66 protein-coding genes (2 of these 66 only partly in view) are annotated in these 55003 nt (G+C 62.9%); 56 read left to right on the top strand and 10 right to left on the bottom strand.

What is annotated here, in order from left to right; genetic code table 11:
- The 4 genes from tnpB to LDB29_RS08720 all read right to left on the bottom strand — a co-directional run.
- Positions 1-255: the 5' portion of an IS66 family insertion sequence element accessory protein TnpB gene (tnpB, locus tag LDB29_RS08735; protein ID WP_037487503.1), read on the bottom strand. It extends 93 nt beyond the left edge of the window; only the first 255 of its 348 coding nucleotides appear in the window; its start codon is at positions 253-255; its stop codon lies off the left edge, out of view.
- Complete coding sequence (locus LDB29_RS08730) at positions 252-581, bottom strand: transposase (RefSeq protein WP_257555887.1); 330 nt, start codon at positions 579-581, stop codon at positions 252-254. Before LDB29_RS08730 ends, tnpB begins: the two co-directional genes overlap by 4 nt.
- Before the next feature lie 293 nt (positions 582-874).
- Positions 875-1213 carry a hypothetical protein gene (locus LDB29_RS08725; protein WP_013846917.1) on the bottom strand — a complete coding sequence of 113 codons (339 nt, stop codon included), beginning with the start codon at positions 1211-1213 and terminating at the stop codon, positions 875-877.
- Positions 1214-1282: 69 nt separating this feature from the next.
- A complete protein-coding gene (locus tag LDB29_RS08720; protein ID WP_257556883.1) occupies positions 1283-1729 on the bottom strand; it encodes a hypothetical protein in 447 nt (148 codons plus the stop codon).
- A gap of 34 nt (positions 1730-1763) precedes the next feature.
- Here LDB29_RS08720 and LDB29_RS08715 point away from each other — a divergent pair, with 34 nt between their 5' ends.
- The 14 genes from LDB29_RS08715 to LDB29_RS08650 all read left to right on the top strand — a co-directional run bounded on the left by LDB29_RS08715 (position 1764) and on the right by LDB29_RS08650 (position 16850).
- A complete protein-coding gene (locus LDB29_RS08715; RefSeq protein ID WP_030540648.1) occupies positions 1764-2111 on the top strand; it encodes a hypothetical protein in 348 nt (115 codons plus the stop codon).
- 184 nt (positions 2112-2295) lie between these two features.
- Complete coding sequence (locus tag LDB29_RS08710) at positions 2296-3282, top strand: toprim domain-containing protein (RefSeq protein ID WP_013846915.1); 987 nt, start codon at positions 2296-2298, stop codon at positions 3280-3282.
- A gap of 36 nt (positions 3283-3318) precedes the next feature.
- Complete coding sequence (locus LDB29_RS08705; RefSeq protein WP_013846914.1) at positions 3319-4956, top strand: PRTRC system ParB family protein; 1638 nt, start codon at positions 3319-3321, stop codon at positions 4954-4956.
- A gap of 37 nt (positions 4957-4993) precedes the next feature.
- On the top strand, positions 4994-5431 hold the full coding sequence (locus LDB29_RS08700; RefSeq protein WP_013846913.1) for a PRTRC system protein E: 438 nt from the start codon (positions 4994-4996) through the stop codon (positions 5429-5431).
- 49 nt (positions 5432-5480) lie between these two features.
- Positions 5481-5687, top strand: a complete 207-nt coding sequence (locus LDB29_RS08695; RefSeq protein ID WP_013846912.1) for a PRTRC system protein C — start codon at positions 5481-5483, stop codon at positions 5685-5687.
- A gap of 75 nt (positions 5688-5762) precedes the next feature.
- Complete coding sequence (locus LDB29_RS08690) at positions 5763-6854, top strand: hypothetical protein (RefSeq protein WP_013846911.1); 1092 nt, start codon at positions 5763-5765, stop codon at positions 6852-6854.
- A gap of 8 nt (positions 6855-6862) precedes the next feature.
- On the top strand, positions 6863-7693 hold the full coding sequence (locus tag LDB29_RS08685; RefSeq protein ID WP_013846910.1) for a PRTRC system protein B: 831 nt from the start codon (positions 6863-6865) through the stop codon (positions 7691-7693).
- The gene (locus tag LDB29_RS08680; protein WP_013846909.1) at positions 7690-8349 is read left to right on the top strand and encodes a PRTRC system protein A; all 660 of its coding nucleotides are present in this window, start codon (positions 7690-7692) and stop codon (positions 8347-8349) included. Before LDB29_RS08685 ends, LDB29_RS08680 begins: the two co-directional genes overlap by 4 nt.
- Positions 8339-9097 carry a PRTRC system ThiF family protein gene (locus tag LDB29_RS08675; protein WP_013846908.1) on the top strand — a complete coding sequence of 253 codons (759 nt, stop codon included), beginning with the start codon at positions 8339-8341 and terminating at the stop codon, positions 9095-9097. Before LDB29_RS08680 ends, LDB29_RS08675 begins: the two co-directional genes overlap by 11 nt.
- A gap of 112 nt (positions 9098-9209) precedes the next feature.
- The gene (locus LDB29_RS08670; protein WP_013846907.1) at positions 9210-9485 is read left to right on the top strand and encodes a hypothetical protein; all 276 of its coding nucleotides are present in this window, start codon (positions 9210-9212) and stop codon (positions 9483-9485) included.
- Positions 9482-9766 (top strand): hypothetical protein, encoded by a 285-nt coding sequence (locus LDB29_RS08665; RefSeq protein WP_013846906.1) that lies wholly within the window; start codon positions 9482-9484, stop codon positions 9764-9766. The genes LDB29_RS08670 and LDB29_RS08665 overlap by 4 nt, the downstream gene beginning before the upstream one ends.
- 60 nt (positions 9767-9826) lie before the next feature.
- Complete coding sequence (locus LDB29_RS08660; RefSeq protein ID WP_013846905.1) at positions 9827-10306, top strand: hypothetical protein; 480 nt, start codon at positions 9827-9829, stop codon at positions 10304-10306.
- Positions 10307-10327: 21 nt separating this feature from the next.
- Positions 10328-11566 (top strand): hypothetical protein, encoded by a 1239-nt coding sequence (locus LDB29_RS08655; RefSeq protein WP_013846904.1) that lies wholly within the window; start codon positions 10328-10330, stop codon positions 11564-11566.
- A gap of 121 nt (positions 11567-11687) precedes the next feature.
- Entirely contained in the window at positions 11688-16850 is a 5163-nt protein-coding gene (locus LDB29_RS08650) for a lactate dehydrogenase (RefSeq protein WP_013846903.1), read from the top strand.
- A gap of 49 nt (positions 16851-16899) precedes the next feature.
- Here the strand turns inward: LDB29_RS08650 and LDB29_RS08645 are convergent, their stop codons facing one another.
- Together LDB29_RS08645 and LDB29_RS08640 are read right to left on the bottom strand one after the other, a co-directional pair.
- Entirely contained in the window at positions 16900-17196 is a 297-nt protein-coding gene (locus tag LDB29_RS08645; protein WP_013846902.1) for a type II toxin-antitoxin system RelE/ParE family toxin, read from the bottom strand.
- Positions 17186-17437 (bottom strand): type II toxin-antitoxin system ParD family antitoxin, encoded by a 252-nt coding sequence (locus tag LDB29_RS08640; protein WP_013846901.1) that lies wholly within the window; start codon positions 17435-17437, stop codon positions 17186-17188. The genes LDB29_RS08645 and LDB29_RS08640 overlap by 11 nt, the downstream gene beginning before the upstream one ends.
- A gap of 226 nt (positions 17438-17663) precedes the next feature.
- On the opposite strand from LDB29_RS08640, the gene LDB29_RS08635 reads away from it, so the two are divergent.
- The 28 genes from LDB29_RS08635 to LDB29_RS08500 all read left to right on the top strand — a co-directional run bounded on the left by LDB29_RS08635 (position 17664) and on the right by LDB29_RS08500 (position 37228).
- A complete protein-coding gene (locus LDB29_RS08635) occupies positions 17664-18140 on the top strand; it encodes a hypothetical protein (protein WP_013846900.1) in 477 nt (158 codons plus the stop codon).
- Positions 18137-18442, top strand: a complete 306-nt coding sequence (locus tag LDB29_RS08630; RefSeq protein WP_013846899.1) for a hypothetical protein — start codon at positions 18137-18139, stop codon at positions 18440-18442. Before LDB29_RS08635 ends, LDB29_RS08630 begins: the two co-directional genes overlap by 4 nt.
- Before the next feature lie 187 nt (positions 18443-18629).
- Entirely contained in the window at positions 18630-19877 is a 1248-nt protein-coding gene (locus LDB29_RS08625; RefSeq protein ID WP_013846898.1) for a hypothetical protein, read from the top strand.
- Positions 19878-20043: 166 nt separating this feature from the next.
- On the top strand, positions 20044-20853 hold the full coding sequence (locus LDB29_RS08620) for a type I restriction-modification system subunit M (protein ID WP_013846897.1): 810 nt from the start codon (positions 20044-20046) through the stop codon (positions 20851-20853).
- A gap of 141 nt (positions 20854-20994) precedes the next feature.
- A complete protein-coding gene (locus LDB29_RS08615; protein ID WP_013846896.1) occupies positions 20995-21690 on the top strand; it encodes a hypothetical protein in 696 nt (231 codons plus the stop codon).
- Between the two features lie 75 nt (positions 21691-21765).
- On the top strand, positions 21766-22413 hold the full coding sequence (locus LDB29_RS08610; RefSeq protein WP_013846895.1) for a hypothetical protein: 648 nt from the start codon (positions 21766-21768) through the stop codon (positions 22411-22413).
- A gap of 11 nt (positions 22414-22424) precedes the next feature.
- Complete coding sequence (locus LDB29_RS08605) at positions 22425-22886, top strand: hypothetical protein (protein ID WP_013846894.1); 462 nt, start codon at positions 22425-22427, stop codon at positions 22884-22886.
- A gap of 43 nt (positions 22887-22929) precedes the next feature.
- Positions 22930-23691 (top strand): hypothetical protein, encoded by a 762-nt coding sequence (locus LDB29_RS08600; RefSeq protein ID WP_013846893.1) that lies wholly within the window; start codon positions 22930-22932, stop codon positions 23689-23691.
- Between the two features lie 167 nt (positions 23692-23858).
- Positions 23859-24053 (top strand): hypothetical protein, encoded by a 195-nt coding sequence (locus LDB29_RS08595; protein WP_013846892.1) that lies wholly within the window; start codon positions 23859-23861, stop codon positions 24051-24053.
- A gap of 131 nt (positions 24054-24184) precedes the next feature.
- Entirely contained in the window at positions 24185-25666 is a 1482-nt protein-coding gene (locus tag LDB29_RS08590; RefSeq protein ID WP_013846891.1) for a DUF3560 domain-containing protein, read from the top strand.
- A complete protein-coding gene (locus tag LDB29_RS08585) occupies positions 25663-26181 on the top strand; it encodes a hypothetical protein (protein WP_013846890.1) in 519 nt (172 codons plus the stop codon). The genes LDB29_RS08590 and LDB29_RS08585 overlap by 4 nt, the downstream gene beginning before the upstream one ends.
- Positions 26182-26183: 2 nt before the next feature.
- Complete coding sequence (locus LDB29_RS08580; RefSeq protein WP_013846889.1) at positions 26184-26624, top strand: hypothetical protein; 441 nt, start codon at positions 26184-26186, stop codon at positions 26622-26624.
- Positions 26625-26943: 319 nt separating this feature from the next.
- Positions 26944-28473, top strand: coding sequence for an ATP-binding protein (locus tag LDB29_RS08575; RefSeq protein ID WP_232037381.1), 1530 nt, complete (start codon positions 26944-26946; stop codon positions 28471-28473).
- A gap of 53 nt (positions 28474-28526) precedes the next feature.
- The gene (locus LDB29_RS08570; RefSeq protein WP_306812573.1) at positions 28527-29138 is read left to right on the top strand and encodes a DUF1419 domain-containing protein; all 612 of its coding nucleotides are present in this window, start codon (positions 28527-28529) and stop codon (positions 29136-29138) included.
- Between the two features lie 43 nt (positions 29139-29181).
- Positions 29182-29718: a hypothetical protein gene (locus LDB29_RS08565; RefSeq protein ID WP_013846886.1), complete on the top strand. Its 537-nt coding sequence runs from the start codon at positions 29182-29184 to the stop codon at positions 29716-29718.
- A gap of 2 nt (positions 29719-29720) precedes the next feature.
- Positions 29721-30191, top strand: a complete 471-nt coding sequence (locus LDB29_RS08560; RefSeq protein WP_013846885.1) for a hypothetical protein — start codon at positions 29721-29723, stop codon at positions 30189-30191.
- Positions 30192-30275: 84 nt separating this feature from the next.
- Entirely contained in the window at positions 30276-30704 is a 429-nt protein-coding gene (locus LDB29_RS08555) for a hypothetical protein (RefSeq protein WP_013846884.1), read from the top strand.
- Complete coding sequence (locus LDB29_RS08550; protein ID WP_013846883.1) at positions 30701-30901, top strand: hypothetical protein; 201 nt, start codon at positions 30701-30703, stop codon at positions 30899-30901. The genes LDB29_RS08555 and LDB29_RS08550 overlap by 4 nt, the downstream gene beginning before the upstream one ends.
- Before the next feature lie 67 nt (positions 30902-30968).
- Entirely contained in the window at positions 30969-31157 is a 189-nt protein-coding gene (locus LDB29_RS08545) for a hypothetical protein (RefSeq protein WP_013846882.1), read from the top strand.
- A 28-nt stretch (positions 31158-31185) separates the two neighbouring features.
- The gene (locus LDB29_RS08540; RefSeq protein WP_013846881.1) at positions 31186-31380 is read left to right on the top strand and encodes a hypothetical protein; all 195 of its coding nucleotides are present in this window, start codon (positions 31186-31188) and stop codon (positions 31378-31380) included.
- Positions 31377-31925, top strand: coding sequence for a hypothetical protein (locus tag LDB29_RS08535; RefSeq protein WP_013846880.1), 549 nt, complete (start codon positions 31377-31379; stop codon positions 31923-31925). The genes LDB29_RS08540 and LDB29_RS08535 overlap by 4 nt, the downstream gene beginning before the upstream one ends.
- 122 nt (positions 31926-32047) lie before the next feature.
- Positions 32048-32572 (top strand): hypothetical protein, encoded by a 525-nt coding sequence (locus tag LDB29_RS08530; protein ID WP_119034652.1) that lies wholly within the window; start codon positions 32048-32050, stop codon positions 32570-32572.
- Positions 32573-32777: 205 nt separating this feature from the next.
- Positions 32778-33029: a type II toxin-antitoxin system prevent-host-death family antitoxin gene (locus LDB29_RS08525; protein WP_013846878.1), complete on the top strand. Its 252-nt coding sequence runs from the start codon at positions 32778-32780 to the stop codon at positions 33027-33029.
- Entirely contained in the window at positions 33019-33441 is a 423-nt protein-coding gene (locus LDB29_RS08520) for a putative toxin-antitoxin system toxin component, PIN family (RefSeq protein WP_013846877.1), read from the top strand. Before LDB29_RS08525 ends, LDB29_RS08520 begins: the two co-directional genes overlap by 11 nt.
- 351 nt (positions 33442-33792) lie before the next feature.
- The gene (locus tag LDB29_RS08515) at positions 33793-34062 is read left to right on the top strand and encodes a hypothetical protein (protein WP_143761318.1); all 270 of its coding nucleotides are present in this window, start codon (positions 33793-33795) and stop codon (positions 34060-34062) included.
- 51 nt (positions 34063-34113) lie between these two features.
- Positions 34114-34515, top strand: a complete 402-nt coding sequence (locus tag LDB29_RS08510; RefSeq protein WP_030538185.1) for a hypothetical protein — start codon at positions 34114-34116, stop codon at positions 34513-34515.
- A 194-nt stretch (positions 34516-34709) separates the two neighbouring features.
- Positions 34710-35795 carry a hypothetical protein gene (locus LDB29_RS08505; protein WP_013846875.1) on the top strand — a complete coding sequence of 362 codons (1086 nt, stop codon included), beginning with the start codon at positions 34710-34712 and terminating at the stop codon, positions 35793-35795.
- 428 nt (positions 35796-36223) lie between these two features.
- Positions 36224-37228 carry a hypothetical protein gene (locus tag LDB29_RS08500; RefSeq protein ID WP_013846873.1) on the top strand — a complete coding sequence of 335 codons (1005 nt, stop codon included), beginning with the start codon at positions 36224-36226 and terminating at the stop codon, positions 37226-37228.
- 111 nt (positions 37229-37339) lie between these two features.
- Here LDB29_RS08500 and LDB29_RS08495 read toward each other — a convergent pair whose 3' ends face one another.
- A complete protein-coding gene (locus LDB29_RS08495) occupies positions 37340-37516 on the bottom strand; it encodes a hypothetical protein (protein WP_013846872.1) in 177 nt (58 codons plus the stop codon).
- Between the two features lie 234 nt (positions 37517-37750).
- On the opposite strand from LDB29_RS08495, the gene LDB29_RS08490 reads away from it, so the two are divergent.
- From LDB29_RS08490 to LDB29_RS08480, 3 genes are all read left to right on the top strand, one after another.
- A complete protein-coding gene (locus LDB29_RS08490; protein ID WP_013846871.1) occupies positions 37751-38353 on the top strand; it encodes a hypothetical protein in 603 nt (200 codons plus the stop codon).
- An 87-nt stretch (positions 38354-38440) separates the two neighbouring features.
- The gene (locus LDB29_RS08485) at positions 38441-38755 is read left to right on the top strand and encodes a type II toxin-antitoxin system Phd/YefM family antitoxin (protein ID WP_013846870.1); all 315 of its coding nucleotides are present in this window, start codon (positions 38441-38443) and stop codon (positions 38753-38755) included.
- Positions 38752-39204 carry a type II toxin-antitoxin system VapC family toxin gene (locus LDB29_RS08480; RefSeq protein ID WP_013846869.1) on the top strand — a complete coding sequence of 151 codons (453 nt, stop codon included), beginning with the start codon at positions 38752-38754 and terminating at the stop codon, positions 39202-39204. The genes LDB29_RS08485 and LDB29_RS08480 overlap by 4 nt, the downstream gene beginning before the upstream one ends.
- Positions 39205-39229: 25 nt before the next feature.
- Here LDB29_RS08480 and LDB29_RS08475 read toward each other — a convergent pair whose 3' ends face one another.
- Positions 39230-39379 (bottom strand): hypothetical protein, encoded by a 150-nt coding sequence (locus LDB29_RS08475; protein WP_169804641.1) that lies wholly within the window; start codon positions 39377-39379, stop codon positions 39230-39232.
- Between the two features lie 293 nt (positions 39380-39672).
- Positions 39673-40068 (bottom strand): hypothetical protein, encoded by a 396-nt coding sequence (locus LDB29_RS08470; RefSeq protein ID WP_013846867.1) that lies wholly within the window; start codon positions 40066-40068, stop codon positions 39673-39675.
- A gap of 99 nt (positions 40069-40167) precedes the next feature.
- Here LDB29_RS08470 and LDB29_RS08465 point away from each other — a divergent pair, with 99 nt between their 5' ends.
- The 3 genes from LDB29_RS08465 to LDB29_RS08455 all read left to right on the top strand — a co-directional run bounded on the left by LDB29_RS08465 (position 40168) and on the right by LDB29_RS08455 (position 42562).
- Positions 40168-40404 carry a DUF5818 domain-containing protein gene (locus LDB29_RS08465; protein ID WP_062116437.1) on the top strand — a complete coding sequence of 79 codons (237 nt, stop codon included), beginning with the start codon at positions 40168-40170 and terminating at the stop codon, positions 40402-40404.
- Positions 40405-40979: 575 nt separating this feature from the next.
- On the top strand, positions 40980-41453 hold the full coding sequence (locus LDB29_RS08460; protein WP_030538182.1) for a DUF736 domain-containing protein: 474 nt from the start codon (positions 40980-40982) through the stop codon (positions 41451-41453).
- An 83-nt stretch (positions 41454-41536) separates the two neighbouring features.
- A complete protein-coding gene (locus LDB29_RS08455; RefSeq protein WP_013846864.1) occupies positions 41537-42562 on the top strand; it encodes an SLOG family protein in 1026 nt (341 codons plus the stop codon).
- 164 nt (positions 42563-42726) lie between these two features.
- Here LDB29_RS08455 and LDB29_RS08450 read toward each other — a convergent pair whose 3' ends face one another.
- Complete coding sequence (locus LDB29_RS08450; RefSeq protein WP_013846863.1) at positions 42727-43050, bottom strand: hypothetical protein; 324 nt, start codon at positions 43048-43050, stop codon at positions 42727-42729.
- A gap of 464 nt (positions 43051-43514) precedes the next feature.
- On the opposite strand from LDB29_RS08450, the gene LDB29_RS08445 reads away from it, so the two are divergent.
- The 8 genes from LDB29_RS08445 to LDB29_RS08410 form a co-directional block, all read left to right on the top strand.
- Positions 43515-43814: a CopG family transcriptional regulator gene (locus LDB29_RS08445; protein WP_013846862.1), complete on the top strand. Its 300-nt coding sequence runs from the start codon at positions 43515-43517 to the stop codon at positions 43812-43814.
- Positions 43815-43986: 172 nt separating this feature from the next.
- Positions 43987-46137, top strand: a complete 2151-nt coding sequence (locus LDB29_RS08440) for a type IV secretion system DNA-binding domain-containing protein (RefSeq protein WP_013846861.1) — start codon at positions 43987-43989, stop codon at positions 46135-46137.
- Positions 46134-49127 (top strand): MobF family relaxase, encoded by a 2994-nt coding sequence (gene mobF, locus LDB29_RS08435; protein ID WP_013846860.1) that lies wholly within the window; start codon positions 46134-46136, stop codon positions 49125-49127. The genes LDB29_RS08440 and mobF overlap by 4 nt, the downstream gene beginning before the upstream one ends.
- A 117-nt stretch (positions 49128-49244) precedes the next feature.
- Entirely contained in the window at positions 49245-49727 is a 483-nt protein-coding gene (locus LDB29_RS08430; protein WP_237751457.1) for a restriction endonuclease, read from the top strand.
- A 14-nt stretch (positions 49728-49741) separates the two neighbouring features.
- Positions 49742-50281, top strand: a complete 540-nt coding sequence (locus tag LDB29_RS08425; protein WP_013846858.1) for a lytic transglycosylase domain-containing protein — start codon at positions 49742-49744, stop codon at positions 50279-50281.
- 565 nt (positions 50282-50846) lie between these two features.
- The gene (gene ppsA / locus LDB29_RS08420; RefSeq protein ID WP_030090317.1) at positions 50847-53228 is read left to right on the top strand and encodes a phosphoenolpyruvate synthase; all 2382 of its coding nucleotides are present in this window, start codon (positions 50847-50849) and stop codon (positions 53226-53228) included.
- 330 nt (positions 53229-53558) lie between these two features.
- On the top strand, positions 53559-54755 hold the full coding sequence (locus LDB29_RS08415) for an IS256 family transposase (RefSeq protein WP_037449607.1): 1197 nt from the start codon (positions 53559-53561) through the stop codon (positions 54753-54755).
- Between the two features lie 114 nt (positions 54756-54869).
- Positions 54870-55003, top strand: partial view of a universal stress protein gene (locus tag LDB29_RS08410; protein ID WP_013846856.1) — the beginning only. 880 nt of this gene lie beyond the right edge of the window; the window shows 134 of its 1014 coding nt (coding positions 1-134); its start codon is at positions 54870-54872; its stop codon lies off the right edge, out of view.

The raw sequence follows: 55003 nt of genomic DNA, 5'->3' as shown, positions 1-55003 counted from the left end.
CACGCCGTCCACGGCTGAGGGCCAGATGTACTTCCCACGCTCCAGTCGCTTGGCATAAAGCGACATGCCGACGCCGTCGTGCCAGATCACCTTGCAGAGGTCGCCACGGCGACCCCTGAAAATGTAGAGATCGCCGGCGAAGGGGTCACGCCCGAAACTCTGCTGCACCTGCAAGGCCAGGCTGCGCATGCCGCGCCGCATGTCCGTGTGCCCCGTTGCGATCCATATCCGAACGCCCGAGGGAACGGGGATCACGGCTTGACCGACCGCAATACCGCAGAGACGAGACTTGGCGCAGTTCCAGCGGGAATGCGCACGATCGCGCGCTCAAACTCGACGGTGATCGCCGAACCCATGGCCGGTGCCGGATCTGGCTGCATCTGGACCTCGGCAAAGCCCTGCGCCGTCTGCTCCATCTGCCGCCGCCACCTGTAGATCTGGTTCGGCCGAAGGTCCGCTCGGCGGGCAATCTCCGCCACGTTCGCGCCGGGCGCCGAAACTGCCGCAACCAGCTGCCGCTTCTGTTCGTCGCTCCACACCCGGCGCCGCTCCGGCCCCGAAATTACTGTGATCTGGCTCATCGCACCGTCCTTAGTATCGGTGCAAACACCGGCGCTTGCACCGGTGCCATGTCAAAATATCAGCCCATCATCGCAAGGTGGCCCTCACCGGAGCGATACGAAGCAGAAAGAACTGCTATAAACTAGCTTTACCTACGGATGTGGAACTGGGCCTTCGGGGTAAAGCAGGGGAAGCAAGCCCTTGATTTGCGGTATGCCAATTGCCCCTGATTACCCTTCGTTTCCCTAAATGTGCCACGGAAATGCTGCTGGGCGGGCTCACGCTTCTCGTCCGTCGGGCACAGGACCGCGCGCTAGTTTGTCGACTTTGGCTTTCCGTTGGCGCGGTTCAGCTCGATGAGAAGCCAATCCCGAAACTTGCCCATATAGCCGCCTGCATCGGCAGCGATCTGCGCCAGCAGTTCATCGCTCAACTCATCTTGTTTGAGATCGAGATCACGCAGCGCACGTTTCACCATGTGGCTTTGGAAAACGAAAATCGCATTGCGCAAATATCCACGCACGATTTTTTCGATCTTTCTATCATCTCCTTTGGCGGCATGGATGAGCTTTTCTATGGCCAGAACGGTGGGATCGGGCTCAGCCATCGTCTGACGCATTTCCGGTGTAAGCTGCATCTCCTCGTCGTGCATGGATCAGTCCGGCTCTATTGCTTAAGGCATAACGACATGGTCGCATGGGCGACGCAGGCGGGCAAGGCATCAGTTGCGATGCTTTGCCAAGAAAACCAGCCGCATACGATTGGGCATCCCGCCATAGAGAAGGCGACGCGGCTGCCGGACGGGTATTGCCATGGTTTTGCGGTGTAGCGCGAGATGTTCTCCTGCATCGTTAAAGGGGCAGAGGACGTAGGAATATTCGTTTATGTTAACCAATTCGGCACCGAAATTCCCCTCCGAAAGGCACCTTGCCGGACGGATGAATTCGAGCATCATGCTCATTGGACTATTTTGTTCAGAATAGCCGGGGGGCAACCAGACGTTGGGGCATCGGCACGGTTCGCCCGATGCACCCGAATGGAATGGAGAGCGAATGCCCATGCGACAGGAAGCCCGAATTGAACCCATGCTGGACGACACAGGCCGTCCGGCTGTTTTTGCACCTCTTTGCAGGTCGATCATCAGCGCAAGAGCGGAGTCGGCCACCATGTTCGGCTCTTTATGCTCCGATCCAGGATGCGAAATGCTGCTCGATCTTTACTGGCGCGACAGCCAGGGATTGAAGACTTCTCTCACCAGCTTCTGCCTCGCGTCGAAAGCGTCGGAGATGACCGGTCGGCGATGCCTTGCCGAGATGGAGGCGCAACGCATCGTCGAGCGCTTCCCTGATCCCTTCGACAAACGCCGCATATATGTTCGGCTGACGGCGACTGGGCGGGATAAGATGGATGCCTGCTTCCAGACCTTGCTGTCCGGATATGCGCAAACCTGTCACGACTGCGCCCGCAAATGCGGAGACGCTCCAGACGGGGCCCGGCAGGAAGTCCCGTTCTGCATCGCGATTGACGGTGTCCGCCAGTTTCGGCGTTAGAAGCTCGGAGCCGATATCGGTAGTCGATCAATAGGCCGACGTAGCGTTCAGTGCTATGCCGGTGAAACGGGCACGCGCTACCCGTTGATACGACCTGCGATCATACTGACAGCGGGCGTCGGCCGCGGCCTGAAGAGAAGGAGGAGTGGGGCGAGGGAGTTTTCCCTATGCTGGAGTTCCTCCCATGGCCCTGTCGCGCACGAGCGCCGATCCGCGCCTGCATGCCGCTGCCGCCAATATCGTCAAATCACTCGGTGGAACATGGAAGCCATCGGGCGCGATGTGCCGTTGCCCTGCGCACGACGACCATCGCCCCAGCCTGTCGGTCCGGGTCGGCGAGCATAGCATATTGTTCAAGTGCTTTGCCGGCTGTTCCACGATTGATGTCATCCGCGCGCTGCGCAGCGACAGGCGGCCTATCCCGACGGCCGACGCTGAAGCGGAATTCGCACGCGCGGATGGCAGCGAGCGACGGTTGGCCGGCCGGATCCGTTCGCTCTGGAAGGAAGCGCGTGCCGTTACCGATACGCCGGCGGGCGTCTATATGGCGACGCGTGGTTTCAACGAGCCGCATCCGGCGCTGCGCTACCATGATCATGTGCCGCTCGGCCGGGGCGCCGACGTCCGTTTCCGTCCGGCGCTGCTCGCCGCCGTTGAAGCCGACACCGGCGTCATAGCACTCGAACGGCTGTTCCTCGACCCCCGGACCGGATTGCCGGCCACTGATCTCGATCCGCCCAAACTGATGCTGGGTCGCCCGCACGGTGGCACCGTCCGTTTCGGGGCCGCCACCGATGTGCTGGGGCTGGCCGAGGGCTGGGAGACCGCCTGGTCCGCTCATTTGCTGCTCGGCATCCCCGTCTGGGCCGCGCTTGGTGCTGACCGCTTCCCCCTGGTCACTGTGCCTGAGCGGGTTGAACGCCTCTTCCTCCTTCACGACAACGACCTTTCCGGTCGGCGCGGCGCGGCACGGGCGAAACAGGCGCATGCGCGAGACGGCCGGTCGATCGAGCCGCTGCCTCCACCGCCGGGCTTCAATGACTGGAACGACCTCTACCGGGCGAGGGGAAGGGGGAGGGGGAGGGAGATGGTTGCGGAATGCAGGCTGATGATCGGCCGCGTCCCGCACATTCCGACACGCGCAGCGGCATGGGCGTCCAGCCAACCCTGAACGCGAGCCTGCTACAATCCACACAGGAGACGAGCCTTGACCTCGCTACAACCGAGCTATCCCTCCACGCTGCCGCTCGCCAGTATCGTGAAGGGCGACAATCCCCGCCGGTATTTCGACCGGAAGAAGCACGAGGAGATGGTGGCTTCCATCCGGCAGCGCGGCATACTCCAGCCCATATTGCTCCGGCCGAAGGACGACGTCTATGCCATCGTCGCCGGCGAGCGTCGGTACAGGGCAGGGCTGGAAGTCTATGGGCTCGACGGCGAAGTGCCGGTCATCATCCGCGTGATGACGGACCAGGAAGCGCTCGATGCCGCGATCGCCGAGAATGACGACCGTGACGATCCGTCGGAGACCGAGCAGGCCGATGCCGCCGTCCGCTACCTCGCGGCATGCAACGGCGACCGCGCCGAGGCCGCACGGCGACTGGCCTGGTCCCGCGCCAAGCTTGATCGCCGCCTGGCGCTCGCTGAACTCACCGACGCCGCTAAGACCGCCCTCGATGAGCGCCGGATCAAGGTTGGTCACGCCGAACTGCTCGCCGTCATCCCCAAGGACAAGCAGGACACGGCCCTCGACACGATCCTGCGCCTGAATCTTGACGTGAACGATACGCGCAAGGAACTGATGCGCATCACGCATAGCCTCGCGAGCGCCTGTTTCGACAAGACCGAGTGCGCCACCTGTCCGTTCAACTCGGCGGCGCAGCAAGTCCTTTTCGAAACCCATGTCGATGATGGCCATTGCACCAATCCGGGATGCTTCAAGCTCAAGACCGAAGCCGCCGAGGTGATCCGTTTCGAGGAAGAGGAGCGCGCCGCGAAGGCGGCCAGGAGAGCGATGCCTCCTGCTGCCGATGATGCCGACGCTGATGCGCAGGACGATGTCACCGTCGAACCCGCGCCATCGATGGATCTCCAGCCGCAGCCGGAACGCGGCGCCATATCATCCAGTGCTGTCGAAAACCGCGAGCCTCCCCCGCCACGCACTGCCGAGACCGTGCCGGCCGCGTCGACGGCGCATAAGCCGACCGTCACGGCCAGGTCGATCGCGACCCGAACCGCCGAGCTTCGCGAGGCGACATGGCGAACCGCGCTTGCCCGTGCGCTCGCGGGCAATGCTGTCCACGCCCGGACCACGATCCTTGTGGCGGCGATGTCGGGCACGCTTTCGCAGATCAAGCCCGACACGCTGACGTCCCGCGCTGGCATCCTCGTCGGCGCCTCGTTCCCGGACCTCGACTTCAAGGGCAAGATCGCGGAAATCCGGGCGCTTGCCGATGCGCGGGCCGCCAATGTGCTGGCCGTCATCGGCGGCGCTTACGCCAAGGATGTGCTCAGCTTCGATCATGTCGCGGACCTTGCGAGAGTGTTCGAGGTCGACTTGCGCGAGACGTGGCAGGTCGATCAGACCTTTCTCGAGCGCTACACAAAGGAAGAGCTCAAGTTCATCGCCCAGGAATGCGGCCTGATCGCGCATGTCGGCGAGAAACGGTTCGCCAAGCTGCTCGCATCGAAAAAGACCGAGCTTGTCACCAGCATGCTCAATCGCATCGGGTTCGATTGGGCGGGACGTCTGCCGGGCTGCATGACGCTCGATGGCGCCTATGGACCGCCCCCGGATCGTGCTGCCCAGCCGGCCGACGCTCCCATCTCGCAAATCGCCGCCTGACCGACACCCTCACCCTTCCAGACAAGGACCAACGCCCATGTTGATTGCCAACCTGCTGCCGCTTCTCGCCAACTATTCGCTCGGTTTCGATCTTGTCGCCGGCCCCGACGATACCGTCACGCTGACCGTCATTCCCCGCAAGGCGGAAGGCGCGAAGCACGGTCTCGAATCCGGCGAGACCCGCCCGATCTCGATCACCGCAACCGCCGTGGAGATCGATGCGGAACTTGGCCGTGGATCGGACGGCGCACTCGGCCAGCTCATCGCTACGCGCAAGACCCTTGCCGACCAGATCGCCGATCAGCGCCAGGCGGCCGAGGACGCAAGGATCGCCGCAGCGGAGGCCGCGAAGGCCAAGGCCGCCACGAAGGCCGCGACAGCAAAGACGACGGTGCCTGTGAGTCCTCCGAAGCTCCAGCACGCGGTCACCCCGCCGGTCGACGCCAAACCGGACCAACCCGCCACCTTGTTCTGACCGGACTCCGCTCAAATCTCGCCACGACCCAAGCCGGGAGTTTTACCTCATGCAGATCAACCATCTCACCCGCGCGTACCGCTATGACGGCATCGACCTTCCGGTTCCGCCGCATCTCGCCAACGATCCCGACGGTCTGCGTGCCTACCATGCCACGCTCTACCCCGCGGTTCTCAACGCCGAGATGGTCGACGCCGGCGTGTCGGGCGGCGCTCACGTCACCGAATACCGGCGCGCCGTCGGCACCAAGGGCTGACCGTGGCGCGCGGCAGCAGCGCGGCGATCCCGTCCGCAGTTCGTAAAACGCTCATCGAATGGATCGAGCCCGGCAATGGCGACACATCCGAATTCACCCAGCCAATCTGCAGCGAGCAAACCCAGGCGCTCCACGCGTGCATCCTTCTCGCGTCCGGGGACGGCGGGAGCAAGGCTCCCAGGCCGCTCCCGCCGCCACCGGGCCTGCGCCTTCCACCCCTCGGCTGACCTCGCGGGGCGGGCCGTTGCACTGTCCGGCGACATTCCCGCCCTCTTCGATGCTCCACTGGCGTCCCATCACAAGCTGATAGGCCGCTGGGCCACGTCTCGGGAAACGACGGCTAAACGCTATACTCGCGACCAGGCGCGCCAGCGCATCGAACGACTGTTCGACAAGGCGGTGCTCGACATTCTGGGCTCCGTCGAATTCGCGGACTTCAGGGTCGCGGTTCTTCACGGGAACGAAGGTTATCCGCCGGCTATCGCGGTGATCTGCGACAGCATGGGGCAACTCGACCTCGGATGGATCGAAGACAGCGATGCGCCCATTCCCTGGCGCGCCGCAGCCTACAAGGCCCTCGACGATATGCTGGGCCGCGCCCTTCCGATCTTCGGCTACCAGGACCTCTTCGATGAAATCTCTATGTACTATTGGGACGGCGCGACCGATGATGAAACCGCGCGGCAGTGGATCGTCGAATATCAGGGCATGGATCCTGACGATATCGAGGAACTCACTCTGCCATCCAACATGGAGTCTCGCCGACCCGATTGGATGATCGCGGCAAACGCGGGGGCATCGGCGGAACTTCCGAACGGCTTACACCGGAAACTGGAGGAACTCCGCAAGGCGTACGCCGCTCTCGGGAAACTCCGACCGGAGCGCAGCGCCTGGCAATTCGATATCGAGATTGCCCAAGAGTATCTCCCCGGCATCGAGGAATGCTCGACATTGCCCCCGCTGACGCTCGTTCCGGTCGAGCAGTTCGCACGCGAGGTCGATGACGTCGGACGCCACGGGATGGAATACGGCTTCATGGACATCGCCGGCTTCTGCCCTTTGCCAGATTCAGTCCCGATCGACGACTGGTTCGCGTCCTTGCGTGTCGGCGCGCGGTTCCTGCTCGCCGCGCAGGACCTGATCCAGCTCGATCCAGCCAACCTTTGAGGTTCCTTATGTCCGACCACCGCACCCAGTTCGAAGCGACCGCCGGCGGCCTCGCGCTGACCAACGCCATTCTCCTTTACCGCAGCCAGCCGATCCGCAACGCCAGTCCCTATGCCACCGCTCGCGCGGGCGCCGCCGCATTCGCCAGCATCCATGCGATCGAGCATGACGATGAGGGAAAGCCGATCATCGGCGCGGGCACATCGCTGTCGCGCGCGCATCTGCGTCAATGGACCGAGGCCCTGGGCCGGACCGCTCTTCCCGAATTCCTGCCTGACAATGTGCTGGTCGCTCATCCCGACATGCTCGCATGGTGGATCCCGACCCAGGTTCGCCCGGCCTATTTCGCTCTCACGGATCCGCCCGCCGGCCTGCAGGTGCTCGCCGCGCGAACCACTATGCCGGTCCCGTATCCGCCGCATCTGTTCATCGCGACCCGATCGGGGTTCGGCGTTTACGCCTTGCCGGCAAACGAACGCCCCGGCATCGATACCCCGGTGCTGCACTCGCCGGTGCTCAATGTCTATCTCGACGGGCAACTTTGCTGGGGCAACATTCCGAAGCCAAAAACGCTGACGACAGCCTCCATCCCGGAATTCGAGCGCGGGGTGTTCGATAGCTGGTCCACCCACCCCAATCCCGGACAGGAACTGACCATCACCGGCAAAGGTGGTCTGGTTCGGCTCTGGGACGACCTCGCCGCGCGCAAGGCGAAGCGCTTTCCGGTCAGGCGTCTCAGGCCATTCGATCCCGGTCGGACACGACAGGCCTCCCGGCGAGCAACCCGGACCGATCCGATGACTCTCGGAAAGCTCATTGCGAGAGGGGCGAACCAATGACCGTGCTTGCTGACGATCCCACTGCGGCCGCGGTCCTTGCCGCCGTGCCCTGTTATCCGGTTCCGCCGCAGGGGCGATCGCCGGCCCTCGACGCGCTGCGCGCTGCCCGCGCCGGGCGCGGCCTTGCGATCGGGATAGACGGCGTCATGCTCGTCCTGCGCCGGCCCTGGCTGGAACTCGATTTCCCGATCACGACGCCGCTTTCCCTCCACGTGCCCTATGGCAGCACGGGCGCCTGCCGCGCCGAACTGCGCTGCGGGCTCATTCCACGCGAGCATCTCGATCATATTCTCGATCATTTTCGCGCAGCCTTGCCCAATGAAGCCGCGGCGTTTGTTCTCTGGAACGAAGCGACCCGGGAATTCGCAGTGGAGTTTCCGGTCATCGACGAAGCCACGCCCTCGCGCCTCGTCTACCGCACGCCGGTCCCGCAGCCCGATTGGCATGTCCTCTGCGATTTTCACAGCCACGGGGTCGGTCCCGCCTTCTTCAGCACCACCGACGATGCCGATGACGCCCATGCGACGAAGATCGCGATCGTCGTCGGCTGGCTCGGTGACCCCGGCGGCCCGGTGATGCTCGCGCGCCTTTGCGCCGACGGCATGTTCCTGCCGTTACCACGGAGCCCGTTTTCAGGAGACCGTCATGCCGACTGACCTCACGGATCGTCATTATCTGCCCGCCGGGTTCGATAATCGCACGATCAACATCCTGCTGGTCGGTTGCGGCGGAAACGGCGGGCAGATGCTGATGGGACTCGCCTCGCTCGACACCGCGCTGCGCGCGATCTCCTCGCGATCGCTGCATGTCGCCGTGATTGACGACGACATCGTGACCGAAGCCAATCTCGGCAGGCAGCCATATTACCGGGGCGACGTCGGCAGTTCCAAGGCCCGCACGCTCACCGAACGGATCAACCTCGCACACGGCCTGGCCTGGCAGGCAGTGCACGGCCGCGCCCCTGAAGCCATTAGTATGGATGGCGCCGACATCGTCATCACCTGTGTCGACACGGCATCGGCCCGCCGCGCGATCGGTGCCGCGCTCGCCGAATGCGGGACCGTTCCCGCCTATTGGATGGATCTCGGCAATCGCGCGAGCGACGGGCAATACCTCATAGGCTCCCCGGAGCACCGTTCCAACAAGCACCGCCATCGCCTGCCGACCGTGCTCGAATATTTCCCCGAACTCGCCGACGAAAACCTGCCCGACGACGATGCCCCTTCCTGCTCGGTCGCCGAAGCGCTTGAACGCCAGTCGCTGTTCGTCAACCGCGTCGTTGCGAGCCATGCCCTGGCGTTGTTGTTCGACCTTCTCGGACGCGGCTCCATCGGTCACGCCGGCGCATTCCTCAACCTCGCCAGCGGTCAGGCCGTCCCGATCCCGTTGCCGCGCGGCGACTGAACCTACCCGCATCACCCCGTGTCAGTCGGCCTGCACCGGCCGGAACCGCACGCCAGTCCGGCGGAGCGGCGGGAGAATCGCGCCTTCGCAAATTCACACAAGGAGACCAAACATGGCGTCACTTTCCCAGAGGGGCTGGACCCTTCATTATACCATTGGCCGGGTGCTGGCCGCCAAGGTCAGGCCGGGGGATATCGTCCCCATGCCGGGTGGGGCCAACGATTTGATGGTGCTCGGCGGACGCGCCCCGCAGCGTGCCAACGACCGCGGCAGCGTGTTCGTGCGCGATCCCCTCGCTGAGACCAGTGATTGCATGGAAATGCCGCTCCGGGCGCTCGGAATGGTTTGGATCAGCGACGCCGGTGGCTGGTCGGAGCTCCCGGCATGAGAGGGTTTCATGTCCATGTCTATACGACGATCAGAGTCAAGGTCGCGGTGACCGCCGATGATCATGCGGACGCCATGCGGCAGGCTGACGCGATCGTCGGACGCGGGATATTCCCCGTTCGTCTCCTTCCGAACGCCGCTGGTGTGCTGGAGGCGGAGCCGGCTGAAGAGGTCACCGGCTATCTGGTCGATGAAACCGACGATCCCGAATTCGAGAACAGCTGCTCTTACGATGCCGAATACCGGCCTTGCGGCGCGGGCGACAGTCCGGGCTGCGCCTAGAAAGGGGGAGAGGGAACAGGGGAGGGTGCTCCGCATGATGGAGCAGTCTGGAGAATCCCCATGCAAATCGAACTACGGCGTATCTCCTACAGCGCCGCGCTATCGCAGGAAACCGCGGCTTTCTCGGCGGAAGTCTGGATCGAAGGCGAACTCGCCTTTCATGCCCGAAACCAGGGAACGGGCGGAGCGGACTTCTATCACCAGGTTGGCCGGTGGACCGTGGCCGAGGTCGATGCCTGGCTCAAGGCCAACCGGCCGGTGCGCACCCTGGATGAAAATCTCGGCTGCGACCATGATCTCGAGATCGAGGTAGCCGACCTTCTCGCGCGCGAACTCGAGTCCCGGCGCCTAAAGCGCCTTTTACGCACCAACATCGTCACGATCGAAAACGATCAAATCCTGCAATATCCGCTGCGCAAGCGGCCGCTCGCGATCGTCGCCCGCGCCGTGTGCGCCACCAATCCCGCCGCGGTCATCGTCAACGACGCCGGCGACGCGGTGTTCGCGCGCGCGCTCGACCTGCTTCTCGCCAGCCGCTGACATTCCAGGCCGGAGATCGTCATGACCGACAGTTTCGATCCCGCCGATGCGGGATGCTGGATGGCGCGCGGCCGTCCGGCTCATCACGCCCATGCGTTGGCCGATGCCTGGCGCCGTTTCCCCGACCTGCCGAACGATGCGCCCCTCGACGCCCGCATGGCGCGTTCCCGCGAGCGGGTTCAGGCGCTTCGTCCCCTCAACGAAGCGATCGCCCAGGAAACCGAGCGCCAGCGCGTGGCCGCGAACTTTGCCTGCATCGAGCGCCAGATCGCCCAGGGCAGCACCGACAGCCGAAACCCCGCGATCCTCCACGGCCGTGACGTCCATGGCTATGGCTGGGATGCTGCCGTCGCCTACGCCGACGGACTCTACGCTGCCCGGGCGGGATGGGAATCCAGGCCGCCGTCGCCGCCACGACCGGGGGATCCCGATGTCCGACGACCTGCCTACCGCCACGGATTTCTGGATGGCGGCGGCCAACCAGACGACATTTTCGACGTCGCCCGTCGAGCTTTCGCTGCCACACCCTCCGAGCCCAATCGCACCGAGAATGCGCAGCCGGGACGGCCGCTCCCCAGCGAGTGGTCGCACCCCACCGACGTCCCGGCACCGGCATCCTGGCATCGCCGCGTCCTTCTGCTCGGCGCGACTGAACTCGCGACGGGCACAATCGGCATCCTGGCCATGCTACGCGAACGACCCGGACACGAAGCTATCGCGCTTTATGCCGTTAGCGCCGAAACCGGGCTCCGCCCCTTTTCGCTCTCGTCCGGGCCTACGCCTGCCGACGCGACGGTGACGCGCCAGACTCTGCGCCAAGGCGACTATTCCGATATTCTCGTCGTCGTGGACCCCACTGAACTCGAACGGCTCGATGCGGACGCCGATATCCTCCCGCTCACCCGAACAATGGAGCGCACGCGCAATTCGGCGCTGCAACAGCGAGCCCAGTTCCGCCTCTGGCTCGCACGAGGCCGAGCGCCCGGCGATCAATTTGCCGGTGGCCATATCCGCTGGAGCAAGATGGCCGCCGGGCTGTCGGGCCGCCTCGGGGATTTCACCGCGCGCTATGCCGGTCCGGCGCGGCCCCGCGGCCACCGGATCATCGTCGAGGACATGAGCGGCAGGTTGGCGCTCGGATACCGCACGCCGCTCGGCCGCGAACTCCAGCCCGAGATCGTGATCGGCAACAAGGCGCATGCCCGGACCGCGATAGCCGATCTGCTGCGCCAATATGCCGCGTCGCTTCGTCTCGGCTGACCTGACGCCTGAAACGACGCCCGACCCGGGGCTTCCCATCACGCCCTGATCCCCGACCAGCCCGACACGCTTGTGGGCCGCCGCGCTGCGCCCGCGAACCCACCAAAAAAGGAAGCATTCCATGCGAAACAGTGCATCCGCGCTGGCTCTCCAGCTATGCCTCGACTTCGACCAGCCCGCCAGACCGCCCGATCCAGCGCCCGATGCAGCGATCGTCTCCCAGCTTTGCGAGCCCACGCTCTTCTCGCTGGCACCGGCGGAGGTGCTTGCCGATCCGCCTCCGGCCGAACCCATCGATTTCTCCTTCGCCGCCGGTCGGGTGCTGGCGTCGTCATGGAAGGGCCGCGCGCAGGACAATATCGAGGCGATCCGGCTGCTGAACCTCTTGGACCGCGAACAACGAGGGGCGACGCCGGCCGAGCAGGAAGCCATCGCGAAGTTCATCGGCTTCGGCGCCTCCGAGCTTGCGAACAATATCTTCGCCGATCGCGCGGGCACATTCCGCGATGGCTGGGAGGAACTGGGGCAGGGCCTTGCCGCGGAGACGACCGATGCCGAACTCCAGTCGCTCAAGCGGGCGACGCAATACGCCCATTACACGCCCGAATATATTGTCCGCGCCATGTGGGATGCCGCCCGCATCCTCGGCTTCACCGGCGGCCAGGTTCTGGAACCCGGATGCGGCAGCGGCCTGTTCATGGGGCTGCGGCCCGACTGGCTGGCGAGCGACACGATGTTCGTCGGCATCGAGAACGATCCCGTCACCGCCCGCGTCGCGAGCGCGCTCTATCCGGGGCAGATCATCCGCTGCATCGATTTCGACAAGGCTTCGCTGCCGCGCGACTTCGACCTCGCCATCGGCAATCCCCCGTTCTCGAACCTCAGCATCCAGAACAAGACCAGCCTCGGCCGGCTTGGCCTGTCGCTCCACGATTTCTTCATCGCGAAATCGCTGGAGCATCTTCGCCCCGGCGGCGTCGCCCTGTTCGTGACCTCGCGCTATTCGCTCGACAAGAGCGACCCCAAGGCCCGCAGTCATATTGATACCATCGCCGATTTCCTCGGCGCGGTGCGTCTTCCCGGCCGGGTCATGCGGCAGGAAGCGGGCACCGATGTCGTCGTCGATATCCTACTCTTCCGCAAGCGCGAGCCAGACAACCTCGGCGCCGGACACAAGTGGATCGATCTGGCCGATATTCCCGATAGCGACGAGGGCGAGGGACCGCTGCGGATCAACCGCTATTTCCTCGACAATCCTGGTCATGTCCTTGGGCGCCATGAATGGAAAAGCGGCCAGTTCGGCATGGACTATCACTGCGCCGCCGAGCCGGGCATCGACCTTGGGCAGGCTCTCATCGCTACCCTGTCGGGAATCGCATCCCGATACGAAGGCACCTGCCGCCCCATCCATCGCACGACGTCGCTGCGTGACCGGGTCGACGTCTCGCTCGACCTTGAGATCGGTACGGCGGCGGATGAGGCCGAGTTCAAGGAAGGCAGCTATCTCGTATCGGGCGGCGTTCTGCACCAGATCGTCGACGGCATGCCGACCGTCGTCGATGTCAAATCAGGGCGAGGCACCACGGGCCTGTTCGCCAGGCACGCCAGTATCATCAAGGCGCTGATCCCGATCCGCGATGCGGTTCGCGCGATCCTGCGGGCGCAGCTGAACGACCAGCCCTATGCGGCGTCCCAGGAGAAGCTGCTCGCGCACTATCGGCAGTTCACGAAGAAATACGGCCCGATCAACCGGACCATCACCAGCATCCGCGCCGATCCCGACACCGGCGCCGAGAAGGAATATCAGCGCCGCCCGAACCTCCAGCCTTTCCTTGACGATCCCGACGTCTGGCTGGTCGCGTCGATCGAGGCCTATGACGAGGCGAGCGATACCGGCACGCCGGGCGCGATCTTCACCGAACGTGTCGTCAAACCGCCAGTCGCCCATGAAATCCACTCGGCGCAGGATGCGCTGGCGGTGTCGCTCCACGAGCGCGGCCGCGTCGATCTCCCGCTGATCGCCGGCCTGCTCGGCGTCACCGAGGCCGAGGCCCTCGCGGATCTCGCCGACGACGTCTATCTCGACCCCGTCCGCACCACGCCCCATTTCGACAACTGGGTTACGGCGGACGAAGCCCTGTCAGGACCGGTGCGGACCAAGCTCGCTCTTGCCCGCGAGAATGCCGAAGCCGATCCGCGCTTCCATGCCGTCGCCACCGCGCTCGAAGCGGTCCAGCCGGTCGACCTCAAACCCAGCGAGATCACCGCGCGTCTCGGCGCGCCCTGGATTCCTACCAGGGTCATCGAAACCTTCGTCGCGGAGATCATGGAGGTCGAGACCACCATCTATCATACCGTCGATATTGCGAGTTGGACCGTCGACAAGCTCCCATTCGCCGGACATGTCAGTTCCACCTCGACCTGGGGCACGGCGCGCCGCGGCGCCGCGGACCTGCTCGAAGATGCCCTCAATTCCCATATCCCCAAGATCTACGATGTTCACCGCGAAGCTGACGGTTCGGAGCGCCGCGAGCTCAACGTCACCGACACCGAAGCCGCCAAGGAAAAGCTTGCAGGCATCAAGTCGACCTTCGAGACCTGGGTCTGGCAAGACAGCGAACGCGCCGATCGCCTGGTCCGCATCTACAACGACGCCTACAACAACCTCGTTCCCCGGACGTTCAACGGCAGGCATCTGACGCTTCCGGGCGCGTCGACCACCATCCAGATGCGCGACCATCAGAAGCGCGTTGTCTGGCGGATCGTCGCCGCGGGCTCGACCTATGTAGCTCATAGCGTCGGCGCGGGCAAAACCTTCAGCCTGTGCGCCGCCGTGATGGAGCAGCGCCGTCTCGGCCTTGCCAACAAGCCGATGATCGCGGTGCCCAATCATTGTCTCGCGCAGATCGCGCGCGAGTTTCTGATGCTCTATCCCACGGCGCGCATCCTTGTCGCCGACGACACCAACTTCATCAAGGAGAAGCGGCGGCGGTTCCTGGCCCGCGCGGCGACCGGCAACTGGGACGCGATCATCATCACCCATGATGCGTTCAAGTTCATCCCCACCCCGGCAGCCTTCGAAAAGCAGCTGATCGAAGACCAGCTCGCCAGCTACGAGGTGCTGATCACGGGCATTCAGAGCGACGATCGCGTCTCGCGCAAGCGGGTCGAGCGCCTGAAGGAAGGACTCCAGCGGCGGCTAGAGAACCTGCAGGCCCGCAAGGATGACCTCGTTCATATCGGCGAGATCGGCATCGACCAGATTCTGGTCGACGAGGCCCAGCAGTTCCGCAAACTCACTTTCGCGACCAATCTGGGCGACCTCAAGGGCGTCGATCCCGCCGGCTCGCAGCGGGCATGGGATCTGTTCGTCAAGGGCCGATACCTTGCCGACATCAATCCCGGGCGCGAACTGATCCTGTCGTCGGGCACGCCCATCACCAACACGCTCGGCGAGATGTATACGCTGCAGCGGTTCATGCAGCCCGACGAACTGCACGCCAAGGGCTTGCACGAGTTCGACGCCTGGGCCGCGAACTTCGGCGACACGCGCACCGAACTCGAACTTCAGCCGAGCGGCAGCTACAAGCCGGTCACGCGCTTCTGCGAATTCGTCAACGTCGCCGACCTGATGGCGATGTACCGCAGCGTTGCCGATGTCGTACTCAAGGACGATTTGCGCCAATATGTCCGGCTGCCCACCATCAAGGGTGGCAAGCGCAAGATCATCGTCGCCCAGTCCGGGGCGCCCTTCAAGGCCTATCAGAAGGTGCTGGCCGGACGCATCAAGGCGATCGAGAACCGCAGCGGGCGACCCCAGAAGGGCGACGATATCCTGCTTTCGGTGATCACCGACGGGCGGCATTCGGCGATCGATCTCCGCTTCGTGGACCCCATGATGGGGAACGAGGAGGGCAACAAGCTCAATCTCCTGATCGAGAACGTCCATCGTATCTGGCGCGATACGGCCGACAATCGTTACACCGACCCGGAAACCGGGCGACCTTATCCGCTGCCCGGCGCCGTGCAGATGATCTTCTCCGATCTCGGCACCGAGAACGCCATCGAGACACGCGGCTTCTCCGCCTATGTCTGGATCCGCGAGCAGCTGATCGAGATGGGCATACCGGCCGATCAGATCGCCTTCATGCAGCATTATAAGAAGAACAGCGCCAAGCAGCGCCTGTTCAACGACCTCAATCAGGGGCGCAAGCGCATTCTCATCGGCTCCACGCCCACCATGGGAACGGGCGTCAACGCGCAGCAGCGCCTCAAAGCCCTGCATCACCTCGACGTTCCCTGGATACCCTCTGATATCGAGCAGCGCGAAGGCCGGATCGAGCGCCAGGGGAACCAGAACGACGAAATCGAGCTATACGGCTATGCGACCAGTGGCTCGATGGACGCGACCAACTGGCAGATGCTCGAAAGAAAAGCCCGCTTCATCAACATGGCGATGTCGGGCGATCGCTCCATTCGCCGGATCGAGGATGTCGGCTCCAACGTCAATCAGTTCGCGCTCGCAAAGGCGCTGGCGTCCGGCGACGATCGCCTGATGCGCAAGGCTGGGCTCGATGCCGAGGTCGCAAGGCTCGAACGCCTGCGCGACGCGCATATCGACGACCAGTATAATATCCGCAGGACCATCAAGCGAACCGCGGACGCCATCATCGACGGCGCCAACCTGATCGCGAAGCTGGAGGCCGATATCGCACGCCGGGTTCTTCCGCGTCACGACGAGGTCCTGTTCGATTGCGGCGGCACCATGGTCACCGACCGCAAGGCCGCCGGCGAACGCATTCTGAGGCAGGCCTTCGAATTGCGACTGCACGGCGGCCAGGCCCGGCAGTTGCTCGGCACCGTCAACGGCATCGATGTGGAACTTTCAGGCTATGAGGCCGTGGACGACGATGGCGAGCGCGGCATCCGCACGTCTGTCGCGGCACTCCACCACGGCGAGCGTAACGCGTTCGAAGTATCCGACAAGACGCGATGGACCACGGCGCTGGGCCGGCTCGAATCCTCCATTCTCAATCTCGACGCCGAACTTGCCGCCGTGCAGGCCGATCTCGAAGCGAACGAGCGGCGCCTTCCGGCCTTCGAGGCGCGTCTCGACCAGGAGTTTCCCGACGCCGCCTTGCTCGAGGACAAGTTGCGGGAACTCGCGGAACTGGAGGCTGACCTGGCGACGACCAAAGGGGAGTTCGAGCCGGGGAACGATGAGGACGCAATCCTGGCACCGCCTTCGAGCAACGAAGGCGCTGAGGTTCCGCAAGCGGCCTGACCGGCACCAGTCATAGAGCGAGACCTGTTCCACAGGCGTGAACGCAATTTCAGGAAAGCTGGTCGGATGCCTGCCAGTCTTCCCGTCCATGACGGACGCCGAGGATCAGGATGTCCTGTCCTTCGATGATATAGACGACGATATGGGACTTGTAGGGATGTGCCCGGACCGGTGGTGAAATTTCCGCGCGCGCTCTTGCCGAATAGGGAAAGTCGGAGAGAAATCCAAAAACCCGATGCAAACCGGCCTGATATTTTTCCGCGACGGCTTCTCCTAATTCTCCGACGCCGCCGACATATATACCGATGAGATCCTTTTCGGCGTTACGCGTGAGTCTATAGGCCATGACCGACGCCTGCGCGACGCCGGGCTTCCTTCATCATGTCATCGATGGAATTGGGACTTATGCCGGAGGCGAGAGACTCATCGACCATGGTCTGCATGGCTGCGATCTTCTCCCGCCGCTCCTGGTCGCGACGGATCAGGTCGCGCACATAATCGCTGGCATTGCTGTATCTGCCTGTCCCGGCCTGACCTTCGACCCATTCCTTCATCGCATCGGGGAGGGAAACATTCATTGTCGCCATGGGAACACCTCTAAGAGACTATATGGCATATTTGGCAAAGATTGTCAAAATCAGGCGGGCAACGAGAGCCGATCATAGACAAAGCGCATCTCTCAGCGTTGTCCGTATGCCTGCGGATGAGCGCACCGGCGAACCCACCACGATCCCGCAGCATAGTTGAACACTGGCCGCGGAAAAACCCGCTTCGCCAAACCTCTGTCCCATCTCCAATCGAGGAGTCACCCGCATGGAAATCACCTTCCACTTCGGTGCCGCCAGCCATCCCGTCAGCTGGATCCTCCACGCTGCCTACGGCTCCCACTATGGCGTGGCGCTGGCCGCGGCGCACACCTGGCATGAACGCATGATCGCCTCCGCGCGAAACGGAACCCCGGCCGGCGGTCAATTCGTGATCGCGGTCAAGGATGATGCGGTCGTTCGGACCGATCTCATCTTCGACGCCGATCATTTCCGGCGGCACCAGGAACCCGACGATTGCTCCTGGTTGTGCCAGTTTCAGTCCTTTCCCCTCGCCATTCCCGAAACCGTCAAGCAGACCGTGACAGAGGCGCTCCGGCGCGAACTGGTCGATGTCGGCTTCCTGATCCCTCGCGCCCAGTGGGAGGAACGATACCCCGAGCAAGCCGAGATGCTGCGCCAGTTTCGCCAGGCGATGCAAAACCGTCTCGGCCCACCCGAGGATGAGGGAATGGACGCACCATGAGCCGGCACGAACTCGATCCGCTCGCGCAAGCGGCCAGCACCCATGGCGCATTGAGCATCGCCATTGGATGGGACGCGCCCCTGAACAGCTATTTCGCGATCGTCCAGCGGGAGGACGACGATGTTGACGATGATGATCGCGACCTTCTCTGGATCGGAACCCGCTACGGCGAAATCCTGGAGCCAGCTACCGTGATCGACGTGGTCCGGCCCTTCGCGGCCATCCGCGATGACCTGGCTGCGACCCTGGGCGCCGATCGCTTCCGCGAGGGCAGCCGCCTGCGTGCGCCCTGGATTCGCTGAAGAGGATCAGCCTGTTTCTGACGTCTCGACGAGCTGACCGATCAGGGTGACGGCGAACACAACCAGGAAAGTCGCCCACGGCATGGACGGCAATAAAGAGTGGAGGGGGAAGCAGGGAGAGGAGCAGGCGAGTGTGTCCGAAGGGACCACGGACCACCAGGCTCTCCCTTCTTCGGAGACATTTCCCATGACCACTCCCAGATCCGCGCCATGGACGGCGCAGGAAATCGCCATTCTGCGCGCCTGGTATCCGGCCGAAGGACATGGCATCGCGCCGCGGCTACCAGGCCGCAGCGTCCATGCCCTGCAGGTCAAGGCCAACAAGCTTGGCTTGACGACGGCCCATAGAAGCTCCGCGCCCAAATCGCGCCTTCAGGGTGAAGCCCTCGATGAGGCCGTCAGACTGCGCGAGGTCGAAAACTGGTCGTTCAGCGCGATCGGCAAGCATTTCGGGGTCTGTGAGGCCAGCGCCTCCAACGCGGTTACGACGGCGCTGTGTGTCCGGCGTGGATACCGTCCCGCGGAGCGCGATCAGCATGGTCGCCTGACCGTCGAAGGTATCGAGCGCCTACGCTATGCCCTGAAGAAGGGCCTCAAGGGCATCGACATCCAGTTGCGCCTCGGCGTGTCGGCGGCCTGCGTTTCCGAGCAGCGTCGCCGATATAATCGGGAACTGCTTGCACGCGGCAAGGCGCTGCTACCACCGCCCGGAGGCGGCCAGGCCTATAGCGGCGCCAGGCTGTCGCCGGCGAAACGCAAACAGGTCGAGCAACTCTTCCTGCAGGGACTTGGCACCCAGAAGATCGCCGAGCACACCGGCGTGTCACGGACGAGCTGCACACGCATCAGGACCCGGCTCTTCCGCCGCCTGCGCCGCAGGGGCGAAGTGCTCCCCGGATGCGATGCCGCCGGGGTCCGCCATGTCCATGCCGAGAGCGCGCGCTTCGTCACCGATGAGCAGAAAGAGCTACTGCGCGCGATGCTCCTCGATCGCATGCCCGTCCAGCGAGCCGCGCGCGAACTCGTGATCGGCGCCTCGACCGCCTATCATCTTCGCGATGCATTTGCCGCTGAACTGGCCGCGGAGGGTCAGGCCCTGCCGCCTCCCCGGCGGCCCGGCCGGGTTCGCCGCACGCCCGTGCGCAATCCGTCCTGGCCTCCGGTCTCGTCTCAGGAAATGTACGCGTTCCGGCGTCTCCTCGGCACGATGGGCTTCGCCGAGGCGAAAGCGCATTGGCAGGACACCCGGCGCGAGGCGGCAAGGGCCGCACGCGAAGCCGCCGCGATGCGCAAGCTCAGTTTCGAGGAGCAGCTTGCCAGGGTCGCATCCGGCGAGCTGGGGATCACGAGCGGTTTCGTCCGGAACCACCTCGAGCCGCGGTTGCCTGTGCATTCGTCGCCGCGAAGCCGGTGCGAAACCCTGATCGACGCCTGATCGGTCGACCGTCATCGTCGCCGTTCCATATCGGCCATCCCGGTCTGGCATGGTGGCGTGCGTCTCGAACGCGTTGCCCGTTCTCGATGTGCGCCATGCACTTCGCGAACCTGGGTCTGCCGGCCCCTGGAGCCGCTGACGTGCGGCCGTCAATCAGGACATCATCATGACTCCTCACGAACGCCACGTCGCAGACGTGACCAGGCTGTTGCGATCCTGCGCCTATTGCCATGATTTGCACCGACTGTTTTCGGATTGCATGGAGGCGAGTGCGATCAGCATCTCCAACAGCATGGATCTGCGCAACCGCGAAGCACGCGAGAAGCGCTATCTCGATATCGTCGGCCAGTATGAGCGCGATATCGTCGAGCTTTTTCCTCAGGTCTTTGCGGAGATCATGATGGCGCTGGAGGCCGAACCCCGCGATGCGCTCGGCACGGTGTATAACAACCTTGAACTATCGAGCGCCGACAAGGGGCAATTCTTCACGCCGTGGCCCATATGTCAAATGATGGCAGAGGCGACGCTTGGGGGCCCGAAGCTGATCCAGGATCTGATAGCGTGCAAAGGTTTTGTGCGCGCAATGGAACCTGCCTGCGGCGCGGGTGCAACGGTTATCGCCCTTGCACAAACCATGCGCGCGCAAGGCATCAACTATCAGCGGCACCTCCATGTGACCGCCGTCGATATCGACGCGCGGGTCGCCCACATGGCGTATATCCAGTTCAGTCTCCTGCACATTCCTGCCGTGGTGGTCGTCGGAAACTCGCTTTCACTCGAAATACGCAGCTACTGGTATACGCCAGCGCACATCATGGGCGGATGGTCGGCGAAACTTGCACGGCGCGATACCGAGCTGATGGCAACCACCGGTCCAATCGAGAATCATCCCGTTCCGATGGACATACTTCTGCCGCCGTCCACAGTGGAACGCCCGGAACAACGTGCCGCGCCACGCCAGCTCAGCCTCTTCTGAGCCTGGCATTGCGACAATGAAATCGAGAAGACCATCGGCATGCCCAAGCCGCTGATGTCCCCCGGCGTTGCGGATCCCGCGACCACGACCGGGCGCGATCTCCGCGCAATTATTCAATCACCCATGAAGAAGGAGATTGTGATGAAAGATCATCCGCGATCCATGCACCTCGATTTGCTGGCGCGCGCCAGGGCTGCGCTGGCCTCCCATGCCGAAGGGGACGCCGACATTGCGGAGATCATCGCCGACCTCGATACCGCAATTTTATCGATCGACCGGGCGCCCGTGGCCTGGTCCATTCCCGTCTATCTCGCCACGATCGGGCATGGCCACGGAACCACCAATGTCGTCGCGGTCAGTTATCGAGGGCTGCAGGTGCAGGTCGCGACCTTCTGCCGCTCACAATGGGGCGAAATCAACGACAGCCGCGATCCGGGGTCCCTCGACGATGCCATGGTGATACGCGACTATTTCAACCTCCATCCCGAAGACCAGCTGACCAGCCGCATGGAATGGATCGATCCCGACTTCGGCTATGATCCCGAACGCCTCGAGATCGGGAACTATATCGCCTTGTCCTCCAGCCATATATCATGGCCGACGACGGAAAAGATCGACGAATGGATTACACTCGATCCGTGCCACCGTCCCGTCAGCATAGCCGATACCCATTATGGCTGGGTCATAGCCACGGCTCCGTCCTCGTTCGGGGATAAATCGGAAATACCGGCTGATCTCTTCCATGCGCTGACATTCGCGCGAGGACTGGGCTGCAACTACCTGATCCTGGACCGTGATGCTTCCACGACCGATCGGCTCCCCTGTTACGAATGGTGACGGTCTGATCGAGGGGGAGGGGGGAGAGATTGAGGCGGGCGTGTGGATGCGCCCAGGCCCCAGGAGTAGAACCTCATGTCCTATGACGCCGCGTTTCGCTTTCAACAGGCGCTCGACCCTTCCGCGCTGACCACGCTTGCCGGAGGGCTGAACGTCCTGATCCAGGCAATCGACGAGTGCCATCGCAACCAGGTCGATGCGGAGTGCGATCCGGCGGTTCTGCTGCTGGCGCGTCATCTCGGCAACATTGCGACCGAGAACCGTCCGTCCCAGGCCGAGTTGCGCCGTGCTTGCGTCGAAGCCGTCGGCGCTGTCGAACGCACGCCGATCCTGGTGACGCTGGCGCGACGCGGCGTCGACTATGACAGCGACGCGAAGGCCATTTTTCACAAACAGGGCCGCAAGGCGATGACGCGGCTCGCCAAGGCGCTCGGTCTCGAACGCGGGCAATTCGAGTTGCGTTCCAACATGGCGGGTATCGCCTGCTCGGGCGAAATTACGATTCATGCCGCTCATCTCTATATCCAGTTCGATCTGGGCTGCATGGGACCGGGCTACGAGGTCATGTTCCGCACCTGCTCGGGGACCAAGGACTATGTCGGTGGCCGCAACCATTTCGCTTCCGTAGCGGAACTGATCGAGCCTGCCAGGCTCGCTGAACGTATCCGCCGCGATCTCGATCTTCCCCAACCGGACGCCGCTGCGACCCGGCTCTTCGCCTGAGGACAGTCACCATGGAAATCATCGTCACCCGTTCCCGCATCGCGGGGACGCTGCCGCACTATGCCTATCGCGCGCTGGTCCCCGCCGACAAGGTCACGGCCGAACGCCGGGCACTGACCGGCACGGTTGCCGGGCCACAACATGTCGGGCGTCTCCCATGCGTCCGTATCGCACCGTTGCTGGCGCCCGACCGCTATTTCACGATGGCGCATGCCGAGCGAGCGGAGTTCGCCTCCGGCATTGCCGCCCTCGGGCGCCGGATCGAAACCTTGATCATCCAGGCCAGCTTCCCGGAGATGACCGCGGCCTTCACACCCATCGTCTTCCAGCTCGACTCCGATCCCGGCGACGCCTTCACCTGGATCGACATCGACGACCTGACGTCCGCTTTCGATCGTCTCGAGCCGAAATACGGCAACCTCACCGCCTTCGATCTCGGCCTTCGTCAGGACGCTGGCCGCTGCGCCGCCTGATGCGCGCACCGATCCCGCATCCACATTACCCGGAGAATTCGACATGGATATTTTCGTCGCCAACGGAACGCACTTCTCAGCACCGTCGAAGATCGCGAGCTATCACGCCAGCGAACACGAAGCACAGATCGCCGCGACCGATATGGTGAACCAGCTCCGCGCCGACCTCGATGCCGAGGGCTTGCCGCCAGTCGATACGAGCAGCTGGCAATTGGGGCTGGTCGGCGTGCAATTCCGCCACCTCACCGCACAGAGCATCGAAATTGCCGACATAGACCCCGATGATCTCGCCGAAACCGCAGGCTTCAATGTGTGGATCGAAAAGGCCGAACTCCAGGGGATATCGGTTCTCGCACTTAACGATCGGCAACTCTCGACCGTGCTTGCCGCGTTGCGCGACCACCAGCGACGCCACTGTGGGTCCGATCCTGACATTGCCAGCAATCTCGGCCGACACGAACCACTGAACCCGGACGAGATCGAGGATCTTTGCATGCGGATCAATGGCGCCGAGCAGCTCCCTCTCGAAGCCAATATCGTCATCACGCTTGATGGCGGTCTTGTTCAGGGTGTCGTCGCCGACCGGCCGATCACGGTGCGCATTGTCGATTACGATGTCGAGGGCGCCGATCCCGACGGCCTCCTCATGGTCCCACAGGACAATGGCGATCCCGTCTCCGCATCCGTCAGCTGTTGGGCAGTTGAGGGCGCCTGCATTGATCCGGAATGGATAGCCCGCCTCGATGCAGCCAATGCTGCGGACCACCGAGCCACGAAGCAGATGACGGCGGAATGCCTGCCATGAGCGTTAGCGGAAACCCGCGGTGAATGAGGTCGGCGTCGAATTCGCCTGAAATGGCGGTTGAGCCGGCCACCTAGAAATCCTGGTGCGACTGGTCGGACGCGCCGGATCGCATGACCCCTTGCGGGTCGTTTCCGACCGCAGCCCTCTACAATCTGGAGAATTTCTGCATGACCACTTCCGATATCGATACCGCAACCGCAGAGCAGCTCGCTCCGGTTGCCTATGCCGCCATTCAGCGTCTCGGTCAGCTCGGCCGCACGGGCGCTGTCGCGCTCGCCGCCCTGGTCGAAGATGACGACGCCGATTTCGAGGAGGGGGCCTCCTGGATTGGCGATCTCGCCGCCGGAGACCTGCGCGAATAGCTCCCCGACACCGACATTCCTTGTTTTCCATGAAGCCCGGCCATCGCGCCGGGCTTCATGATTCCGGGGAACACAGATGCACCGCTTCGCCCCGAAATCTGATGACCGCGGGGCCCTCGAAAGGACGATCGATGATCAGCTTTACCGCAACCTATAGTCCAGAGGACAACAAGATCCGCATTTACGCGTCATCGCGCCTCGATGCGGAAACCTATGCACAGGTCAAGGAGGCCGGATTCAAATGGGCTCCGAAGCAGGAGCTTTTCGTCGCTCCCAGGTGGACTCCGCAACGCGAGGACCTGGCCATCAAACTGGCTGGCGAGATCGAGGCGGAAGAGATGACCCTGGCCGAGCGCGCCGCGATGAAAGCTGAACGGCTCGAAGATCTTGCAGACAAGCGCCATGCGCAATCCAACGCCTTCGCACGCCGCGCAGACGAACTGTCGCAGGCCTTCTATATGGGCCAGCCGATCCTGGTCGGCCATCATAGCGAACGTGGGGCGCGCAAGACCCAGGAACGCATGCACTCGGCCATGACGGCGTCCGTAAAGGCGGAAAAAGCGGCAGGCTACTGGCTCGGCCGCGCCAGCAGCGCCGAGCATTACGCCAGCAGGAAGAATGACCCGCGCGTCCGCGCCAACCGGATCAAGACTTTGCTGGCAGAGCTGCGAGACTTTCAGCGCGGCATCAATAGAGCCCATACGGCACTGGCGATCTGGGACGAAATCACGACCGACGAACAGATCCGCGACGCGCTCCGCAACAGGGATTCCCGTGAACTCTGGTCGGGCTATGATCTCTACTACAAGGTCGACAAGGGCGAGATCGCGCCCGGCGACGCACGGCAACAGTGCATCGACGGGGCAATGGTCACCGTCAATGGCCCCAACCGCCGCCGCTGGATCGAGCACATCCTGCACCGGCTCGCGTTCGAGCGTTCCATGCTGGGCGATGTGCCTCGCTATGATGGCGAGTTCACCCCGGTCATCATCCAGGCCTTTGCCCGCGAGCATGGCGCCGAAAGCCCCAAATGCACCGTGATCGCTGCGGGCCGTTTCCGGCTCGAAAGCCCGGTTCCGCTTCCGGCGCATATCGCGTCGGCATCCTCTCTTGAACTGAACCAGGATGACTGGCGCGACCTGATGCAGGCTTGCGGCTACACCGTGCCGGAGAGAAAGGCTCGCCGGGCGGGTAAGCCGGGCACAGTACCGCTGATCAATCCATCGCGCGAGCAGGCCGAACAACTTCAGGAGATATGGAACCTGCGCATGATCGCAGCCCGCAAGGGCAAGCAAAGTGCTGCCAAGCCCAACGAAGTCCGTGAGACGGAGCAGGCCTTTTATTCGGCTAATTCAAAGGGCGACTATGACGTGTTCAAAACGGTGGAGATAGCTGCCGACGGTCGCCCCGTGCGAATGAAATGGCAGGGGCATGAGCGCGTGCGGTCCGGCGAGCCTGTCGCCCGCATCCGTATCGCTGGGCTCGGCCTCCAAATGTACCAGCCGGACGCCGTCGTCGTCATCACCGACAAACCGGGCAAGCCGTTGCCGATCGACCTCGACGCTCTGGAAGCCGATGCCCGCCATGCCGCGGCCGAGGAGGCCGCAGCATGAAAACCGGCGTCTCTTCCCGGCCCGCAGAGCCATCACGGATTGCGGTCCAGCCGCGCAGCGTTTTCGCACAGGCTGAGATCGTGCCCGCTGCGGAAACCCAACGCCGCGTCATGCCGACGGCCAGTGTCGAATCCGCTCTTGAGACCGCTGCCTGCCTCTGGGAGGCTGTGCTGACATTGCGCGATCATCCCAGTTCAGACCCGGGCGCCATCGCCTTGGCGCTGGCCATCTGCGGAACCTGCAATGCGGTCGGCACAGCTGACCTGCGGTTGACAGTCGTGGGTTGGACCAGCGCGGTCGAGGCGGCGTGGAGCGTGGTTGCCGACAGTTACGATCTGTCTTTCGATTGGGATTACGTGCCAGGCTGGATCATCGATCATATCGACTGGTCCGATCCTGCTCATCCCACGATCAGGCCGGAACCCGTGCCGAAAGATCCCGATCGTGCTCCGACCGACGAACCAGTCACCGCCCAGCCGCCCGCATGGCGGCCGTCTGCCGACGAGGGGAACTGATCATGGGGCGCTCGGTATCCTATCCCAGCGGAGCGCATGTCGCGTTCGCACAGTGGGACGCGGGCTGGATCGAGGACGATGACGATCCTGACACCCGCCATTTCGATGAACTTGCCGCACAGGACGATTGGGACTTCATCGTCGCGGATTTTCGAGAGCAGGTGCTCGCACTCTATCCTTCGGCATGGTCCCATGACGGCTGGATCGACCGTGAAGACCGGATTGTCGCCATGAACGGCTATGCCCGCTTCGGCATTTCGGAATATTGTGGCTGCATCGCATACTGGGTGGTTTTGCGGAACGACATCGACGCCGGCCGGGAAGGGCTGGCAGAACAATGGTTCGACCGGATCGGGCCAAAATTCGAGCAGCGGTTCGCGACGCTTGTCCGTCTGGGCAGCTTCTCCAACGGAGAGTCCGTCTATCGGCGCATCGCCGCCTGACTGCCCGGTCAGCCGATCCCATTTTCGCCCATTCCTCGATCGCAGGATTCCGTCGACTTCCCGCGTCTCGACCGCGCAATTGCGCCATGAAGGGGAGGGGGCGGGATGTGGGAGCGACGATGAGATCGCTGCATTTCCGGAGACTCACATGACTTTCCCCACCACTATCCAAACCACGGTCGGAGATTCCCTGCTGACAAGGATCACAAGGTTTTTTGACGGATCGGTCTCTGCGTGTCTCATCGAGGCCATCCAGAACGCACGCCGGGCTGGCGCCACCCGGATCGATATTTCCCGGATCGAGAGCGATCGGGGGCCTGTGCTGCGTATTCGTGACGACGGGTGCGGCATCGCCGATCCGGTCAAGTTCCTGACGCTGGGCGACTCCGGTTGGGATGAGAAGATCGCCCGATCCGAAGATCCAGCGGGCATGGGCGTATTCAGCCTTGCGGGGCGCCATGTCACGGTCCGTTCCCACGCGGCCGAACTGGACGCGGCCTGGCAGGTGACCATCACCCCCGACGCCTGGGAAAGCGGCATGCCGCTCGATCTTGCGCCGACGGCCATCGACAAGGGCACCGAGATCGAGGTCGACATGGCCGAAGACTGGGTGAACGCACTCGAGCAGGCAGTGAAGGACGCCGCGCGCTTCTGCCCGGTGCCGGTCTGGCTCGACGGCAAGAGGCAACCCCACGAAAGCTTCCTCGCCGGTGCGGCGCGCGTCGAGAAATGGAACGGGTGCAACATCGGCATCTACAGCGACACCATTCATGTTCCACGCGAATTGGCGCGGATCAACTTCCATGGTCTCACGGTGCCTTGCCGGCTGCCGCATATCCATGACGGGGATGGAGATCCTGGCTGGTATGCCAAGGTCGACATCATAGATGCAGGCCACCTGCAACTCGTGCTACCTGCACGCAAGGAAATGGTGCAGGGGCCCGCGCTCGAGGCGTTGCACGAGGCCTGCGAGGCGGCGATCTTCCGCACTATCGCCCACAAGGGTCACCATCGGCTGTCCCATGCCCATTGGCTGCGGGCCAAGGCGCTCGGCGTGTTCCTCCCTGAAGCCGCGCCCTGGCTCTCGGCCTGGACGCCGCGCACCGCGGAAGCGGATAGCACCATGTTCGGCGAGCGGGTGGCGGGTGAACCGATGATCCTGATGCCGACCGACCAGGCCCATATCGAGCAGTGCGCCGCGCGCGCCCTCGCGTCGGGACAATTGCACGGCGCGACCCCGGTCGAGCCCGTCGACGATTTCGCGGGATACGCCTGGTATGATCAACTTCCGCGCGTGCTCGGATGGTCCTTCCGGGTCGACCGGGGCGAGGGCGACGTCTTCGACTATGCGGCTGATACGCAGCTGTCGCAGGTCCTGGTCTCCGGGCGCGTCGACGCGATCGAACTCGAAATCGCCATGCAGGCGTCAGCCGTTTCCGAGGAACCTGCCGAAATCCTCTCGCTGCCTGCGGATGTGCTGATCGTTCCCGATGACTGCTCGACCGAATTGGAGAACGTCGCCATCCTGCTCAGCGCCGACTGTACGATCACACCCAGCGAACTCGCCTGGCTGCTCGAAGCCGCCTGCTTCTACCACGTCGACGATTGTGATGCCGACAGCTATCATACCCAGCAGGCGGCATTCGACATGCAGGCGCGCTTTACCGCGAACATGTTGCTGCTCGGCGAAGATGCCGCGGTCCTCGAACGAGTCCGCGAGGCGATCCGCGAGCATGTCGCCTGGCTGATCCCCAAGGATCGGGCAATCCGGATGCAGGCTGTCAATTATCTGGTCGAGGCCAGCTTCGCGGACAATGACGACGAGGCCGCTCTCAGCGCCGCCGAATAACCCATTCTCTTTCCGGCCTGCCCGGCGCGTCATCACGCGCGCCGCGGCACGCCATGTCCATGAGGAATCGTCCCATGACCCAGGCTCTGCCATTCAGGAAGATTTTCGACGGCGTCGCGACGCGCGAGCAGATGTTCGAACTGTTCAACCGCGTTCCCGATTGCCCGTTCGAGGATCGCATTTCGGGGAAGGCATTTGAGAATACATGGTTCGAGATTGAACTCGAATCCTACGAATCCATGCTCGGGGAACTGCCGCCGCTCTTCATGCGCGCCGGGATGTTCGCCTGGTCTGAACTCAAGGCCGGTTTCGTCGGTTCGGTCTTCTTCGCCATCACGATCGGACGCAAGCGCTGGTTTACCGGTTATTGCAATCTTGGAGATCGCCATAGCCCCGACGCGATGCGGGCGGCAATCATAGCCCATGAGACAGCCGCCGCTCGGGGCATGAACCGCGAGCAGAAGCTCGAACTGATCTGGTCGCGCACGCACGCTGATTTTCGTGGTCTTGCAGGCGAGGCCGATCCCGATGCGTGGCCCCCGGAAGACCGGGGCAAACGCACGATCGTCATTTGTGAACCGGACGGCGGTTCCGCTTTGAAACTGCTCGAACGCCTTACCGATGATGAGATCGACCACCGGCTGCCGTCCGGGCCGGCGATCTAGCCTGCCGGGTGCTGTTCCATCCTTTCCATCCAGGAGCTGAAAGATGGCCAATCACTATCTGCAAACGGCGTTCGCCATTCCGCTGATGCCGCAGGAAGCAATCCTGCTCAAGGAATGCTTCGCCGTATCGACCCAACTGTCCAGCGACTTCGCCGAACTCTCGTCTAACGGGATGCAAGCGGTGAAGACCTATTACGCGTCGCTTAGCGAGGGATTCAGGAACACCTTCCCGAACAAACCGGAGGAGGAAGATCCTTTCGCGGACTTTCTCGATCTCTGGTCGGATCCGGGCTTTCCCGAGTTCGATGCCGATCTCATCATTCAAGGCGACCCGGAGGCCAAGACACAGTTCGCGTTCATCAGCGGCCATGAAGCCGACGTTCCGGCCCTCGCATCGCTGATCCAGAAAGTCTGCAAATCCGCGCTGCCGTTCGGCTTTCAATGGGCGGAGGTGGCCGACAAGGACATCGCTGACGGTTTCGGAGGCGGCTACTATGTCGTCACCGATACCGAGATATTCGGCGGCTCGACCCGGTGGCTCATGAAGGAGACGCTGCAAACCTTGCGGGCAGGAGCATGATCATGGCGGAACGCATCAACGCACGCGTCACCCTCCATGTCGAGGTGTTCGACGCCAAGGAGCTCTGGCAGCACGCATACGGGACCTACGAGGAGCAGAACGGCACAGCCGATCAGGGCGACTTCGAGGAGATGTACGGGACCGAGGACGATCCCGACATCGGGGAATGCATTCGCATGATCTTCGATCCGGGTGAAAGCCCGCCCTGCCTCCAGATCGAGGATAGCTCGGTCGAGGTTACGCTTGTGCTGTTGGAAAACCGATATCCGCTCTTCATCGCAGATCGCGGCGAGCCTGGGATCATAAGCGCCGAGCCTAAAGGCGCGCATCACCCCGAATATGGCGACGCGCTCGATATGATCGAGCCGGATACCGAGAGGGTATTCGCGCGATCGCAGGAGTGCCTCGACCACCATAGCAACCCGGCGCAATGGATCGAGAGCGTCCGGGCCAGGATGATGAAGCGGCTCTGAGGCCGCCAACAATCCGTCCATCCCCGACATAGCACCGGACACCTCGTGCGCCGCGTCCGGTCGCGCCCGCGAAGGAGATTTTCGATGAACGACGATCAATTCGACGCGCTGGTCGATGACGCTACCCATGCGGTCAACGACCTCATTCCCGACACTGTGCTGGACGGTCTTCGCGATAGTGAAAGGTCGGATCTGCTTTTCCAGATCAATGACGCGCTGACGCCGATTCTGCGCGAGGTAATCGACAGGACCGACAGCGGCAGCGACAATCCGACCCGCTCCAGCACGATTGCTGCTCTGATCTCCGAGCTGCTGGAAACCCATGCCCAAAAGTGTGACGAGGGCGGCGATTGTGCCAATGACCGCCCGCGGCATGTGATCTCGGAAGTTTACGGAACCAGCGCCAATATCGACAGCCTCGCGATCTGCGAGATCGAAATGGGCACGCAAATCTACCTCGTTCTGGACGATCATTCCGCCTTCCGCATCGCCGTGGAGGCGGTCTCCCCATGATCGAGATGCACTTGGCGCTTAGCGCGCTCAGGCGAGTAGCGCTCGTTTCTACCCAGAGCGAACTCGATGCTGCCAGGATGGAAGCCGCCGATATCCTCGATCAGGCCGGTTGGGAGAAATCGGCTCGCATCGTGATCGACAGCATCGGTCGCCCGGTTGCCTCCGACGATCAGGAAGGCCCGTCCCGACAAGGCTGATCCCGCATCGGCTATGCCTGCCTACCGGGCAGCAAAGCTGCCTCACCTCAACATCATGGAGGATATCATGGCCCAACTCTCTCCCCTTCGCGAGCGTTTGGCGAGCGCCGAGCACGCATATGCCTGCGCGATTCAGCGCCGCAGCGCCACCGGCCGCAACCAGTATGTCATCCGCACCGGCAGCCCGCTCCAGCCGTTCCGCGTCACGGAGACCCGGCCGGCGAGGGACGAAAATCTCGTTCTGCACGTCGCCTGAGACAAATCCTATCGTCGAGGAGGCGCCAATGAACGCTGCCGATCGATACCCGATCGAGCCGGGTATGTGGATCAGGACCGAGGAAAACGAGAAGCTCTTCTTCCTGCGATATTCATCGACCGGCCATTGGGGCTTCTTTTCCGAGGAGCGTCATCACACCGCGCGGGAATACAAGCTCCCGCTCGCGGGCCTCAAACCCTGGCACAAGGAACGCCGCCCATGAAAACGCACGCGATGGCGAGCGGCCTTCGGGTCACTCTCAGCAAGACCGAACTGCAGGCATTGCTTGCGCTCGCGCGATACGGCGCTGAACAGATTGCGGCCGCGCACCACTCTTATATCGTGCCCAAGCGACAGGAAGCCGTGGCGGCCGGCGTCATCCAGGGCCTCGAACAGGGTCTGTCGTCGGTCCGCTGGAAACAGGCGGAGGCCAAGGCAAGACGCGACGCACCGAAACGCGAGGCCGAGCGGCGTGCAACGCGCGAGCATCATGCCCAGATCGACGGCTATACCGTTTGGGGGATGTTGAGTGACTGGACCGATCTCTCCGATGACCCCGACCGGCGCCAGTGGGCGGACCTGTTAAATCCTCTGACCGAAGCGCGTGAGCAGGCAGAAATTCGCCGGAATGTCTGGCGGATATACATCAGCAAGGGCAGCGCGGCGGCGGACGATCTCATCGTCTATCCGGGCGATTGCACGCAAACCGCCGATCGTCAGGAAATCGAGGTGCTCGCCCGACGGATCATCGCGCAACATCGAGAATGACGGGATCGCGCCGGCAAGATATGCGCGCGCCCTCGGAGGGGACCACAGGATCGGCCATTGCGAAAGGGCCCGCAAGGAGGGGAGTAGGAGGGGCTGGCGGTGAACTTCCCTGGGAGCTTGCCATGACCGCCAGCGATTCTGCCACATACCATCGCGTATCCACGCCGCCCATATTCATCTCCGGATCGCTCTCCATCCGACAGCTTCCGGCCAGCGTAATGAAGCGGCTCGGCGCCGTCATCGACAAGGAGTTACCCGTCGTGATCGGCGACGCCCCTGGCGCGGATGCGGCCGTCCAACGATTTCTTGCCGATTGCGGTGTGCGTCACGTCACGATCTTCTGCGGAGGTTCCGTCCCCCGGCACAATATCGGCATATGGCCGGTCCGGCAGATCCGAGCAGATGCTCCTGCGGGCACGCGCGCCTTCCATAGCGCAAAAGATCGGGAAATGTGCCGCCTCGCCGGTGTCGGATTCGTCATATGGGACGGAGCGAGTCAGGGCAGTCGCGCCAACATCCGGCGACTATGCGAGCGCGGGCGGTATGTCGTCGTCTATCTTCGCCCTGAAGACCGTTTCGTCACCCTCGCCAGCGATGCGGAACGGATGGCGTTTTTGGCGTCATCTATCCATAGCGATGGAGTGTGATCATGCCCTCTTCTGACATCGACATATTGCCGTCGCGGGTAGGGACAGCGCCTATCAGCTGGCTCCCGATTTTTCGGACTGCTGGTAGCGCCGTCATGCACGGCGCGCGCGCAAGCGCCGGCGCACAGACCGCTTGAAAGACAGGCTTCTCCTTCTTAGATAGTGAATCGAACGATTCGATCAATTCGGTCGAATGGAGGCAGCTATGCAGACCATCACCGCCAACGAAGCCAAGACCCGCTTCGGCGAACTTATCGACCGCGTACAGCGCGAGCCGGTGCGCGTAACCCGCCGCAATCGGGTTGTGGGTGTGATGGTTTCCCCGGAAGACTATGCAGCCATGCGGGCGTTCTACGCGGACAGGCTCGCCAGCACGCTACGCGAAACCGCCAACGAGGCCGCGAAGAAGGGCCTTACCGATAGCGAACTGGAGCGTCTGCTGTCCGATGAAGGGTGACAGGTTCGTTATCGATACGAATGTCCTCATCAGCGCCGCGCTTTCAGCAGATTCGACCCCCGCAAGGGTGACGCTCTGGGTGATCGCCCATGCCCGGCTGATCTTCGCCGAGGCCACTTTCGAGGAATTTCGTTCCCGTCTTTGGCGTCCGAAATTCGACAGATATCTGACCATCGAGCGTCGAAATCAGATTCTACACGATTTCAGTGCAATCGCCGACTGGGTGGAACTGAATGACGATGCTCTTCCGGTCAGCAGCCGAGATCCGGATGATGATATGTTCATCCGCGCCGCCATTGCCGGATCGGCCCGTTGGCTTGTGAGTGGCGACAGGGATTTGCTGGACATTCAGGGATTGCCAGCGATTACGATCCTGACGCCGGCGGACATGCTGAAGCGGATTTCCGCATAGGTCTGACCCGGGCGGCGCCACGCTAGCGCAGCTGCGAATGACTCTGGCACTCCTCGACGCAAAGTCTTCGCGAATGGGAGGTGCGGCCCGGCTCGATGACGAAGTTCATCTGCGACCGGCGCCTGCTCGATCCCGACGAGTTCGATCATATCGTTGCCTAAGCGTCCACCGATCTCATCGGCTTCCTCGACGTCGTGGCGAGGCTGCCGCCCGATCAACTCCCGACCATCGGAAGCTGGCTCGAGCGGTTCAACGCCGGCGTTTCCTGATCGCTGACGGTCCATCGTTGGACGCAATCCCGCCATTTCTTGCGAGGTTCTTATGCTCACCATCCAGTTCCGGGCGAAAATCGTGACGATCTATTACACGGACGACACCATCGCGTATCGCCGGATCAAGATCCCCAGCATCGCGCGCCACCTCTGCGATATGAACGCCTTTCGCCGCTCACGAAAATTCGGAGCCTATGCGAACAGCGACCTGTTCCTCGCCATGGTGACGCGCGCCCTGAAAGAGAATGGCATCGCGAACTTCCTCCGCATGGGTGCGCTGCCCGAAGGCGTGGCCGTCGACGAAAGCGGTTTCCTCGCAGGCGTCACGATCACGCTTCCCGACCGATAGGGACGAGCAGCAATGCGCTGGGACATCCCCGCGAACTGAAGGAGCTTCGACATGCAAGCCACCGTCCGGCTGACGGCCAATGATATCCGCCAGCTTCGTTCGACCGCCGAACAGATTGCACGGCGGCATAGTTCCGCCCGTCGCTTCGCAATCGAGATTGCCGAACGCGTCAACCTCGCCACCGGCGCCGCTGGCCTCAACATTCGTGCGATCACCGACGATCCCGACTGGGAAGATACCGATCTGCACACGACACATCCCTGGTCGCGCATCCGTGAGCGTCATACGCTCGCCAACGGCACGGCACTGTTCGACCTCTATGTCTATGAGCGGCCCGGCATCGGCGAGACCGGCGATCTTGCCTGCTGCGTCGAGGCCGAACTGGATGGACAGGGCCTCGCAGCCTTTCACGCCGATAGCGCCAAGAATGTCTGGCGCCGGTCGGACCTGTAGATTGTCCTTCCACCCGTTCGATACGATGAGCGAGATCACGCACAGCAACCACACTTTGGGAAACCCGCCATGCGCCTGTCGGACGAGCTTGCCGCCAGACGCATTTTCTAGCGGGTCTGGACCGCAGAAGAGGAGGAAGGAGGTGATGGGCGAGGGGCCATCATGGATCCTCCGATCTCCATAAGGAACAACCCATGCCCATCCATCAGCCATCCGGTCCCGCGACCGAACCCGCCGTCGACACTTCCTCCCAGCCGTCCGCCGATCTTGTCGCGCTGTCCAGCAACGAGCTGATGGTTGCGCGCAGGCTTGCCTATGACCCTGAAAACGACGCCCTTGGTGAAGGGGATCTCTGGGTCGAATATATGGAAAGCGAGGACGACTGCATGGCCGCGCGCCAGATCGTTCCGTTCGACACATTCACGCTTTCCGTCTGGCATACCCTTGCCGCCGACATGTTCGAGGAACGCTCCGATGAACGCGACGCATCGCAGATCGACCAGCTGATCGAAAGGCGTGGCCTTTTTCCTCATGACCCCGCCAATGGTCCGCGGCGTATCGCGCTTCCCGCAATCGAACTCCAGATCGCGCTTGAAAAGGATATCAAAGCAGGTTCGTGTCGGATCGCCAATGCCCGGATAAGGGTCGATGCCCTCGATCAATTGTCCGGCATGGAACCCGACTTCTATACCAATCCGGAAGCCATATCGACCGCGGGCTGGGACGCGCTGTCGGTAACGATCTTCGAACAGACCTGCACGGCACCGACGGGCGGGCGCTTCGGGAACATCTTCGATCAACCCGACCTGACAACCGGAACGCCGCTCGCACACGCCCGCGCCCAACTCTTCGAACTCCAGACGGCACTCGCTACCGCCAAACGAAGCCGGCGGCAGGATCCTGTCTTCAAAATCTATGTGCGGAGCATGATGGACGAGCTGCTCGCGATGCCTCCGCTGCTGGAGGCGATCCATAATGACCACAGCGGCGCATTCCGCATCGTGGCCGCCTTTCTCGACGATCATCATCCCGAATGGTCCGAGGGGCTCTCGAAGAACCAGGCATTCAGTCCCTTGCTGCCCCTGCCTGTCGACTGGAATGGCCACGTCGATATCGTCGGCCTGGTGCAGGACTCGCGCGCCCGCATGTCCGCCGAAACGGTGGGTGTCGCGCCGCAGTTCTTCGGACTCTATGCCGGACGCCGCGATGGCAGTTCCGTCTGGCTTGGAGCGGCGGCCTGCGAAGCCGATGCCCATGCGCTGGTGACCGGGTTGGGCTAACCCGGCCCCATATCGGCCCGCTCATTGGCGCGACAGACTGGTGCAACAACAGGGCGGCAACATGGCGCCCTTCGCGCTCTCCACAGGGGGAAAGGGGGTGGTTGGTGGATGAGTTTCATCTGGGAGTTCACCAACCATGTCCAGCAGCCAGCAAACCACGAACATCCCCGAAATCGTCGTAATCGACAGCATTACCTGCCCCAACTGCGGCGCAGCCGAGTGCTACGATGATCCCACGAGCCCCACAGGCAAGCGGTTCAACATCAACGCCTATAAGGTCGGCGACAAGCACGGTTACTGGTGGAGTCGTTGCAACCTTTGCAATAGCTGGTTCTAGAAGGGCAGGAGGATTTCCGGCTCCCGCAAGCGTAACCGTCTTTCGTCTCACCGACCCTTCGCTTGAGAAGCGTGACGTCGCGGAGGCCAGCATGAACATAGAGATCATCGTCGGCCTCCCGCATCTCAATCGTGGCCCGCTTCTCCAGCGCGCGATCGAGATGCGCTATCCGGTCCTCATTTCAGCGAACGCGCTGTCGCGATGGGATCGCCGCGAGGGCTATGCGCGCTGGGCGGGCTGGAACCTGCGTTCGCTGGCCAATGCCTCGCGCCTGGTGTCGATCGACCTCGACTCCGCCGGCTTTGTCGTCGCTCATCGCTACCGCGGGCTGCCCTGGACGGCCGATGACTATATCGAACTGGCCGCAAGCTACCCATTTCGGCGCTTCGCGAGCCTCGACCTGTGCACCGAAGAGGAAATTGCCCGCGACCGCGACGAAGTCCTCGACCGTATCTCGCGCACCATCGCGCTCAATCATGCCTGTCATGCAAGAGCCGCCGATCGCGGAATCGATGCCCGGTTCATGCCCGTCATCCAGGGACGGCATCCCGACGACTATCTGCGATGCCTCGACGGCATTGCCGGTATCCTTCGGCCAGGCATGGTTGTCGGTATCGGCTCCATGTGCCGCCGCACGGTGTCCGGTCCTGATGGGCTTCTCGCGGTGCTAAGCCGGCTCGACCGGGACGCAGACCCTGCGCTCCGCTTCCACCTTTTCGGTGTGAAGGGAACAGCCCTCCATTATTTGCGGCCGCTTGCGCATCGCATCGCCAGCCTCGATTCCTGCGCCTATTCTCTGGCCGCGCGGATCGAGGCGTGGCGCGAAGGCTTTTCGAAGACCGACGAGTTCGTTGCCGGTCATATGGAGCGATGGCAACGCCGGCAGCAGGCCCGGCTCGACGGGGGCGACGCCGCATTCCAGCATCATCTGCCGCTCACGAAACCTGCGCTTTCGGCCGGAAACGCATGGGACAGAGCACTCGATCTCGCCCGGGCGGAAATCCGCACTTTGATCGAACAAGGGGAGATCGCGCACGAGCAAATCACCGAAGGGTGGGTCGCGCAGTGGGCGGCTGAAACCTATAGCGCCACGTAGTAACGCAGGTCCTGGTGAATTTAGCCTCGGTCGCTGACCTATGCGGTGTGCGAAGAACTCACCGGCCTATAAGGTCGAGGACGCCACGCAGGGTCTTGCCCATCGATCGAATCATCTCCTCGCCCGCCTCACCTCGTCATCCCGACAGAAGTTCCAATACTCGTCCATATCTGCGAGCGTTAGCTTCTTCGGCTGCATCTTGGCCCAGGCATCCGCCATAAAGAGCATGAAGCTCATTGCGCCGTCATCAGAAACGGCATGCGGCTGATACACGATAGGCAGGTTCATCACGAGCATCCCTGTCGGAGCACTTTGTTTCTTTTTCAAAGCGGCGATAGGCGACCGCCCGTTTTTCACAGGTCCGAGACGCTCCGATTACGCCTGTCGCTGCGAATTCACAAGATTGACCGCCAGATTGGCGTGAACGACGCGCGGTTGCAACCACCGATCACCGTCGCCGCACGGCCTGGCTGTGCCGATGGGGGCAATTGCGGCCTTCAAGCCCGCAAAAAGGAGGTATCCGTGACCCAGTGTCCCGAATCCAATTCGGCCGAGCGTCATTGCTATGGCGTGATTCTCCATCATCGCGCCGAATGGTGGCTTGTCGAATTTCCCGAGCGCGATCCGGACCCTATCAAGGCATGGGCCCTGACCGGCCAGCTTACGCCGGCGATGGCGGATTGGTTTCGTGCCGATACGGGCAATAACGCCGCCAAGGCAGAGGTCCCCGCGTTGAACCCGGACAGTCGCTGCTGGTCTGGTGAATTCTCGATCCGCCCGTCGCCGGATGCCGTCGATCGCTTCGACATCGATGCTCATCCCTGGGGCTCCGAAGCGGGCGAACTGGAGACGCGGCTTGCCCGCGCCATGATCGAAAGCACGCTGTTCCCGATCCCGCCCGGCTTCCTTTCGGTCTTCACAGGCCTTCCGGACGACGATCGGCCCGTTCTTGCCATCCGTCTCAGCGGCTATATCTGCTCTACGTTCGAAGTGCTCACCGCCCGCTATATGCCGGTCTATCGGCCTCGATCGCCCTGGCGGGACATATCGGGCGAGGCCGTCGGCGACAGCGGCAGTGACATTCTCGGATGGGCACCCGCCCGCGATTGGATCAGGCCAGCATGACGCACGGGACCCGCCGATGCCGGATCGAGCTTGCGCCGATACAGCTGGGCCATTATATCTGACTAGCTGGTCAGATGGAGAATTCTCATGACTACACCCAAACGGGCCGGTGACGGCCCCGCACGCAAAGGTGGTTCCAGGCTTCCACCAGCGGCGCGCGGATGGAAGCTCGAAGACGCCAAGGCGCGGTTCAGCGAGGTCGTTCGCCTGGCCCGCAGCGAAGGGCCGCAACGCGTCACGGTCCGCGGCAAGGATGCCGTCGTTATCATCAGCGCCGACGAACTCGAAAGGTTGCTGCCGCCCGAGCGTAAGAAGCCGCTCGTCGCCTTTCTCGAAGGACTGCACCTCGACGGCGTCGATCTGACGCGCGAACGCGATAGCGGACGGGATATCGTCTTGTGATCGGCTGGCTTCTCGACACCAATGTGATTGCCGCGCTCATCAATCCGGGCGGCGCGCCGAGCGTGAAGACATGGGCGTCGGAGCAGCCCGAAGAAGCGCTGTTCCTCAGCATCCTGACGCTCGGTGAATATGACAAGGGCATCCACGCCATACCTGCCGACCATTCTGAGCGGTCACGCTATATCGGGGCTCGCGATGCACTCGAAGCGCGTTTCAAAGGTCGCATTCTGTCCCTTGATGACGCGATCATCCGGCGATGGGGAGCAATCTCCGGCGACGTCAAGCTAGGCACGGGCCATACACCGAGCGTTGTCGACACGATGCTGGCGGCCACCGCGATCGAGCACCGGCTTTATCTCGTGACCCGCAACGTCAAGGATGTGCGTCACAGCGGTGCGGCCATATTCAATCCGTGGGAGGATGATCCCACGACACTGGCGCTATCCTGACCAGTTGGGGGAAGGATATCCTTCCTCAGGTTCTTTCGAGAAATCGCTCCCGTGCGAGGTCAAGTGCGTGCGAAAGCCTTATCGCCACCACCTGGTCCTTGGGGTCGACGAGGCACTCAAGTGCCGCCTCCATGTGCTTGATGGCGTTTTCCAGCCTTGGCTCTTCGTCTGTCATGTGTGCTTCTCCGTCCCGTCGCGCTCAGTCGGCGGGCACCCTCCCCGGAGGAGGATGCCGGCCCCTGAGCCGGACGGTCGAAAGACGCGAACAATAGAACGCGTGCCTGATCTTTAGCCGGAGCCTGGACATAATACAGGCAATCCGGCCGCAAGGCATGCGCCGACTCTATTGTTCGGAGTTTCGACTCTCCGGCCCGCCACCGGCGGACACGCTCCTCTAAACCAACCGGGCAGCAACTGCCAGTCGGTTCCGAGCGAAATTACCGGATGCCGCAGGTGGGTGCGGGGTCTTCAGCGTGTCGATAGACGCGCCGCCTCGACCGGCCGATACATGTCCGCGCGATCACGCATTACACCCGTAAGCCAGGCGAGATGGCTCGCAGCGTCCGCCAACGGCAACGTGGCTACCGCGTCGAACAGGTTACGCTGATAGGGTGGACCGCTGTCGAGGATATCCACCAGCTTCTCCCGCGCGGGGCTATGGGGATCGGTGATCTCGGCATTGGCTTCGCGGGCCGCCTCCAGAAAGGCCTCAGCCAGTTCCTGGGTCGCATAGTAGCCGCTGTCGAGATCTTCCCCGAGCGCGAGGGCGGCGATCTGGCTGCGCACATCCGCGATGTCGGGGTCGTTGACCGCATCGATCAGCGACAGGTTGAAATCGAAGGTGGCGAGATAGTCCGCGATCATGGGGAAAGTCCTTTCATCCATCACTGGAACATAGGGCAAACATAGTCACAATGGAAATGATCCTCGCAACGGGAACGCGGTCATGAATCCGTCTTCCGCATGGGCCGCCCCGATCGGCCGGCATCCCGCGCCGTGATCGGGACGGTCGCACCCCTGCGTCTCCGGGGACGCCTGCGTCGAACCGAGCGCGGTTTCCTCCTCGATATGGAGGATGGCCACGTCTGGCGCCTCAATGGCGCGCAGGATTTCCCGCCGCTGGTGGACGCAGTCGTCGTCGTCGAGGGACGCAAGGCGAGCCCCAGCCTCCTCGACGTTCTCTGGCTCGGGCCGGCGTAGCATCCCCAGAGGCACGCTCTGTTTCCTTCCTCAAACGTCGCGCTTGCGGCACCGTCGCCGCGGACCTCGGCGAGGACGCCTCGGCCCGCAATCAGCGTCGCACGATGTCTGTCATCACATTCTGCGCCGCCTCGCAGGGTCTCGGCGTGCCAGGGCTGGTCGGGGCAAGCAAGGGCTGCCTCCGGCCAAGAAAACCTAGGAGTAGAAGGGGCCTGCCGACGTTGTCGCTTGGGGTAAGCGGTCGGCAGGCCCCTTCTACTCCAAGCTTTTCTAAAGGCCGCAGCGCGACGTCCCTTGCTTGCCCCGACCAGCCCTGACCCTTGAGCCCCGGCGACGGCGGCTCCGAATGCGATGACAGACGGCCACCGTCGCGTCCTCCGCTGATCAGGAAGGAATGGCTTCGCCATATTTTTCTTTGTTCGAGACGCTACCGCGTCCGTATTATTGGCTCTGGCTCACCAAATGCGATGAAATACTGTCAAGAAAACAATAGAATATACTCGAAAAAGGGGAGGGGGTATAAGTATAGGTGCAGATGGGGATTGGCCCCGGAAGCATCGTTTGGAGTAAAGGCTATGAATATCGGTGAGTTTAACCTTAACAAGGGCCGCATCATCGGATGGATTGCCACCCGCGCAATCGACCTGCCCAAGCTGGCCTTGCGCCCGGTGGAAAGCGAAAACGAACTGGCCCCGGCTTATGAGATCATCGCGCCCAATGTCGGGGGCCGTGTCGTTCAGGTCGGCGCGCTTTGGGAAGCCGTCGCCAAGAAAACCGGCGAGGTTTTCCTGCAAGGCCATGTTGATGACCCGTCGATGCCCGAAGCCCTGCCCATCGCGCTTTTCGGCTCGGTGGAGGAAGGCTATCGGGTGGCATGGCGCAGGCAGGAGCGCGACGATTTCGGCCCCGCCATTCGCACCCCCCGCGACAATGCGCCTTCCGGCAACCGTGGCGATGACTACGGTTTCGGTGACAGCACCGCCGATGGAAGCGGCGGACTGTCCAGCCAAGGGGCCGCATCCGATTTTGACGACGAGGTGAGAGTCTAGGAACCGGACCAAGACGGGCCGGGGGAGCGCAGCAACGCTTCCCCGGACCCTAACCGATCATCCTGCCATCAGGAGTCAGACCCATGACGAAGAAGTCAGCTAAGAAGGCCGTTAGCACATTTGCCGACCTGCCGGAACTTATCGCGGAGGAAACCGCAACCCCCGCTTTTGAAGCATCCTTTGGCGATCCGTTGCCGCTGTCCATCATCGAACACGGCGACGAACCGGGCGAACATGAGATGCCCGAACCGTTCACCGCGCAGAAGGTTTGCGGCGAACTTATCACGTCGCTTTATTGCCTCTTGACGGACACGCGGCTTGACCCGCTCGCCCCGGATATTGCTTGGGGTATCGTCAACAGCTTCCATTTTGTCGCTGGAACGGTGGAGCGCCGGGAGGATCGCCTAGCCGACAAAATCCGCGATATGACGCGGTGCATGGAACCGGGCGAGGTATTCAACAAAGACCTTGAGGATACCCAGCTTCAATGCCGCTCGCTTGCGGAACAGCGCGCCGCCATCGAAACGATGCGCGACTATGCCGCCGCCATGTATCGCGCTTGCTGGCGTCGCGCATGGGCACCGACCAAGGGCAGCAAGGCGTCATCCGTCACCACCGCAAGCTATATCAATGCGCTGGATTTCTTGCAGGAACGCGCCCTTGCCAAGCGCGAGAAGCACCAGCCGCAAGGCCCCGTCGTCATCTTTTCCGGCCCCGCCATCTGGGACGAATGGGAACCGCTTTGGGCGAAGCTGACAGAGATCAAGGCCCGCGTTCCGCATATGACGCTTGTTACCACCGGGCAGCGGAAAGGGGCGGACGCCATCGCGGCGGCATGGGCAGCGCGGGAAGGCGTCCCCGTTGTCGCTTATGGCCTCTATGGAGGCGGGCGCAAGGCTCCCTATCAGCGAAACCGCAAGATGGGCGAGCTTGAGCCGGTGGAAGCCGTCCTTTGCGAAGGGTCCGGCATCCAAGCCAATCTCTATCAGACCATGCGGAAACAAGGCGTTCCCATCCATGCTTTCCGCAAGCCCAAGGATGCCCCCGCATCCCGCAAGCCGCAGAACGGCGAGGGGGACACGTTCAGGCAAGCACGGCGCAGCGCCTGAAACCAAACGGCGCGGCGCTTCCCCCAGCGCCGCGCTACCCATCACACGAGACCCGCCAAGGCTGGCGCGCATCCCCGCGCGCTGGCCTTTTGTCGTGCCCCCGGCCGCCGCCGCGCCTGACGGCGCGGCGGCGGGAAGAACCAAAAGGGGAAGGGCCGACAGGTTCACGCCCCCACCGAAGGGCCGAGCGCCCCACCGTCATCCCCCTTTGCGGGCCTTGGCGCGGCTGGCGCTTTCCCCGAATGGGAAGCATCGGAGGCACCCGACGCCCCCTTGAGCGCAGCCAGCGCGGCAGCGCCGCCCAACCGCAACACATGGCCCAGCACGTCCCGGAACTCGCGTTCCGTCAATTGCTCGACCGGCAGCGCCGTCACCATTGCCGCATAGCGATCGCGTAGCCGCTTGCGTAGCGCAGCCTTCTCGACCGCAATCCTCTTCTCGCGATCTTCCAGATCAGCGAGCCTATCGCGTTCAGACATTTTAGGCATGACCAGTTTCCTTCTCAGGCTGGCCCGCTCGTCACGCGATCCTTGTCGCACAGGCGCACCCGCGCCACAAGCGACCCCACCGCATAGCGCGACCTATCTCCCCACATCGACCACCACCGCAATGGGTGCGCCCGGCAGCGGTAGGGATGACGCAGCAACTCCGTTGCTGCGGGCAAGCGACGCACGCGCTTCGCGGTTTGTAATGCACCGTACGCACGGGTGCTGTGGCCTGAAACTGCCCTATAATCAATGGTTTCCGTTGGCAGACGCGTCAGCCAGATTTCACGTTATTTGGCTGACGCGTCTGCCGCCTCAGTACTATTGCCCGAAAAAGCCCCGCAATTCCGCCGTTTCCGGCTGGCAGACACGTCCGCCACGCTGATTTTATTGTGATCGTCGCTTGTCTGCGCTATAGTTGCTGTGCGTCGTGACCTCCTTGTCGAAGCTCCAGTCGGAGCATCACCTTGGCAAGGGTCACAATCCGGATCGACGATGCCCTTTACGAGCGGCTGCAGCGCCGTGCCCGTAAAGTCGGCGTCAGCGTCGCCGAACTCCTCCGCCCCGCGATCGACCAGACCGCCGATCCCCGCGGCGGCTACGTCTACACGACGCAGGACGAAATCCTCTCCTGCGTCCTGCAGACGCTCTCTATCCTCGCGGCATCGGTGCGACGCCGGTCGCCCGAGACGCTCGAACAGGGCATGGCCGACGCCAGGGCGCTGCTCCTCGAAAAGGGGCTGCTCTCACCGGACGAACAGCCATGACCCGGCGCGCGGATCCCCACCTCGCGGACACATGCCCGGCCTCGCGTTCCCCCTCGGCGGGCTTCCCGTCCGGCCGCGCGATTGCCTGCGATTATTCCCTGCCGGTCAGGGCCATCCCAAATCCGGGGGCATGCCGTAGCGCACCGCCAGCCGTTCGGGGGAGGGGCCGGCCATGAGCATCTTCCGCAACGACACGTTGGGGAGCTGGACGCGGGGCGGGCAGGCGATCGTCCACAATGTCCGCATGACCACCCAGGTCTTTTTCCAGACCGTGCTGGCCGGGCTGATCCTCTGGTTGATGGGGACCTGCTGGTATGCGTTCGAAAAGTCGACCGACTATCAGCGCTTCGTCCTCGCCAAGCTGGTGGAGGCGACCATCAAGGCGGATGCGGCGCCGGGGACCAATGACCCGGTGCTGTTCCGCACCCCCGACGGGCGCCAATACTGGACCTCGGCCGACACCCTCGCCGACTCCGGTGTCGCGAAGCAGGCGCTCCACAAACTCGAAAAGGACCTCATCCACGGGGCGGCCATTGCCGGTGTGGTCGCCCTCTTCGGACTGGTCAGTGCCTGGTTCTATTTTACCAGAACTGGGAAGGGGCTCGGCTCCAACGAATATCTGCGCGGCGCCCGCTTCGGGACGGCCTCGGAAGTGCGGCGCGCGCTCCGGGGGCAGAAGAAGGGGGCGCTCACAATCGGCGGCGTCGCCGTGCCGGAAGCCTTCGAGCCCGAACATATCCTGCTGGTCGGCGCTCCAGGAACGGGCAAGACCAACCTCATCACCACCATGCTCGAAGGCATCCGCAAGCAGGGTAAGCGGGCGATCGTCTATGACACGGCCGGGAGCTTCGTTGAGAAATTCTATCGCCCCGGCAGGGACATCCTGCTCAACCCGCTCGACAAGCGCACCGACATCTGGAGTCCCTGGGTCGATGTTCCGCGGGAGTATCATTACGACCAGATCGCGGAATCTACGATCCCCGACAAACATGGCGATCCGTTCTGGAGCAAGGCCGCGCGCGGCACGCTGGTCGCCGTCCTGCGCAAGCTCGCGCGGCAGAAGCACACGCTCATCTCGGTCCTGCTTGATCGGGTGCTGCGTTCCCCGCTCGCCGATCTTGCCGCCTATGTGAAGGGCACCGATGCCGCCGCTTTCATCTCCGCCGAGGGAGAGCGCACCTCGGCCGGCGTCCAGGCCGAGCTTGCCTCGGTCATGCGCAGCTTCGCCTATCTCGACGATACCGAGGACGGCTTCTCGATCCGGCGTTGGGTCGAGGACGAGAAGGACGACAGCTGGCTGTTCGTCACCGTCAAGGCCGACCAGCTTCCTTCGCTGCGCCCCCTGATCACGGTCTGGCTCGACATCGCGATCAGCGCGATCATGAGCCTCACGCCCGACCGCGACCGGCGGCTCTATTGCGTCATTGACGAATTGCCGACGCTCCAGAAGCTCCCCAGCCTATCCGACTTCCTCGCCCGTGCGCGCAAATATGGCGGCTGCGGCATATTGGGGTTCCAGTCCTATCCCCAGCTGACCGCGACCTACGGCAAGGAGGATGCGGCGGCCATCACCGGCTACTGCTCGACCTGGGTCGCGCTCCGGGCGAACGATAGCGACACCTCGGAACTTATCTCCAAAAACCTTGGCCGGGTCGAGCAGGTCGAAGCCAACGAGGGGATGAGCTACGGCGTCAATGACATGCGCGACGGGGTGAACCTCAGTCGCATGCAGGTGACCCGCCCGCTGGTTCTGGACACCGAGGTCACCCATCTGCCGAACCTTTCGGGTTTCCTCCGTTTCGGGCGCAATCTCCCCGTCGTCCGTTTCACCGATCGCTTCAATCCGCTGCCTTCGATCGCGGCCGCGTTCGTTGAACGCACCGAGCCCCCCAAAAGGCTGCCGCTCGGCAAGGCCATCATCTCCCAGGCGTGGGCAGAGCGCCGCGCGCGCCAGGCGCGGGAGGAGGCCGCGAGGCGAGGGCAGGGTCCGGGACATCCGGACACGCCGCCGTCTCCCGGAACGGGGCAAGGCGATCTTTTTACCGGCGAGGCCAATCCCCCGCCGGCGCGGGAGCCGACCCAGGAGCCGCCCAGCCTGCCGGATCCCCAGGACGCCGTGCCGCAGGATGAGGTGTTCGGACCCACCGACCACAGCGATTCCGGCATGACGGACGAGGGAGCGCCGATCGACGATCATCCCGACGAGGAGAACAGGGTTGCCACCCCCATCCCCTTGTTGGGGGCGACGCGCGGCACGATCCGTGTGCGGCTCGACAGCCATGGCCGTTCCGAAGGCCCGCGTGAGAAGGCGAAGCCGGCATGATCCATCCTCGCCGCCTCAAGGGGACACCCGCCAATATCGGCCGCTACTATACAATCGGCGACTATTATACCAAGGGCGGCAACGAACCCTCCGAATGGGGCGGCAAGCTCGCCGCCAGCCTCGGCCTGTCCGGGCCTGTCGACCCCAAGCAGTTCGAGGAACTGCTCGCCGGCAAGGTCGGCGACCAGCAGCTCGGTCGCCGGCGCAAGGAAGGCATCCAGCATCATCCCGGCTGGGATTTCACGATCAGCGCGCCCAAGTCGATCTCGATCCTGGCGCTGGTCACGGGCGACGAGCGCATCCTTGCCGCGCACGAGCGGGCGGTCGGGGTTGCGCTTGCCTATGCCGAGGAACATGCCGAGCTGCGCCGCCGGGTGGACGGCGAGATCGTCCACGAGACGACGGGCCGGCTGCTGTTCGCGCGTTTCACCGAATATGCCAGCCGCGAGCACGACCCGCAGCTCCATACCCATGTCGTCATTCTCAACATGACCAACCATCTCAATGGCGACCGCATGTCGAGTCTCGAGACGCGCTCGATGTATGCCGAGCAGCTCGTCATGGGTCAGATCTATCGCAACGAGATTGCCCGCGACGTGCGCGCGCTGGGGCATGAGATCGTGTTCGATCCGCGTAAGGGGCTGTTCGAGGTCGAAGGCATGCCCGGCCAGCTTATCCGTGACTATTCGCAGCGCGCCGAGCAGATCAACGAGCATGCCGCGGAGCACGGGCTTGAGGGACAGGCCCAGCGCCGGATCTCCTTCTTCGCGACCCGAAAGGCCAAGGAGACGATCGGCCTCGATGACCTGCGCGAGCAATGGCGCGTGCGTGCTGAACCCTATCGTGAAGATCTCGACAGGCTCCAGGCCGCGGCGCAGGAGCGGGGTGAACGAACCATCGAGACCGATCCGCGCGTTGCCCGCCGCGCCGCTCTGTTCGGCATCCGCCAGAATGAAACGCGCGAGGCGGTCAACAATATAGGCCGTCTCTATCGCACCGCGCTCGCATCGCATGTCGGTGAGGTCCGCCTGGGCGACGTGCGGCCGCTCTACGATGCGCAGGAGAACAAGGGCAAGCTGCTGGTCACGGTGCGCCAGACCGGCGACCAGCCGCTTCCGCGCGGCCGGACATCGCGCCGGACCGCCAAACTCGAACTCGCCCTGTCCGAGCATCTGTCGCTGGCCATGGGCGATGCGAAGCCGGTTGCCACCCGTGAACGGCTGGAAGAGGCTGCGACGGCCGCCAGGCTGAAGCCCGAACAGACCGCGGCGCTGATCGCCATCGGCAGCGGCACAAACCGGGCGGTCGGCGTGCATGGTGTCGGCGGCGCAGGCAAATCCACCCTGGTCGCCGCGTTGGTCGATGCGACCCGCGACGACTATACCACCGTGGCGCTCGCACCGACCTCTTCGGCGGCGGCGGAACTCGGGCACAAGGCGGGCATCGAATCCCGCACGCTCGCCTCGCTGCTCGCGAGCGGCGGTTATGGCATTACCGACAGGCATATTCTCGCGCTCGACGAGGCGGGCCAGCTCGGCAACCGCCAGGCGCTGCGCGTGCTGGAGATCAGCCGCGCGACCGGCGCGCGTCTCATATTCCTCGGCGACAATAAGCAGACGGGCGCGATCGAGCAGGGCAAGGCCTATTGGCTGCTCCAGCAACTCGGGCTGCCGACTAGCCAGCTCAAGGAGTCGCGGCGCCACCTGACCGACGCGACGCAGGAGGCCGCGGACATGGCGCGCAAGGGCGACTATGCCGCGTCGCTCGCCGCGCTGGATCGCGTGACCACCGGCGACACCGCGGAGAACCTCGCCAAGGCGATGGTCGCCGATTGGACCCGGCTCAAACCGGAGATACGGGGCGAAACCAATATCCTCGTCCTCGACAACGCGACCCGTCTGATCGTCAACAGCCATATCCGCGAAGTCCTGAAACGCGAGGGCACCGTCGCGGCCGAAGACCATCGGCTCGAAGTGCTGACCCCGTCCGGCCTGACCGACCAGGAAAAGCAGATGGCGCGCTTCTACAGCGCGGGCCAGGTGCTCAAGTTCACGCGCGACAATCCCAGGCTGGGGATCGCACGCGACGCCGACTATCGCGTCGTCGGGGTCGGCCGGAACAATCATGGCCGCCAGGTCGTGCGCCTGGTCGACGAGCATGGCCGCCAGATCGAATGGCGTCCGGGCCTCGGCAAGGCGGCGCATGTCAATGTGTTCCTGCCTGAGAAGCGCGACCTTGCCCAGGGCGACCGCATCCAGTGGCGGCTGGTCAACAAGGAACTCGAGGTCAAGAATGCCGAACGCGGCACCGTTCTGGCGCTCGAGGGCAATATCGCGACGATCAGATGGGACCGCGGCGAGCGCGTCCAGCAGGTCGATCTCTCGGTCCACCGGACCTGGGATCATGGGTATTCGGAAACCGTCTATTCGTCGCAGTCCAAGACCTATGACCGCGTCTATGCGCTGGCGCCTGTGGAATCCGGCCTCGTCAACGGTCAGAACTATTACACCGCCATCACTCGCGCCGCCTATGGCGTGAAGCTCTGGACCGAGAGCCAGCAACGTCTCGCGGAAAAGCTCGCCTCGCGATCGGGCGAGAAGACCTCGTCGCTCGAAGGGCTCGGCCGGATCAGGGCCGACAGCCACAAGATGCGGGGACTTCGCCACAAGGACCGGCACGACCGCTCCCGCGAGGAGAATGCCCGCGAGCGCGCCGCCCGTAATGCCGAGCGGGAGCAGCGCGAGCGGAAACGGCAGGGCCGCTCCGAACCCCGCCCGAACAGTCTTGCCGAGATCCTCGCCGGCCGCGCGCAGGAGGCTGCCTCGCTGGTCGACCGCTTCCTGCGCGGCACGATCGAACGGGACCGTCAGCACGCGCCGGCGGAGCCCGATCGCGCGGGTACGCGCGAGCCTGTCCACCAACCAGAACCCCAATCCCAACCTCAGCCGCAGCACGATCATGGCGATCGTGGCGGCGGGCATGACCGATAGGAGAAGATGATGGAACTTTTGCTGATGGCGATCGCCTGCGCCGCCCTCGTTGCCCTGCTATACCGCCATTATCGCGTTCCGATCCGTCATCGCTGGCGACGCCGACAGGCTCGAACGATGTGCGAGCAGCTGCGCGGACCGGATCGCGATCAGCCCGCCGTCTTGCACTATGCCCGGCTGCGCGCGATGGATCCGCTGGCGTTCGAGGAATTACTGCTCGAAGCCTTCGAGCAGCGCGGGCACCGCGTCATCCGTAATCGCCGCTATACCGGGGACGGCGGCGTCGACGGGGAGGTCATCATCGATGGCCGGCGCTGGCTGATCCAGGCGAAGCGGTATCGCGATGCGATCAAGCCTGAACATGTGCGTGAGTTCGCCATGCTTTGCGCTGCGCGGCGGCGGCGCGGCATGTTCATCCACACCGGTCGCACCGGCGGGATGAGCCGCACGATCTGTTCGAGCGCCGATGGCATCGAAATCGTCTCCGGGCAGCGATTGCTTGCGCTGCTGACCGGCGCTCCGTTCGAGCCGGATGGTCTGCCGTCTCGCGATCTTCTTCGACGTGGCCCCTCCGATTTTCGTGATCGGATAGTGCAATGAGGGCGTGTCGATCAATGATTTTCCAGGCCTCGGTAGCGGGAAGGGCGCTCACCAGTATAGCGATCCTGTCCGTCATACTGACGCCGGCTCCTGTGCTGGCGAAGCAAGCTGCACCTGGTGAGGTCGCCGAAATCGCCCGTTGCATCCGCGTCGCCGCGCGGGGGCGTGCCTGGCTTGAAAAGACGCTTTGGGGCTTGCGGACACAGGAGGCTGGCTGGCTGGGCGCGGAGATCGCGAATACCAACGGCACCCACGATCTCGGGCCGCTTCAGATCAACAGTAGCTGGGTGCCGAAAATGTCCCGACTGCTCGAACGACCCCAGGAGCAGATCCGTCATTGGCTGCGCTACGATCCCTGTTTTAATGTCGAGGCGGCACGCTGGATATTCCTGTCCGGGCTGGAAGCGACCGGAGACTATTGGAAAGCGGTTGGCGTCTATCATAGCCCAACCGAGGCGAGGCAGGTCGCCTATGCGAAGAAGGTCGCAAGCCACATGCGTCGGCGGTTTGGCCCGGACGTGTTTGCGGCAAGCCGCGGGAACCTGGTGAGGTAGTTTTGGGCGATGAATACAAGCGGTTGAATAGCTTTCAACGCTGGACTCCAAGGCTGGGCAGGCAGCCCGTTCGCTGCATCTGCCCTCCGAGGTCATCCCTTTTCAGCGAACACTGGGATCGTACCTAAGATCGTGCGCTGGCCACCTGCGCTTTGCAGCTTCCGCCCCAATTCAGCGATGCGTCGTTCGCCGTCCTCTTACGTCAGTGTACTCCTTCGATGGGGCTGGCGGACTTGCACAGCTTGGCAGGCTTGGTGGACGGCCTGCGATCTGCTGATCGGTGAAACTGACGACAGGCAGGCAATGGCGCGATAGGGTGAGTATTACGCCCGCGCCCGCAGTTCGTCGATCATGCATTTGTGTTGCCCATAACCTGCTCTCGATCTTGGGCCATCCGGCCGGAGCTGATCCGGTCAATCTGATGATCGAGCCGAAGTCCATCGATACACTCAGGAGCCTTACGTAGTGACGTTGCCAGTCGGCGCGGTGATGGTGACCACAAAAGAGGTGGCTGGGTGAAACCTTGAGGCGGCCTCTGGCACCTTACGCAAGCTGGAGATGAGCTATGTCCAAGCCGATGATTTTGTGGTTCGAAGACATCGGTATCGCTGATGTGCAGGCCGTAGGCGGCAAGAACGCGTCTTTAGGCGAGATGACCGCGGCCCTCGCTCAGAAGGGCGTGAAGGTGCCCTCTGGCTTTGCCACCACTGCGGACGCTTACAGGGCGTTCATTCACGACAATGAGCTTGCACCCCGCATTACGGAACATCTCTCCGCCTTCCACTCCGGCGGATGCACCCTTCAGGAAGCGGGGCAGGCTATAAGGAGTCTGTTTCTGGAAGCGGAAATGCCCTCCCATATCGCCGAGGAGATTGTGTCCGCTTATGCGGAACTTGGCCGGCGTACCGGCACAGAGCGTCCCGCCGTTGCCGTGCGCAGCAGCGCGACCGCCGAAGATCTGCCGGATGCGAGCTTCGCGGGCCAGCAGGAAACCTTCCTCAATGTCCGGGGCCGGGCCGCACTTCTGGCGGCCTGTCGTCGATGCTTCGCCTCGCTGTTCACCGATCGCGCGATCAGTTACCGCGATGCGAAAGGCTTCGATCATCTCGAGGTTGCGCTGTCGATCGGCATTCAGCAGATGGTCCGCTCGGACCTGTGCGGATCGGGCGTCATGTTCTCGATCGATACCGAAACTGGCTTTCCAAATGCTATCGTCATCAGCGCCGCCTGGGGGCTGGGCGAGACCGTCGTCCAGGGGAGCGTAAACCCGGACAGATATGTCGTATTCAAACCGCTTCTCGCGCAGCCGGGGACCGAACCGATCATCGACAAGGAGTTGGGCGGTAAGGCGTTCCGCATGGTCTATGGGGAAGGCGGAAGCCACCGTACGAGGATCGTCGAGACAACCGAGCAGGAGCGTCAGAGCTTCGTTCTCGATAACAGCGATATCGTCCAGCTCGCGCGGTGGGCCGTGGCAATCGAGGACCATTACCAGCGTCCCATGGACATGGAATGGGCGAAGGACGGCGAGACTGGTGAACTCTACATCGTCCAGGCGCGTCCCGAAACGGTTCAGGCCCAGGCCAGCACTTCGACATTCCGGCATTACCGCCTCAAGGAGAAAGGCGACCCGCTATTGACGGGCGCGGCGGTGGGAACAGCCATCGCTGCTGGCAAGGCTTGTGTCATCCGGACCGCCGCCGACATCGCCCAGTTCCGGGACGGGTCTATTCTCATCACTGAGACGACTGACCCCGATTGGGTTCCGGTCATGAAACGCGCGGCGGGGATCGTGACCAATCATGGCGGCACCACCAGCCACGCTGCCATCGTCAGCCGCGAACTCGGTGTTCCCGCAATCGTCGGCACCGGAAACGCGACCGAGATCATTGCCGAGAACAGCGAGATCACGATCAGCTGCGCTGACGGTGACGTCGGAACAATCTACGCCAGCATACTCGATTTTTCCGTGACGGACGTGGATATCGGCTCCCTGCCGGCCACCCGGACGGACATCATGGTCAATATCGCGAACCCGGCGGCGGCATTCCAGTGGTGGCGGCTTCCTGCCCGAGGGGTCGGCCTTGCGCGCATGGAGTTCATCATCAACGCGCATATCAAGGTGCATCCGATGGCACTGGTTCACCCGGATCGCGTGAGCGCTGAAGCTCAACGGCAAATACGCGATCTGACCAAGGGGTATTCCGACCCATCGGAGTTTTTTGTCGATGTCCTCGCGCGCGGCATCGCGAAGCTTGCAAGTCCCTATTACCCGCACCCCGCCATCGTGCGCCTGAGCGATTTCAAAACGAACGAATATGCGCACCTTGTGGGCGGCGACGCCTTCGAGCCGGATGAGGAGAATCCGATGCTCGGCTTCCGCGGCGCCTCGCGCTATTACGATGAACGGTATCGCGAAGGCTTCGCTCTCGAATGCCGCGCGCTCAAGCGGGTCCGGGAGGAACTGGGCTTCTCGAACGTCATCGTCATGGTCCCCTTCTGCCGCACGCCGGCCGAGGCGGATCGCGTGCTCGAAGCGATGGCCGAGAACGGTTTGCGCCGCGGGGAGAATGGGCTGCAAATCTACATGATGTGCGAGATACCCTCGAACGTCATTCTCGCCGAGCAGTTCGCTACGCGCTTCGACGGATTTTCCATCGGCTCCAACGACCTCACCCAGCTTGTGTTGGGTGTCGACCGCGATTCCGGGATTCTGGCCAATCTCTTCGATGAAAGAGACGAAGCCGTCACCCGCATGATCTCGGAAGCCATTCGCAAGGCGCACGCGGCGGGCATCAAGATCGGCATATGCGGCCAGGGGCCGAGCAACCATCCGGACTTTGCGGCGTTCCTGATTTCGGAGGGTATCGATTCCATGTCGCTCAATCCCGACAGCTTCGTGCGAACGATCAAGGCCGTCGCGGAGGCGGAGGGACAATCGGGCTGAGCGCCGGGTGAAATGACACTGATGCGAGGTACAGGAAATTGCGTCTACCGGTGCTGATCCGCCTGGGTTCACCCGCATATTGTCGCGCAATCGCGAGCTCGGGAAGGTTACCCGAGAACGTCGTCTGAGTCCGGCGGCATTCGTAAAAGCCCTAATGGCCCCATCCTGGAACCGCCGATAGCCTTTGAGTGCTGGCTGGAATCGGGGAACAGGGTCCGGCCAGATGACGTTGAGGTAGTGTGCGGGATGTTCTGCAAAATCCATTGAGGATTTGAGCGGCCATGGCAGGCTGGTGATGTTCAAAGTCGCCAACCCCAATGGAGCCCCACCATGACCAGGAATGAGAATAGACCATCGATAGCGGCCGTCAAAGATTTGATGGGCGCGAACCGCGACGCCTTGCGGGAGATCGTGCAGGATTTGCTGCAGGAGATGCTGGAAGGTGAGATGACCGATGTCCTTGGCGCCTCGAAGAGCGAACGCATTGACGGCCGTGTTGGCTATCGATCCGGACATTACAATCGGACGCTGATCACGCGGGTGGGCAAGCTGGAGCTGCGGGTGCCGCAGGATCGCGACGGCCGTTTCTCGACCGAGCTGTTTGAGCGCTATCAGCGCTCGGAGCAGGCGCTCGTGGCATCGTTAGCCGAGATGTACGTCCAGGGTGTGTCGACCCGGAAGGTGAAGGCTATCACCGAAGAGCTTTGCGGCCACAGCTTCTCCGCCTCGACCATCTCAGCGATCAACAAGCGACTGGACGAGAGCCTGACAGCCTTTGCCCGACGTCGGCTGGACGAGCCGTTCGCCTACCTCATCATCGATGCCAAATATGAGAAAGTCCGCCAGGCAGGCGTGGTGCGCTCCTGCGCCGTACTCGTCGCACTGGGTGTGGACTGGGAAGGCCGGCGCCAGATTCTGGCTGTAGAGCTCGCCAACCGCGAGAGCCGCTCTTCGTGGAAGGACTTTCTCGTCGGCCTCAAGGAGCGCGGCCTCCACGGTGTCGAATATATCGTTGCCGATGACCATGCGGGTTTACGAGCCGCTGTTCGTGAAGTGTTGCCAGATGCCTGGTTCCAGCGCTGTTACGTGCACTTTTTAAGAAATGCTCTCGACCATCTGCCGCGTAAAGCTGATGACGACTGCCTGCAGGAGCTGCGTTGGATCTACGATCGTCGCGAACTATCAGAGGCCAAAAGCGATCTGGCTGCCTGGCTGAGAAAATGGTCGCCACGATACCCCAAGCTCACCAGCTGGGCGGAAGAAACCATCGAGGAGACGTTCACCTTCTACCGGCTTCCGCGGCAGCATCATAAACATATGAAGAGCACCAATATGCTCGAGCGCTTTAACGAAGAAATCAAACGCAGGACGATCGTCCTGCGTATCTTCCCCAATGAAGACAGCTGTTTGCGCCTCATACGCTCGCTTGCTGTCGAGACCCACGAAAACTGGCTCGAAGCCAACCGCTATCTCAACATGAACGACCTTAAGGAGATGAAGAAAGCCGATCTACGTCAAGCCGCCTAGCCAGCATGCCCGCCGCTATTTGCAGAACTTGACGCACACAACCGACGTTGATAGCAACAGTCGGAATGAGCGCCGCCGGTAGCGGGGAGACGGACGGCAACAGGAGGTTTTCCTATGTCTGCCGTATCTGCCTTTCCATCCTTCTCCCAGCCCCGAATGTCCGCGAAGACATCCGGCGTCGTCGCGTGCATCGATTGCACCGATCGCAACGCGTGGATCTATCCACACGCTCTTGCTCTGGCTTCAAC

It is taken from the genome of Sphingobium sp. CFD-2, assembly GCF_024611135.1.
GTDB lineage: Bacteria > Pseudomonadota > Alphaproteobacteria > Sphingomonadales > Sphingomonadaceae > Sphingobium > Sphingobium fuliginis.
Note: the sequence above shows the minus strand (reverse complement) of the source record. Positions and strands in the feature narration are given on the sequence as shown.

Excerpts from the sequence above, each read along its gene's own strand:
- LDB29_RS08425 (WP_013846858.1), top strand. The coding sequence starts at position 49,742 with ATGATTTTCCAGGCCTCGGTAGCGGGAAGGGCGCTCACCAGTATAGCG.
- LDB29_RS08645 (WP_013846902.1), bottom strand. The coding sequence starts at position 17,196 with ATGGCCTATAGACTCACGCGTAACGCCGAAAAGGATCTCATCGGTATA.
- LDB29_RS08530 (WP_119034652.1), top strand. The coding sequence starts at position 32,048 with ATGACCGCCAGCGATTCTGCCACATACCATCGCGTATCCACGCCGCCC.
- LDB29_RS08680 (WP_013846909.1), top strand. The coding sequence starts at position 7,690 with ATGACCGTGCTTGCTGACGATCCCACTGCGGCCGCGGTCCTTGCCGCC.
- mobF (WP_013846860.1), top strand. The coding sequence starts at position 46,134 with ATGATCCATCCTCGCCGCCTCAAGGGGACACCCGCCAATATCGGCCGC.
- LDB29_RS08520 (WP_013846877.1), top strand. The coding sequence starts at position 33,019 with ATGAAGGGTGACAGGTTCGTTATCGATACGAATGTCCTCATCAGCGCC.
- LDB29_RS08630 (WP_013846899.1), top strand. The coding sequence starts at position 18,137 with ATGAGCCGGCACGAACTCGATCCGCTCGCGCAAGCGGCCAGCACCCAT.
- LDB29_RS08695 (WP_013846912.1), top strand. The coding sequence starts at position 5,481 with ATGCAGATCAACCATCTCACCCGCGCGTACCGCTATGACGGCATCGAC.
- LDB29_RS08590 (WP_013846891.1), top strand. The coding sequence starts at position 24,185 with ATGATCAGCTTTACCGCAACCTATAGTCCAGAGGACAACAAGATCCGC.
- LDB29_RS08555 (WP_013846884.1), top strand. The coding sequence starts at position 30,276 with ATGAACGACGATCAATTCGACGCGCTGGTCGATGACGCTACCCATGCG.
- LDB29_RS08470 (WP_013846867.1), bottom strand. The coding sequence starts at position 40,068 with ATGATCGCGGACTATCTCGCCACCTTCGATTTCAACCTGTCGCTGATC.
- LDB29_RS08720 (WP_257556883.1), bottom strand. The coding sequence starts at position 1,729 with ATGGTGGCCGACTCCGCTCTTGCGCTGATGATCGACCTGCAAAGAGGT.
- LDB29_RS08550 (WP_013846883.1), top strand. The coding sequence starts at position 30,701 with ATGATCGAGATGCACTTGGCGCTTAGCGCGCTCAGGCGAGTAGCGCTC.
- LDB29_RS08725 (WP_013846917.1), bottom strand. The coding sequence starts at position 1,213 with ATGCACGACGAGGAGATGCAGCTTACACCGGAAATGCGTCAGACGATG.
- LDB29_RS08545 (WP_013846882.1), top strand. The coding sequence starts at position 30,969 with ATGGCCCAACTCTCTCCCCTTCGCGAGCGTTTGGCGAGCGCCGAGCAC.
- LDB29_RS08505 (WP_013846875.1), top strand. The coding sequence starts at position 34,710 with ATGCCCATCCATCAGCCATCCGGTCCCGCGACCGAACCCGCCGTCGAC.
- LDB29_RS08715 (WP_030540648.1), top strand. The coding sequence starts at position 1,764 with ATGCTGCTCGATCTTTACTGGCGCGACAGCCAGGGATTGAAGACTTCT.
- LDB29_RS08600 (WP_013846893.1), top strand. The coding sequence starts at position 22,930 with ATGGATATTTTCGTCGCCAACGGAACGCACTTCTCAGCACCGTCGAAG.
- LDB29_RS08430 (WP_237751457.1), top strand. The coding sequence starts at position 49,245 with ATGTGCGAGCAGCTGCGCGGACCGGATCGCGATCAGCCCGCCGTCTTG.
- LDB29_RS08415 (WP_037449607.1), top strand. The coding sequence starts at position 53,559 with ATGACCAGGAATGAGAATAGACCATCGATAGCGGCCGTCAAAGATTTG.
- LDB29_RS08675 (WP_013846908.1), top strand. The coding sequence starts at position 8,339 with ATGCCGACTGACCTCACGGATCGTCATTATCTGCCCGCCGGGTTCGAT.
- ppsA (WP_030090317.1), top strand. The coding sequence starts at position 50,847 with ATGTCCAAGCCGATGATTTTGTGGTTCGAAGACATCGGTATCGCTGAT.
- LDB29_RS08440 (WP_013846861.1), top strand. The coding sequence starts at position 43,987 with ATGAGCATCTTCCGCAACGACACGTTGGGGAGCTGGACGCGGGGCGGG.
- LDB29_RS08610 (WP_013846895.1), top strand. The coding sequence starts at position 21,766 with ATGTCCTATGACGCCGCGTTTCGCTTTCAACAGGCGCTCGACCCTTCC.
- LDB29_RS08655 (WP_013846904.1), top strand. The coding sequence starts at position 10,328 with ATGACCGACAGTTTCGATCCCGCCGATGCGGGATGCTGGATGGCGCGC.
- LDB29_RS08685 (WP_013846910.1), top strand. The coding sequence starts at position 6,863 with ATGTCCGACCACCGCACCCAGTTCGAAGCGACCGCCGGCGGCCTCGCG.
- LDB29_RS08580 (WP_013846889.1), top strand. The coding sequence starts at position 26,184 with ATGGGGCGCTCGGTATCCTATCCCAGCGGAGCGCATGTCGCGTTCGCA.
- LDB29_RS08560 (WP_013846885.1), top strand. The coding sequence starts at position 29,721 with ATGGCGGAACGCATCAACGCACGCGTCACCCTCCATGTCGAGGTGTTC.
- LDB29_RS08660 (WP_013846905.1), top strand. The coding sequence starts at position 9,827 with ATGCAAATCGAACTACGGCGTATCTCCTACAGCGCCGCGCTATCGCAG.
- LDB29_RS08465 (WP_062116437.1), top strand. The coding sequence starts at position 40,168 with ATGGGCCGCCCCGATCGGCCGGCATCCCGCGCCGTGATCGGGACGGTC.
- LDB29_RS08635 (WP_013846900.1), top strand. The coding sequence starts at position 17,664 with ATGGAAATCACCTTCCACTTCGGTGCCGCCAGCCATCCCGTCAGCTGG.
- LDB29_RS08650 (WP_013846903.1), top strand. The coding sequence starts at position 11,688 with ATGCGAAACAGTGCATCCGCGCTGGCTCTCCAGCTATGCCTCGACTTC.
- LDB29_RS08620 (WP_013846897.1), top strand. The coding sequence starts at position 20,044 with ATGACTCCTCACGAACGCCACGTCGCAGACGTGACCAGGCTGTTGCGA.
- LDB29_RS08540 (WP_013846881.1), top strand. The coding sequence starts at position 31,186 with ATGAACGCTGCCGATCGATACCCGATCGAGCCGGGTATGTGGATCAGG.
- LDB29_RS08585 (WP_013846890.1), top strand. The coding sequence starts at position 25,663 with ATGAAAACCGGCGTCTCTTCCCGGCCCGCAGAGCCATCACGGATTGCG.
- LDB29_RS08455 (WP_013846864.1), top strand. The coding sequence starts at position 41,537 with ATGACGAAGAAGTCAGCTAAGAAGGCCGTTAGCACATTTGCCGACCTG.
- LDB29_RS08710 (WP_013846915.1), top strand. The coding sequence starts at position 2,296 with ATGGCCCTGTCGCGCACGAGCGCCGATCCGCGCCTGCATGCCGCTGCC.
- LDB29_RS08525 (WP_013846878.1), top strand. The coding sequence starts at position 32,778 with ATGCAGACCATCACCGCCAACGAAGCCAAGACCCGCTTCGGCGAACTT.
- LDB29_RS08730 (WP_257555887.1), bottom strand. The coding sequence starts at position 581 with ATGAGCCAGATCACAGTAATTTCGGGGCCGGAGCGGCGCCGGGTGTGG.
- LDB29_RS08535 (WP_013846880.1), top strand. The coding sequence starts at position 31,377 with ATGAAAACGCACGCGATGGCGAGCGGCCTTCGGGTCACTCTCAGCAAG.
- LDB29_RS08500 (WP_013846873.1), top strand. The coding sequence starts at position 36,224 with ATGAACATAGAGATCATCGTCGGCCTCCCGCATCTCAATCGTGGCCCG.
- LDB29_RS08595 (WP_013846892.1), top strand. The coding sequence starts at position 23,859 with ATGACCACTTCCGATATCGATACCGCAACCGCAGAGCAGCTCGCTCCG.
- LDB29_RS08690 (WP_013846911.1), top strand. The coding sequence starts at position 5,763 with ATGGCGACACATCCGAATTCACCCAGCCAATCTGCAGCGAGCAAACCC.
- LDB29_RS08495 (WP_013846872.1), bottom strand. The coding sequence starts at position 37,516 with ATGAACCTGCCTATCGTGTATCAGCCGCATGCCGTTTCTGATGACGGC.
- LDB29_RS08485 (WP_013846870.1), top strand. The coding sequence starts at position 38,441 with ATGACTACACCCAAACGGGCCGGTGACGGCCCCGCACGCAAAGGTGGT.
- LDB29_RS08700 (WP_013846913.1), top strand. The coding sequence starts at position 4,994 with ATGTTGATTGCCAACCTGCTGCCGCTTCTCGCCAACTATTCGCTCGGT.
- LDB29_RS08665 (WP_013846906.1), top strand. The coding sequence starts at position 9,482 with ATGAGAGGGTTTCATGTCCATGTCTATACGACGATCAGAGTCAAGGTC.
- LDB29_RS08460 (WP_030538182.1), top strand. The coding sequence starts at position 40,980 with ATGAATATCGGTGAGTTTAACCTTAACAAGGGCCGCATCATCGGATGG.
- LDB29_RS08625 (WP_013846898.1), top strand. The coding sequence starts at position 18,630 with ATGACCACTCCCAGATCCGCGCCATGGACGGCGCAGGAAATCGCCATT.
- LDB29_RS08605 (WP_013846894.1), top strand. The coding sequence starts at position 22,425 with ATGGAAATCATCGTCACCCGTTCCCGCATCGCGGGGACGCTGCCGCAC.
- LDB29_RS08565 (WP_013846886.1), top strand. The coding sequence starts at position 29,182 with ATGGCCAATCACTATCTGCAAACGGCGTTCGCCATTCCGCTGATGCCG.
- LDB29_RS08475 (WP_169804641.1), bottom strand. The coding sequence starts at position 39,379 with ATGACAGACGAAGAGCCAAGGCTGGAAAACGCCATCAAGCACATGGAG.
- LDB29_RS08450 (WP_013846863.1), bottom strand. The coding sequence starts at position 43,050 with ATGCCTAAAATGTCTGAACGCGATAGGCTCGCTGATCTGGAAGATCGC.
- LDB29_RS08670 (WP_013846907.1), top strand. The coding sequence starts at position 9,210 with ATGGCGTCACTTTCCCAGAGGGGCTGGACCCTTCATTATACCATTGGC.
- LDB29_RS08510 (WP_030538185.1), top strand. The coding sequence starts at position 34,114 with ATGCAAGCCACCGTCCGGCTGACGGCCAATGATATCCGCCAGCTTCGT.
- LDB29_RS08615 (WP_013846896.1), top strand. The coding sequence starts at position 20,995 with ATGAAAGATCATCCGCGATCCATGCACCTCGATTTGCTGGCGCGCGCC.
- LDB29_RS08570 (WP_306812573.1), top strand. The coding sequence starts at position 28,527 with ATGTCCATGAGGAATCGTCCCATGACCCAGGCTCTGCCATTCAGGAAG.
- LDB29_RS08640 (WP_013846901.1), bottom strand. The coding sequence starts at position 17,437 with ATGGCGACAATGAATGTTTCCCTCCCCGATGCGATGAAGGAATGGGTC.